Origin of the sequence: Flavobacterium pectinovorum (assembly GCF_006438875.1) — a bacterium.
Classification (GTDB): Bacteria; Bacteroidota; Bacteroidia; order Flavobacteriales; family Flavobacteriaceae; genus Flavobacterium; species Flavobacterium pectinovorum_A.
The window spans coordinates 115,344-173,014 of the sequence record NZ_RCZH01000004.1; the positions used below are offsets into that span (position 1 = coordinate 115,344).

General features: G+C 32.9%; 56 protein-coding genes (1 of these 56 only partly in view). 31 read left to right on the forward strand and 25 right to left on the reverse strand.

The features are described from left to right. Positions 1-1,835 carry the 3' portion of a SusC/RagA family TonB-linked outer membrane protein gene (locus EAH81_RS06755; RefSeq protein WP_140505180.1) on the forward strand. Its footprint begins 1,507 nt before the window's first position, so the window shows 1,835 of its 3,342 coding nt (coding positions 1,508-3,342); the start codon falls outside the window, past its left edge; the stop codon is at positions 1,833-1,835. A gap of 11 nt (positions 1,836-1,846) precedes the next feature. Then, positions 1,847-3,166 carry a RagB/SusD family nutrient uptake outer membrane protein gene (locus EAH81_RS06760; RefSeq protein ID WP_140505182.1) on the forward strand — a complete coding sequence of 440 codons (1,320 nt, stop codon included), beginning with the start codon at positions 1,847-1,849 and terminating at the stop codon, positions 3,164-3,166. 57 nt (positions 3,167-3,223) lie between these two features. Here the strand turns inward: EAH81_RS06760 and EAH81_RS06765 are convergent, their stop codons facing one another. Together EAH81_RS06765 and EAH81_RS06770 are read right to left on the reverse strand one after the other, a co-directional pair. Further along, entirely contained in the window at positions 3,224-3,691 is a 468-nt protein-coding gene (locus tag EAH81_RS06765) for a transcriptional regulator (protein WP_140505184.1), read from the reverse strand. Between the two features lie 7 nt (positions 3,692-3,698). After that, positions 3,699-4,211: a hypothetical protein gene (locus EAH81_RS06770; protein ID WP_140505186.1), complete on the reverse strand. Its 513-nt coding sequence runs from the start codon at positions 4,209-4,211 to the stop codon at positions 3,699-3,701. Positions 4,212-4,381: 170 nt separating this feature from the next. Here EAH81_RS06770 and EAH81_RS06775 point away from each other — a divergent pair, with 170 nt between their 5' ends. The 3 genes from EAH81_RS06775 (at position 4,382) to EAH81_RS06785 (ending at position 10,465) form a co-directional block, all read left to right on the forward strand. Continuing rightward, positions 4,382-5,140, forward strand: a complete 759-nt coding sequence (locus tag EAH81_RS06775) for a LytR/AlgR family response regulator transcription factor (RefSeq protein ID WP_140505188.1) — start codon at positions 4,382-4,384, stop codon at positions 5,138-5,140. Between the two features lie 453 nt (positions 5,141-5,593). Then, positions 5,594-6,043, forward strand: coding sequence for a response regulator (locus EAH81_RS06780; RefSeq protein ID WP_140505191.1), 450 nt, complete (start codon positions 5,594-5,596; stop codon positions 6,041-6,043). Positions 6,044-6,055: 12 nt separating this feature from the next. Continuing rightward, positions 6,056-10,465 (forward strand): PAS domain S-box protein, encoded by a 4,410-nt coding sequence (locus EAH81_RS06785; protein ID WP_140505193.1) that lies wholly within the window; start codon positions 6,056-6,058, stop codon positions 10,463-10,465. An 80-nt stretch (positions 10,466-10,545) separates the two neighbouring features. Here the strand turns inward: EAH81_RS06785 and EAH81_RS06790 are convergent, their stop codons facing one another. Together EAH81_RS06790 and EAH81_RS06795 are read right to left on the reverse strand one after the other, a co-directional pair. Next, on the reverse strand, positions 10,546-10,962 hold the full coding sequence (locus tag EAH81_RS06790) for a lipocalin family protein (protein WP_140505196.1): 417 nt from the start codon (positions 10,960-10,962) through the stop codon (positions 10,546-10,548). 162 nt (positions 10,963-11,124) lie between these two features. Next, a complete protein-coding gene (locus EAH81_RS06795) occupies positions 11,125-12,168 on the reverse strand; it encodes a hypothetical protein (protein ID WP_140505198.1) in 1,044 nt (347 codons plus the stop codon). Between the two features lie 333 nt (positions 12,169-12,501). Between EAH81_RS06795 and EAH81_RS06800 the strand changes: the two genes are divergently transcribed. The 14 genes from EAH81_RS06800 (at position 12,502) to EAH81_RS27390 (ending at position 21,429) form a co-directional block, all read left to right on the forward strand. After that, positions 12,502-12,699 (forward strand): hypothetical protein, encoded by a 198-nt coding sequence (locus EAH81_RS06800; protein WP_140505201.1) that lies wholly within the window; start codon positions 12,502-12,504, stop codon positions 12,697-12,699. Positions 12,700-12,750: 51 nt separating this feature from the next. Beyond that, complete coding sequence (locus EAH81_RS06805; protein ID WP_140505202.1) at positions 12,751-14,460, forward strand: tetratricopeptide repeat-containing sensor histidine kinase; 1,710 nt, start codon at positions 12,751-12,753, stop codon at positions 14,458-14,460. A 6-nt stretch (positions 14,461-14,466) separates the two neighbouring features. After that, a complete protein-coding gene (locus EAH81_RS06810; RefSeq protein WP_140505204.1) occupies positions 14,467-15,135 on the forward strand; it encodes a response regulator transcription factor in 669 nt (222 codons plus the stop codon). A gap of 151 nt (positions 15,136-15,286) precedes the next feature. Further along, on the forward strand, positions 15,287-15,445 hold the full coding sequence (locus tag EAH81_RS27385) for a hypothetical protein (RefSeq protein WP_161595792.1): 159 nt from the start codon (positions 15,287-15,289) through the stop codon (positions 15,443-15,445). Between the two features lie 94 nt (positions 15,446-15,539). Continuing rightward, positions 15,540-15,746 carry a hypothetical protein gene (locus EAH81_RS06815; protein ID WP_140505206.1) on the forward strand — a complete coding sequence of 69 codons (207 nt, stop codon included), beginning with the start codon at positions 15,540-15,542 and terminating at the stop codon, positions 15,744-15,746. A gap of 5 nt (positions 15,747-15,751) precedes the next feature. Continuing rightward, positions 15,752-15,982 (forward strand): DUF4236 domain-containing protein, encoded by a 231-nt coding sequence (locus EAH81_RS28115; protein WP_140505209.1) that lies wholly within the window; start codon positions 15,752-15,754, stop codon positions 15,980-15,982. 2 nt (positions 15,983-15,984) lie between these two features. Further along, a complete protein-coding gene (locus EAH81_RS27820; RefSeq protein ID WP_241676529.1) occupies positions 15,985-16,299 on the forward strand; it encodes an excalibur calcium-binding domain-containing protein in 315 nt (104 codons plus the stop codon). 7 nt (positions 16,300-16,306) lie between these two features. After that, entirely contained in the window at positions 16,307-16,702 is a 396-nt protein-coding gene (locus tag EAH81_RS06830) for a TerB family tellurite resistance protein (RefSeq protein ID WP_140505211.1), read from the forward strand. A 3-nt stretch (positions 16,703-16,705) separates the two neighbouring features. Further along, positions 16,706-17,974 carry an EscU/YscU/HrcU family type III secretion system export apparatus switch protein gene (locus tag EAH81_RS06835; RefSeq protein WP_140505213.1) on the forward strand — a complete coding sequence of 423 codons (1,269 nt, stop codon included), beginning with the start codon at positions 16,706-16,708 and terminating at the stop codon, positions 17,972-17,974. Positions 17,975-17,978: 4 nt separating this feature from the next. Beyond that, a complete protein-coding gene (locus EAH81_RS06840; RefSeq protein ID WP_140505215.1) occupies positions 17,979-18,875 on the forward strand; it encodes a hypothetical protein in 897 nt (298 codons plus the stop codon). A 96-nt stretch (positions 18,876-18,971) separates the two neighbouring features. Continuing rightward, on the forward strand, positions 18,972-19,382 hold the full coding sequence (locus EAH81_RS06845) for a hypothetical protein (RefSeq protein WP_140505217.1): 411 nt from the start codon (positions 18,972-18,974) through the stop codon (positions 19,380-19,382). Positions 19,383-19,408: 26 nt separating this feature from the next. Beyond that, entirely contained in the window at positions 19,409-19,618 is a 210-nt protein-coding gene (locus EAH81_RS06850) for a hypothetical protein (protein WP_140505220.1), read from the forward strand. Positions 19,619-19,839: 221 nt separating this feature from the next. Then, on the forward strand, positions 19,840-21,189 hold the full coding sequence (locus EAH81_RS06855; RefSeq protein ID WP_140505222.1) for a GH1 family beta-glucosidase: 1,350 nt from the start codon (positions 19,840-19,842) through the stop codon (positions 21,187-21,189). Between the two features lie 75 nt (positions 21,190-21,264). After that, on the forward strand, positions 21,265-21,429 hold the full coding sequence (locus EAH81_RS27390; RefSeq protein WP_161595793.1) for a hypothetical protein: 165 nt from the start codon (positions 21,265-21,267) through the stop codon (positions 21,427-21,429). Between the two features lie 84 nt (positions 21,430-21,513). Here EAH81_RS27390 and EAH81_RS06860 read toward each other — a convergent pair whose 3' ends face one another. Then, complete coding sequence (locus tag EAH81_RS06860) at positions 21,514-22,050, reverse strand: 5' nucleotidase, NT5C type (protein WP_140505224.1); 537 nt, start codon at positions 22,048-22,050, stop codon at positions 21,514-21,516. 85 nt (positions 22,051-22,135) lie between these two features. Here EAH81_RS06860 and EAH81_RS06865 point away from each other — a divergent pair, with 85 nt between their 5' ends. Beyond that, on the forward strand, positions 22,136-22,885 hold the full coding sequence (locus EAH81_RS06865) for a DeoR/GlpR family DNA-binding transcription regulator (RefSeq protein WP_140505227.1): 750 nt from the start codon (positions 22,136-22,138) through the stop codon (positions 22,883-22,885). Between the two features lie 393 nt (positions 22,886-23,278). Here the strand turns inward: EAH81_RS06865 and EAH81_RS06870 are convergent, their stop codons facing one another. Then, entirely contained in the window at positions 23,279-23,926 is a 648-nt protein-coding gene (locus tag EAH81_RS06870; protein ID WP_140505230.1) for a hypothetical protein, read from the reverse strand. A 952-nt stretch (positions 23,927-24,878) separates the two neighbouring features. Between EAH81_RS06870 and EAH81_RS06875 the strand changes: the two genes are divergently transcribed. Further along, a complete protein-coding gene (locus tag EAH81_RS06875) occupies positions 24,879-25,082 on the forward strand; it encodes a hypothetical protein (RefSeq protein ID WP_140505232.1) in 204 nt (67 codons plus the stop codon). A gap of 53 nt (positions 25,083-25,135) precedes the next feature. Continuing rightward, positions 25,136-26,842, forward strand: a complete 1,707-nt coding sequence (locus EAH81_RS06880; protein WP_140505235.1) for an ATP-binding protein — start codon at positions 25,136-25,138, stop codon at positions 26,840-26,842. An 80-nt stretch (positions 26,843-26,922) separates the two neighbouring features. Here the strand turns inward: EAH81_RS06880 and EAH81_RS06885 are convergent, their stop codons facing one another. The 6 genes from EAH81_RS06885 to EAH81_RS06910 form a co-directional block, all read right to left on the reverse strand. Continuing rightward, on the reverse strand, positions 26,923-27,444 hold the full coding sequence (locus EAH81_RS06885) for a GNAT family N-acetyltransferase (protein ID WP_140505238.1): 522 nt from the start codon (positions 27,442-27,444) through the stop codon (positions 26,923-26,925). Between the two features lie 159 nt (positions 27,445-27,603). Continuing rightward, positions 27,604-29,052 carry a TolC family protein gene (locus EAH81_RS06890; protein WP_140505241.1) on the reverse strand — a complete coding sequence of 483 codons (1,449 nt, stop codon included), beginning with the start codon at positions 29,050-29,052 and terminating at the stop codon, positions 27,604-27,606. After that, positions 29,045-32,212 (reverse strand): efflux RND transporter permease subunit, encoded by a 3,168-nt coding sequence (locus EAH81_RS06895; RefSeq protein WP_140505243.1) that lies wholly within the window; start codon positions 32,210-32,212, stop codon positions 29,045-29,047. The genes EAH81_RS06890 and EAH81_RS06895 overlap by 8 nt, the downstream gene beginning before the upstream one ends. Positions 32,213-32,311: 99 nt before the next feature. Beyond that, positions 32,312-33,394 carry an efflux RND transporter periplasmic adaptor subunit gene (locus EAH81_RS06900; protein ID WP_140505245.1) on the reverse strand — a complete coding sequence of 361 codons (1,083 nt, stop codon included), beginning with the start codon at positions 33,392-33,394 and terminating at the stop codon, positions 32,312-32,314. A 176-nt stretch (positions 33,395-33,570) separates the two neighbouring features. Further along, positions 33,571-33,951 carry a hypothetical protein gene (locus tag EAH81_RS06905; protein ID WP_241676530.1) on the reverse strand — a complete coding sequence of 127 codons (381 nt, stop codon included), beginning with the start codon at positions 33,949-33,951 and terminating at the stop codon, positions 33,571-33,573. A gap of 259 nt (positions 33,952-34,210) precedes the next feature. After that, positions 34,211-34,615, reverse strand: a complete 405-nt coding sequence (locus tag EAH81_RS06910; RefSeq protein ID WP_140505248.1) for a GNAT family N-acetyltransferase — start codon at positions 34,613-34,615, stop codon at positions 34,211-34,213. A gap of 196 nt (positions 34,616-34,811) precedes the next feature. Here EAH81_RS06910 and EAH81_RS06915 point away from each other — a divergent pair, with 196 nt between their 5' ends. Beyond that, positions 34,812-35,375, forward strand: a complete 564-nt coding sequence (locus EAH81_RS06915; RefSeq protein ID WP_140505250.1) for a porin family protein — start codon at positions 34,812-34,814, stop codon at positions 35,373-35,375. A gap of 53 nt (positions 35,376-35,428) precedes the next feature. Here the strand turns inward: EAH81_RS06915 and EAH81_RS06920 are convergent, their stop codons facing one another. From EAH81_RS06920 to EAH81_RS06945, 6 genes are all read right to left on the reverse strand, one after another. Then, the gene (locus EAH81_RS06920) at positions 35,429-36,034 is read right to left on the reverse strand and encodes a hypothetical protein (protein WP_140505253.1); all 606 of its coding nucleotides are present in this window, start codon (positions 36,032-36,034) and stop codon (positions 35,429-35,431) included. A 175-nt stretch (positions 36,035-36,209) separates the two neighbouring features. Then, the gene (locus tag EAH81_RS06925) at positions 36,210-36,602 is read right to left on the reverse strand and encodes an ACT domain-containing protein (RefSeq protein ID WP_140505255.1); all 393 of its coding nucleotides are present in this window, start codon (positions 36,600-36,602) and stop codon (positions 36,210-36,212) included. A 21-nt stretch (positions 36,603-36,623) separates the two neighbouring features. Further along, the gene (locus EAH81_RS06930; RefSeq protein ID WP_140505257.1) at positions 36,624-37,880 is read right to left on the reverse strand and encodes an alpha/beta hydrolase-fold protein; all 1,257 of its coding nucleotides are present in this window, start codon (positions 37,878-37,880) and stop codon (positions 36,624-36,626) included. A gap of 111 nt (positions 37,881-37,991) precedes the next feature. After that, positions 37,992-39,863: a M1 family metallopeptidase gene (locus EAH81_RS06935; protein WP_140505259.1), complete on the reverse strand. Its 1,872-nt coding sequence runs from the start codon at positions 39,861-39,863 to the stop codon at positions 37,992-37,994. A gap of 702 nt (positions 39,864-40,565) precedes the next feature. Beyond that, entirely contained in the window at positions 40,566-42,146 is a 1,581-nt protein-coding gene (locus tag EAH81_RS06940) for an NADP-dependent glyceraldehyde-3-phosphate dehydrogenase (RefSeq protein ID WP_140505262.1), read from the reverse strand. Positions 42,147-42,224: 78 nt separating this feature from the next. Further along, complete coding sequence (locus tag EAH81_RS06945; RefSeq protein ID WP_140505265.1) at positions 42,225-42,536, reverse strand: rhodanese-like domain-containing protein; 312 nt, start codon at positions 42,534-42,536, stop codon at positions 42,225-42,227. Positions 42,537-43,068: 532 nt separating this feature from the next. Between EAH81_RS06945 and EAH81_RS06950 the strand changes: the two genes are divergently transcribed. Together EAH81_RS06950 and EAH81_RS06955 are read left to right on the forward strand one after the other, a co-directional pair. After that, positions 43,069-43,695: a Crp/Fnr family transcriptional regulator gene (locus EAH81_RS06950; protein WP_140505268.1), complete on the forward strand. Its 627-nt coding sequence runs from the start codon at positions 43,069-43,071 to the stop codon at positions 43,693-43,695. 418 nt (positions 43,696-44,113) lie between these two features. Next, entirely contained in the window at positions 44,114-44,899 is a 786-nt protein-coding gene (locus EAH81_RS06955; RefSeq protein ID WP_140505271.1) for a sulfite exporter TauE/SafE family protein, read from the forward strand. A 411-nt stretch (positions 44,900-45,310) separates the two neighbouring features. Here the strand turns inward: EAH81_RS06955 and EAH81_RS06960 are convergent, their stop codons facing one another. From EAH81_RS06960 to EAH81_RS06970, 3 genes are all read right to left on the reverse strand, one after another. Beyond that, positions 45,311-46,069 (reverse strand): glucose 1-dehydrogenase, encoded by a 759-nt coding sequence (locus EAH81_RS06960; RefSeq protein WP_140505273.1) that lies wholly within the window; start codon positions 46,067-46,069, stop codon positions 45,311-45,313. A gap of 99 nt (positions 46,070-46,168) precedes the next feature. Next, a complete protein-coding gene (locus EAH81_RS06965; protein WP_140505275.1) occupies positions 46,169-46,759 on the reverse strand; it encodes a Crp/Fnr family transcriptional regulator in 591 nt (196 codons plus the stop codon). Between the two features lie 184 nt (positions 46,760-46,943). Then, a complete protein-coding gene (locus EAH81_RS06970; RefSeq protein WP_140505278.1) occupies positions 46,944-47,360 on the reverse strand; it encodes a helix-turn-helix domain-containing protein in 417 nt (138 codons plus the stop codon). Positions 47,361-47,652: 292 nt separating this feature from the next. Between EAH81_RS06970 and EAH81_RS06975 the strand changes: the two genes are divergently transcribed. After that, positions 47,653-47,991 (forward strand): hypothetical protein, encoded by a 339-nt coding sequence (locus EAH81_RS06975; RefSeq protein ID WP_140505281.1) that lies wholly within the window; start codon positions 47,653-47,655, stop codon positions 47,989-47,991. A 115-nt stretch (positions 47,992-48,106) separates the two neighbouring features. Here EAH81_RS06975 and EAH81_RS06980 read toward each other — a convergent pair whose 3' ends face one another. The 4 genes from EAH81_RS06980 to EAH81_RS06995 form a co-directional block, all read right to left on the reverse strand. Continuing rightward, the gene (locus EAH81_RS06980; protein ID WP_140505284.1) at positions 48,107-48,634 is read right to left on the reverse strand and encodes a hypothetical protein; all 528 of its coding nucleotides are present in this window, start codon (positions 48,632-48,634) and stop codon (positions 48,107-48,109) included. A gap of 52 nt (positions 48,635-48,686) precedes the next feature. After that, entirely contained in the window at positions 48,687-49,763 is a 1,077-nt protein-coding gene (gene cydB / locus EAH81_RS06985) for a cytochrome d ubiquinol oxidase subunit II (RefSeq protein WP_140505286.1), read from the reverse strand. Between the two features lie 2 nt (positions 49,764-49,765). Continuing rightward, positions 49,766-51,112 (reverse strand): cytochrome ubiquinol oxidase subunit I, encoded by a 1,347-nt coding sequence (locus EAH81_RS06990; protein WP_140505289.1) that lies wholly within the window; start codon positions 51,110-51,112, stop codon positions 49,766-49,768. A 217-nt stretch (positions 51,113-51,329) separates the two neighbouring features. Continuing rightward, positions 51,330-51,923 (reverse strand): HD domain-containing protein, encoded by a 594-nt coding sequence (locus EAH81_RS06995; RefSeq protein ID WP_140505291.1) that lies wholly within the window; start codon positions 51,921-51,923, stop codon positions 51,330-51,332. 510 nt (positions 51,924-52,433) lie between these two features. Between EAH81_RS06995 and EAH81_RS07000 the strand changes: the two genes are divergently transcribed. From EAH81_RS07000 to EAH81_RS07020, 5 genes are all read left to right on the forward strand, one after another. Beyond that, positions 52,434-53,852: an MBL fold metallo-hydrolase gene (locus EAH81_RS07000; RefSeq protein ID WP_140505293.1), complete on the forward strand. Its 1,419-nt coding sequence runs from the start codon at positions 52,434-52,436 to the stop codon at positions 53,850-53,852. Positions 53,853-54,253: 401 nt separating this feature from the next. Then, entirely contained in the window at positions 54,254-54,823 is a 570-nt protein-coding gene (locus EAH81_RS07005; RefSeq protein WP_140505295.1) for a YeeE/YedE family protein, read from the forward strand. A 28-nt stretch (positions 54,824-54,851) separates the two neighbouring features. Next, a complete protein-coding gene (locus EAH81_RS07010; protein WP_140505297.1) occupies positions 54,852-55,331 on the forward strand; it encodes a DUF6691 family protein in 480 nt (159 codons plus the stop codon). 29 nt (positions 55,332-55,360) lie between these two features. Then, complete coding sequence (locus tag EAH81_RS07015; RefSeq protein WP_140505299.1) at positions 55,361-55,882, forward strand: GNAT family N-acetyltransferase; 522 nt, start codon at positions 55,361-55,363, stop codon at positions 55,880-55,882. Positions 55,883-56,078: 196 nt separating this feature from the next. Further along, on the forward strand, positions 56,079-57,656 hold the full coding sequence (locus EAH81_RS07020; RefSeq protein WP_140505301.1) for a glycerol-3-phosphate dehydrogenase/oxidase: 1,578 nt from the start codon (positions 56,079-56,081) through the stop codon (positions 57,654-57,656). Positions 57,657-57,671: the final 15 nt, after the last annotated feature.

A 57,671-nucleotide genomic window follows, 5' to 3' on the forward strand; every position in this document is an offset into this window, starting at 1 on the left:
TTGATTATAATATTACGAAAGGCTTAAAAGCAAGTACTCAAATTGGTTTACAGTTTGATAACAATTCTTCTGAAAAATACGCTGGTAAAGACACTTACTATACAAGAAAAGAAAGAGAAAAAACAAGTGTATTTGCAAACGGAGCTTATAATTTTTTCCTTCCTGTTGGTGGAATTATCCAAAATTCAAACACTGACTTTTTCCAATACAACTGGAAAACTATGGTGAACTATAGTACTACTCTTGGAGGAAAACATGAGTTAGAATTTATGGTTGGTAATGAACTAAGAAAAAACAAAAGCACTTCTATTAATACGAAAGCTTTTGGTTATGACCCAAAAACATTGACATCAACTCAAATTGTTTTTCCAACTCCAAGCTATGCAGCTGATACAAACTATAGAACGTATTTAAAGAATGAAAACGAAAATGCATTTGCATCATTCTTTGCAACAGCATCTTATACTTATAACAGAAAATATACTTTCTTTGGAAGTGTTCGTTATGACGGATCAGATTTATTTGGTGCAGATCCTAAATACAAATACTTACCATTATGGGCAGTATCTGGTTCATGGGCAGTATCTGAAGAAAATTTCTTAAAAGATAGTGATGTGATTTCTAATTTAAGATTACGTGCTTCTTACGGTTTACAAGGAAATATCGACAAAAATACTTCTCCGTATGTAGTGGGTACAAACCAAACAACTGTTATTTTACCAGGACAAACAGAACCTGTTATTTCAGTATCTTCTCCTCCAAATGATAAATTAAGATGGGAAAAAACTACTAATACTAACATTGGAATGGATCTTGGTTTATTCAAGAATCGTATCAACATTGTGACTGATGTTTACGGAAGAAAAAGTACTGATTTAATTGGTTTACAATCACTTGCTCTGGAAAACGGATTTGAATTTACAAACGCTAACTGGGCGCAGGTAACTAATAAAGGATATGAAATTTCTTTGTCTACAAGAAACATTGATCATCCAAACTTTAAGTGGAATACAACAATTAATTTTGCTCATAATAAGAGTAATGTAGATCGTATTCAAACAAGATCAAATAGTTATTTACCTTCTAGAGAAGGACTTCCGGTGAATGCGGTATTCGCATTAAAAACTGCAGGAATTGATGAAAATGGTTATCCTTTATTTGTAAATAAAAAAGGAGAAACCGTAAACTCACAAACCTTTTTTGCCCTTTTTGACCCCTATGCAGATTTTTTCCCGGGAGTTCTATCTCAATCAAAACTTACAGATGCAGAAACAAGAGATTTGTTTACTTATGTAGGAGATTTAGATCCTAAATTTACGGGTGGTTTTATGAACACTTTTAAACTTCATAATTTTGACCTTACAATTGCTACCACTTTCAATATTAAACAAACTGTCGTTGAAAAACCTACTTTCAATGGTACAACTTTAGATCGTGGTCAAAATTATACTACTGATGCGCTTAATGCGTGGTCACCTACTAATACAGGTTCACACATACCTGGAATTACAAGTGAAACTTCAGGAACAGGAGATTCATGGATGGCTTACCAATGGTATTCTGGAGGAAATCAATTGCCAATGTACAACTATTTAGATACGTGGGTTCATGAAATGAGTTTTATGCGTGTAAGCAGTATTCGTTTTGGATATTCTTTGCCTAAAAAAGCTATTAACAGTTTGTTTATGGAAAACGTTAGATTTAGTATTGAAGGTAGAAACCTATTCGTAATCAGCTCTGATTATAAAGGTTACTTTGACCCTGAAACTTATGGAAATATCTATGCACAACCAATCCCAAGATCAATTTCTTTAGGATGTAATCTAACTTTTTAATCTGATTCAAAATGAAAAATATATTAAAATACGTATTCTTTGCCAGCGTAGCAATTACTACTGTAAGCTGTGATAATTATCTTGATGTTAAGCCAGTAGGTAAAGTAATTCCGGAAACTTTGGGAGATTACAGAGCCATAATGACAAAAGGATATTCTGTAACTGCAATCCATAAAGCATTGTCTGCTGTGAGAGCAGATGAATTGACTTTTGATGAATTTAATGATAATGCTACTTTCTATAAAGACCATTATATCTGGAACGATATCAATCCTGATAAAACGACAAACGTTTTTCCTTATGCAGCTTTGTACAACAGGATTTTTTATACGAATGTAGTTATCAATGAAGCAAGCCAAAAGTTAGCGCCTTCTGCTGAGAAAGACCAATTAATTGGAGAAGCTTATGCACTAAGAGCTTTAACTTACTTTGATTTATTGAACATATTCAGTAAACCTTATAATGCTGCAACAGCTGCATCAGAGAGAGGTGTTCCATTGGCTTTAAAAATAGATTTAGAGCAGGCGTATGTTCCTCAAAGTGTTGCTGTTATTTACGATCAGATTTTATCTGATGATGAAGAAGCAAAAAAATTATTGAATTTAGATACACAAACAACAGGTATTAATTACCGTTTTTCTAAAGCTTCTTTATATGCTATGGAATCTCGTATTTTCCTTTACAGAAAAGAATGGGCTAAAGCTATTACTGCTGCAAATAAAGCAATGACGTACAAAAATGCTTTAATAAATTTAAATACGACACCAGCTTTACCTAACCTTTATAATGGTCCGGAATCTATATTAGCGCTTGAGGATCCTTTTATCAATATTATAAAAGGAACAACATATGCTTCACTAACTTTAACTGGAGCTTATGATAAAACAAACGACTTACGTTTTGCTTTGTATTATCAGGCAAGCGGAAGCAAATTCAAATTTAGAAAAGGTGGAGATATCGCTCAAAAATGTACTTTTAGAACTTCTGAATTATATTTGACAAAAGCAGAAGCGTCAGCGCAATTGAACGATCTTCCAACAACAAGAACAACAGTTTTGACTTTTATCAAAAACAGATATAATGCAACAGGCTACAACACATTAAGCACATCGATTGCTGCAATGACACAAACTCAGCTTCTTGATTTTATCGCTCAGGAAAGACAACGTGAGTTTGCGGTTGAAGGTCACCGTTGGTTTGATTTAAGAAGAACTACTCAAAAACAAATCATCCATACCTATGCTGGAGAAGATCATACTCTAATACAAAATGACCCGCGTTATACGCTGCCATTTCCTCTAGATGCAAGATTAAATAATCCGGCATTGTAATAATTAAAAAAGCCGTCTCAAAAAATATTTGAGGCGGCTTTTTACTTTTATAAGCAATTATACTGCTTGAACTAAATTACGATAATCATATTTTTTATAAGCTTCTACATTCGCTTTTTCTCTATTCAATTCGATTATCTCATTTTTTAACTGAACCCTATACCATTGCTCTGGTTTGGTATGAGAAAAAGTACTTAACTTCAATACAAGTTTTGCATTTAACTTTCTTTCTCCTATAAGATACTTATGAAGATTACTATCTTTCATTTCAAAGTAAGAAGCTAATTCCTTTTTAGTAATATTGAGTGTTTTTAGATACATCTTAACAAAATCAAGAACTTTTAAAACCTCAGTATCATTTTCGCTTTGAATATAATCTTCCAATTTATATTGAATAGAAAGCAATTGATTCTTTAATATCTGTTCTTTGGATTGTTTTGAAGAATGAGATTTTATAATTTTTTTTAAATCGTCTTTCTTCTTGTCATTCCAAATATCACTAATTTGAATTTCTTTATTTTTCATATTCTTTTTAATTTAAAAACTCGGTAATTAATTTCTCTCCTCCCGCCGGAGGAATAATCATGGTAGCCTCTCCATATCTGAGTGCATTATATTTTGTTGAATACATGGCCATCAGTTTTACTTCATCACTTTTATCTTCTTCCATAACATCAAATACCAAATAACCTCTGTATGGTTCATTGGCTTTTATAAAACTTAACCTGCAGGCAAATGCAATTAAACAGCCCGCCACTTTTTCATATCTTTTATTCAATCCCTTATTATGAGGTGCGATTTCTACATAAGCCATATAAGGTTCCACTTTCTTTTTCATTTCAAAAATCAGGCATCCTTCAATTACATCAGGAGTTTCTTTACTTACTAAAACATACGTTTCATGCCCCACTTCTTTGGAATGCTTTTTAAAATTAAACCTCCATCCATCAGTTATAGAAGGCAAATTTATTTTTACTGATTTTACATCTGAAATTTTAGCATCAATTAGACTATTTTCATCAATCTTTAATATTTTTACATTCATTATCTCAAACATATTCGTTACACAAATATACTAAAAAATTATACAATATGTATAATTTTAATTCACACTTCTTTTCTTCAAAATATTGGAAAATACTAAACAATAAGTTCTGCAAAACAGTAACACATAAAGCACTAAGTTTTATTTACCTTTGCAGAAAAATAAACCAAATGAAAATTGTCATTATTGAAGACGAACATCTGGCGTCAAGCTATCTGAAATCAATTCTGGAACAACAAACCATAATTTCGATCAGTGAAATTTCGGTGGTGAAATCTGTAAAAGATGCCGTTGCATTTTTTAAAATAAATACCGTTGATCTTGCTTTTATGGATATCCATTTGGGAGACGGAAAAAGTCTGGACATTTTTGAGCAGACTCTTGTATCTTGCCCCGTTATTTTTATTACCGCTTATGATTCTTATGCCGTAAAAGTTTTCAAACATTTCACGATTGATTATCTTCTAAAACCTTATGAAGAAGAAGAATTATTGGAAGCTTTAATAAAATATAAAAACATAAAAGAAACCTTTAATACCAACTTAATTGTTGAATCCCTTGTTGAAATTGAAAATCAAAGCAACATTCAGCATCACTTTTTGGTTAGTCACAGAGACAAACTCATTTCTATAAATGATACGGCAATTACCTATTTTTTTGCCACAGGAAAACACATGTTTATTTATACCAATTCTGGCAACAGCTATTTGTACAACAGCAATCTAACGGATGTAATTAATAAACTTGATCCGGTTCTTTTCTTTAAAGTCAACCGAAAATATATCATCAACAGACATCACATTCAGGAAATCATCAAACATTCGAGCCAAAAAATTGAATTGCTTCTACATGTTTCTATTCCTGATAACGAACCTATTATTTTGAGTAAAAAAGAAATTAATAATTTCAAGAACTGGTTGGATTCATAATAGAAAGCTACTTTAAAAATACTCTCGTATTCTTAACTAAATTTAATTCTCATTCAAAACACGAATTTCATGAATTTTCACAAATTCGTTCATGAAATTAATTCCATATGCAAACCTCCCTAAAAGAAGAATTTACAAATAAAGGTTGGTCCGTAAATGTTATTGAAATTAAAGATGCCATACCAAGGTTTTGTCGTGAACGGAAACTAACTTTATTTGGCAGTTACAGTAGTTGAAAAAAACGGAAACATCTACATAATTGTTTTCTCTATCAACTTTCTGTTATTCAATAATGGTTATAAAAAAACGTACTATTTTCAAAATTGGATTATGAATTATCATCCAAAAGAGTTAATTTTATTGCTATAATCTTGACTATTTGTAATAAAAATAGCTCTATCTTAGCAGAAATAAATCATATTTGGGTTTATAACTTTTTTATCTTATTATAAAATGAACAAACAGAATTACAATCTTTTACTAGCAGACGATGATGAAGATGATTGCGCTTTTTTCAAAGAAGCCTTAGATGAATTAGCGCTTCCGGTATCACTTGTAACTGTTAATGATGGCGTGCAGCTAATGGATTATTTAGAAACGAATTTCTCTGGAAATTTACCTGATATTCTTTTTCTTGACCTCAACATGCCCCGTAAGAATGGTCATGAATGCCTGGCTGAAATAAAGGATAAGGAAGAACTTAAAAATCTTCCGATAATTATTTTTTCGACATCTCTGGATACTGACATTGTTGATTTAATGTACGAAAAAGGGGCTACTTATTATATTCGCAAACCAGGCGAATTTTCTAAATTAAAAAAGGTCATTGGCAATGCATTAGCCATAACATCTGAAAATAATTTCAAACAACCCATCAGGGCAAAATTTATTCTTCAACCTTAAATAGTTTTTGGAATGAAACCCACAAACAAAGAGCATTATTTTCTTGCCGATGGTGGAGAAATGGGAGAATTATTACGTTCTAAAGATTGGAGTAAAACCCCGATAGGAAATCCCGAAACCTGGCCACAAAGTCTTTGTACAATAGTTGCCGTAATGCTCAATAATCCGTTTGGGATGTACATTGCGTGGGGAAATGACTATACGCAACTTTACAACGATGCCTTCCGCCCTATTCTTGGTGCGACAAAACATCCCGAAGCTTTAGGGATAAGTTCTCAGGAAACTTTTGCGGAAATTTGGGATACTATAGGTCCTATGTTTTTTGAAGTTATGAAGGGAAAAGCAGTTAGTATTCCGGATTTTAAGGTGATTTTAAACCGAAACGGATTTGATGAAGACTGCTATTTTGAATTCTCTTATAGTCCCATCAAAATCGAAAACGGAACTATTGGCGGTGTTTTGGTAACTGTAATAGAAACTACTGAAAAGAAAAAAGCGACCGAAGCCTTACAAGAAAGCAACTCTCGATTTATAAATAATATTATGCAGGCGCCTGTTGCAATGTGTGTTTTTAGAGGTAAAAACCACGTTGTAGAAATTGCCAATGCACAAATGATCCAGTTATGGGGCACGGAATATGAAAAGGTAATTAACAAACCTATTTTTGAAGCCCTGCCCGAAGCTCAAAATCAGGATTTAGAAATTTTATTGGACAACGTATTTAAAACCGGCGAAAAATTTGTTGCAAACGAACGCCTTGTTCTTTTGCCTCGAAATGGAAAAGTCGAGACTACCTATATTAATTTTGTTTATCAAGCACTTAGAGATACAGACGGAACAATATCCGGAGTTGTTGCAATAGCGATTGAAGTAACTCCCCAGATTTTAGTCCGATCCAAAGTAGAAGAAAGTGAACAAAAAATAAGACAGCTTGTTGAGAATGCCCCTTTTCCTATTGCTGTGTATGTTGGCAAGGAAATGGTTGTAGAATTGGCCAATGATTCTATTATTAAAATATGGGGAAAAGGAAATGATGTTATCGGAAAATCATTTAAAGATGTTCTTCCTGAATTGGACAATCAATTGGTATTTGAACAAATTAATACCGTTCTGGAAACTGGAAAATCCTTCCACACAAAAAATACACCACTCGATCTTACCGTAGATGGAGAATTATATACTTACTATTTTAATTACAGTTTAACGCCTCTCTACGATGTAAATGGTGAAGTTTATGCCGTAATGAATACCGGAGTTGACTTAACGGACCTCAACTTAGCAAAGAAAAGAATCGAAGAAAGCGAACAGAATTTGCAAAGTATGGTATTGCAATCGCCTATTGGTATTTGTGTTTTGGATGCTAAAACTTTGGTTAGCGAAATTGTAAACGAAAGTTTTGTTGAAGTTGCCGGAAAACGCTACGACGAAATTGCCGGAAAATACTATTGGGACACCTTTGCAGAAGTCAAACCTTACTATGAAGAAGCTTTGCAAAAAGTGGCAGACGAAGGTATTCCGTTTTTTGTCAATGAGGTAGAAATGATGCTTATCAGACATGGCAAAGAAGAAAAAATCTATGTGACTTTTGTTTATGCACCACTCAAAAACATAGAAGGCGAAGTCAAAAAAATAGCCATTTGGGTACTCGATAATACGCAACAAGTAATTGCACGACAAAAAATTGAAGAAGCTGATAAACGTTTTAGAAACACCGTAAAGCAAGCTCCTGTTGGAATTACAATTTTACGTGGTTCAAATTTCGTAGTCGAAACAGCCAATGAAGCCTATTTGAAATTAGTAGACAGAGAAGAAAATGATTTTGTTGGCAAACCTTTGTTTGATTCATTACCTGAAGTCGAAGAAACGGTTAGTTCAATGCTAAATAGTGTATTAAAAACCGGAATTCCTTATCATGGAAATGAAGTTCCAATTCCGATAAAGCGTTATGGAAAACTAAGTATCTGTTATTTTGATTTCCTATACCATCCGCTAAAAGAAGAAGACGGAAAAATTTCAGGTATTATTGTGACCGTTACCGAAGTCAGCGAAAAAGTTGAGGTTCGAAAAAAAATAGAACAAAACGAAGAAAGGCTTAAAATTATAGTCGAAGCCAGCGAATTAGGAACCTGGGAATTGAATGTAAAAACAAGAGAACCCCTATATTCTAAAAGATATCTCGAAATCATAGGCGGTTATACAGAAAATGTAGAATTGACGCACGAGCAATTACTAAAGCATCTTCATCCTGATGATATGCACATTAGAAATAAAGCTTTTAAAGAAGCACTTACTTCAGGATATTTGAATTATGAAGCCAGAATGATCTGGAAAGATCAATCTATTCACTGGATGGAAGGCAAAGGAAAACTTTTCTATGATAATGAAAATAATCCTGAGAAATTAATTGGGACAATAAGAGATATTACTGATGAAAAAAATCATCAGCAGGAACTTGAAGAAAGCGAAAAAAGATTCCGTAATCTGGTGATGCAATCTCCTGTACCAAAAGCGATTTTGAAAGGCAGGGATATGAAAATTGAAATTGCCAATATTGCGCTTCTTAAAACGATTTGGAAAAAAGAAGAAGATGAGGTTCAGGATAAAAACTTATTTGAAATTTTCCCGGAACTCGAACAACAAAAATACGGACAGCTTTTAAAAAAAGTTTACAAAACGGGAGAAGTACATTCTGAGTCAGAATCACTTTTGTATATCAATGGCAAAGATGGAAAGCACCAATTGTATATTGATTTTGAATATGCTCCTTTGCGCGAATCAGACAACAGTATCTCTGGAATAAAAATGACTTTGATTGACGTAACAGAAAAAGTCGAAGCCCGAAAAAAAATTCAGGAAAGCGAAAAGAGATTCCGCTCCTTAACAGAAAGTATTCCGCAATTAATTTGGGAAACCGATGAAAAAGGAAACGCCTTATTTGCATCCGGAAAATGGTTTGAATATACCGGTATAAAACCTGCTGGCGAAGCCGAATGGAAAGCCATGATTCATCCCGATGATTATGATGAAAATGCCAGAATATGGAGTCATAGTTTAGAAACAGGCGAAGCCTACAGATGTGATGTTCGCGTGAGACGAAAAGACGGATATTACAGGTGGCATGCCGTAATTGGCGAACCGGTTTATAATAAAGATAATAAAATTATAAAATGGGTTGGTGCCTTTACAGATATTCATACGGAGAAAGCATTTACGCACGAACTCGAACAGCAAGTAACGGTAAGAACCAAAGAATTGAGCCAGATAAATGAATCGCTTAGAAAAAGCGAAGAACGTTATCATTTGATGGTCGAAGAAGTTCAGGATTATGCCATTTTATACCTAAATCATGATGGTATAATTGAAAACTGGAATGTTGGTGCCGAGAAAATAAAAGGATATAAAGCAGACGAAATTATCGGAAAGTACTTTTCTATTTTTTATACTAAAGAAGACCGAGAAAGCAATCTTCCGCAAAAGCTCCTGAACCTTGCGATCGAAAAAGGAAAAGCAACACAAGAAGGCTGGCGCGTTCGAAAAGACGGAACCTATTTTTGGGCAAGCGTCGTAATTACGGCAATTCATAACAAGAAACATCAAGTTATTGGTTTCTCAAAAGTAACACATGATCTTACCGAGAAAAAGAGAGCCAGTGATAAACTAAAACAAAACGCATTAGAACTCGAACAAAAAAATACTGAACTGGAGCAAATGAACAAAGAGCTTCAGTCTTTTGCTTATATCTCAAGTCATGATTTGCAGGAGCCATTAAGAAAAATACAGACTTTTGCCACGCAGATTATGGAGAAAGAATTGCAGAATTTATCTGATAATGGCAAAGATAAATTCATGCGAATGCAAAATGCTGCACAACGAATGCAAACTTTAATTAATGATTTGCTCTCGTATTCCAGAACCAATATTCAGGAAAGAGTATTTGAAAAAACAGAAATCGCCAAAATTATTGATGAGGTAAAAGATGATTTAAAAGAAGAGCTGGAACAAAAAGATGCCACTATAGAAATGGGAAAAACATGCAAAATTGATGTGATTCCTTTTCAGTTTAGACAACTGTTATACAATTTGATCAGTAATTCTCTTAAGTTTTCTAAACCGGAAACTCGTACTCTTATAAAAATAAACAGCGAGATAGTAAAAGGAGCAACTTTAGACAATGATAAACTAAACGATGAAACCAATTATTGCCATATTAGAATTACGGATAACGGAATTGGTTTTGAGCAACAATACAGTTCCAAGATATTTGAAGTATTTCAGCGTCTGCACGGAAAACTCGAATATACCGGAACAGGAATTGGTCTGGCTATTGTCAAAAAAATAGTTGATAATCATAACGGATTTATCACCGCAACGGGCGAACAAAATATAGGAGCCACTTTTGATATTTACATTCCGGTGAAATAAGCTGTAAAACAAAAATCCATAAAAAAACGGAAATAACTTTAAAAGTTATTTCCGTTTTTTATTTTACTAATTCAATCTAATTATCTCGTGTAAACAGTAATTACACCCGTAGTTTTGTCTTTTATCTTCAACTCCTTATTAGTAAGGTTCATGATATCGCTGGTAGTACTTAAATTACCTATTGTAAGTGTTAAGTCATTGTGCGATCTTACATAAGTTCCTGTAGTTTCTACTAAGGCACAATTACTACCATTATAATCACCTATAACTGCTGCATTACTCAGCCTTAAATCCAAATAATCTTGCTTACATCCACTTTGATTTTGTGGAGCATTAACTAATACTTCTTTTCCGTCTACAATTGTTCCTGTTTGGCTCAAGTTATATTTCCCTTGTATTGGCACGATTGTTTCCCCTTCGTTATCATCGCTGCTGCATGATACAGTAAATAATCCAATGCTCAATAATAATCCTAATAATATACGTTTAGTTTTCATGTTTGATTTCTTTTAAAATTAATTATTTGTATAATGCTAAATTATATCTAACATCGATGAATGATGTTATATAATATTCGCTCAGATTTACATAATTATTTTATTAATCAATGTAATTTCTTACTTATATAATTTTATTGAAATCAATAGATACTAGAAATACTACTTACAGGGCTTTCCTTTCAAATACTTAGTATATATATAGTGTGAAACTGGTCTTAGAGGTCTACTGTTTTCAGGGTGCCTCCCGTGACCATTAAAAAAGTCTATTCCTCCATTTGGCGTCTTGGTATACCAAACAAAAGCTTCACCATCTTTCTTAAAACAATTAGTGGTATCGCAAACCTTTAATTTTCTAAAATCTAAAAGATCTTCATTTAGCGGAATTATTTCGTTTAAATTTTCATCATTTTTTGATGTACAATCTACTATCTCATAATGATCTTCTGACCATTGCATACAATCATTCTTAAAAAAAGCGAAATAGATTACCGTACTAATTAAACCAAAAATAAGGAATGTCGCAATTGCTGTATTCTTTAATTTATAGAAAAAAAACAAAATCGTTTTCTTAACCCTTTCTTTTAGATTTATTACTACAGGTTTTGAAACTATAGTCAGAACCTCAACTTGCTCCAAATCTTTACTTTCCTCCACTTTACCCAAATCTGGCTTTAAATCTGCAAAACCTTTAATTTGGTTTTCTTCCTTTATATTATCATTCGAAATTGTTTCACCAGAATTAATTACTTCATTCTTATTGGTTACCTCTTCTCTAACTTCATCTTTCGCATCAGATGATTCAGAAATTTTAGAATCTTCAGGATGTTTTAAATAATTAATAATTCCTTTTTCCCTGAATTTTCTGAAAGGTCTGTGTTGAAAATCAACCAAAATTGCAGTTAAATCAACTGCTTCTCTACTCGCTAAATCTGTTTGTCTCTTTAAAAAAGTTCCAATAGGTCTAAATCTATCTGTGCTATCCCTGAATAAATTTCTTGTGATAGAATTAAACTCACATCCAAAAAAAGAATTAAAAACCCGCTTATCATCTTCGCTCAATTCTCCTTCAAATTTTTGCCAACAAAAGTCTCTCAAATAAGCTTGACCAAGTGAGGTCAAACTATCAGAAACTGGATTATTTATATCTTTTTCATATTTGGCTCTTATAGCTTCTTTATAATCTTCAATAGTAAAGTTTGGCATAGGCTGTGGGAATTTTTAGGAATTATTCGGAATCTTCAAGAATGCTTAATCATTGCAGGAATTCCCGGAATTCCTTATTAACACTGCGGTATAAGCGTTGTTTCTTTGCTTCAACAAATCAGTTCTTGTTCGATATCGCGATTAGAACAAATGTACAAAACTGGTTCTATTAAAAGTGCGGAAAACCGTAAAACGGAGTTTATCCGGGAAGTATAAATAAAGTTTTATAGTTCTACGCACTTCACTTCCCAAAGTAACCTGGCATTGCCATAACAAAGTTCAGAACCTTTTTGAACGGCAAAGCCCTTTAGTTAAATCTTAAATCATAAAAAAATGAAAAATTTATTTACATTGGGAGCGTGCGCGCTATTGTGTACAACATTATTTTCTTGTACAGCAGACGAATTAGAAACTAAAAACAAAGATAAAGCAACAACTGAGGTTAAAAAGGTTTTCCTTACTGAACCGCTTACTCCTCCAGGACCTGGTGACGATCCTATCATTGTTCCGCCACCACCAAAAAAACCATAAATAAAGAACTTGTTTTATAATTAATTACTATTTTCGGGGAAAGTAACTTCTATGCTACGATCCCCGTTTTTTTGTTTTATCATTTTACTTTTTATTCTTTCCTGCAAAGAAAAAACAAAAGTACCTGTCACCCTTGATGCTACAAGAGAAAAAGCTTTTATAATAAGAGAAAAAGGAATATTAAACTTTAAGGACAAGAACTTTAATAGTGCTTTTTACAACTTCAATAAATCTAAAATAATATATGAAAATTTAAAGGATAGTGCCAATATTGCTTATAGTTTAATTCAAATGGCTTCTATACAGCAAATAAATGGTGATTATTATGGCAGTAAAGAAACACTAACAGAAGCATTACCTTATATCAAAAAGAAAGATATTTATAGCGCCTCTATTAATAATTTTTTCGGAATTGCTGACAAAGAACTCTCCTTATATAATGATGCTATTTCGTATTACAAGGAATCTATAAAAGAACTTGACAATGAAGCGTCAAAGCGATCCCCATTAAACAACATTGCGGCCGTTTACATTGAGCAAAAAAAATACGATCCCGCAATTCAGATATTAGAATCTTTACTTAGCCAAAATAATTTCCAAACAAAAGAAGATGCTGTAAAAAAATACCGGATATTGGATAATCTGGGTTATGCATACTTCAGAAAAGGCTTATTAGATAAAGGTCTTTCGCTAATGGAAGAAAGCCTTAAAATGAGAAATCTTGATAATGATTCCTATGGTTCCATTCAAAGTAATCTTCATTTAGCCGAATACTATAGCAAAATCAATCCCGAAAAATCAAATCAATATGCGCTAAATGCGTATCACTCAGCTACAACATCTAATAGTATTGATGAAAGATTAAAAGCACTTTCTTTTTTAATTTCAAATGATACGGATATCCAGGATACCAAATACGCACAGAAATTTGTTTTCTTAAATGACAGTATTATTAAGATTCGAAACAACTTCAAAAACAAGTTTGCGAAGATTAAATACGATTCCAAAAAAGAAAAAGACGAGAATCAAAAATTGCGTTTAGAGAAAGCCGAAAATCAGTTAGCACTTCAGAAAGCGAAATATCAAAGAACCTTTTCTGTTCTTGGAATTATTATCCTTTTCACAGTATTAATTTATGGGAGAAAGTATTACCGAAATAAAAACAGAATTGAAAAAATAAAAGCTTCTTATGATACTGAAACCAGAATTGCTAAAGACATACATGATGAACTCGCCAATGATGTGCACCATGCCATGACTTTTACACAAACGCAACCTTTGACAGAAGAAGATGTAAAGGAAAGTCTGATTCAAAAACTGGACGATATTTATTCTCGTGTCCGCGGAATTTCCCGTGAAAATAATAACATCGATACTGGTGAAAATTTTTCCAATAGCATAAAACAAATGCTGGCAACTTATAATAATAATGCCACGAACGTTATTACACAAAATATTGAGAAAATAAACTGGGAAGGAATCGACGAAATAAAAAAAGTTACGATACATAGAGTTTTACAAGAATTGATGGTTAATATGTTCAAACACAGTCAGGCTTCGATAGTAGCTGTTAAGTTTGAAAACAATCAAAAAAACTTGTTCATAGACTATGTAGATAACGGAAAAGGCACTGAAAAAAATAAAATTATTAAAAATGGTTTGCAAAATATGGAAATCCGTATTCTGGCCATAAAAGGAACTATTACTTTTGACACTGAACCCAATAAAGGTTTTAAAGTAAAAATAACAATACCTAAATAAAAGCCTATGTTTAAAAAAGTAATTGTAGCCGAAGATCTTGGAGATATCAATTTAGCAATCGAACAAACTTTAAAAGATTTGGATATTGTCAATTTTCAACATGCAAAATACTGCGATGACGCTTTTCTAAAAATCAGAAAAGCCATTCAGGATAATGAACCATACGATTTATTAATCAGCGATCTTTCTTTTAAAAAAGATCATCGCGAAGTGAAAATTGCTAATGGCGATGAACTAATTCAAAAAGTTCGTGAGATCCAGCCTAATATTAAAATTATTGCGTACTCGATCGAAGATAAAAGCCTTCGCATAAAATCCCTTTTTGATAATTCTGAAATTGACGCTTTTGTTTTAAAAGGCAGAAATAGTATCGAAGAATTGAAAAAAGCGATTCATATTATTTCGACTTCTGATCAAACCTTTATTTCTCCCGAAGTTGCGTCTGCTTTGCAGGAAAAAAGCAATTACGAAATAGACGATACCGATATTAAAATATTAAAATATTTATCTGACGGGACTTCACAGGATGAAATAATTGAAATTTTCAAAACTTCGGATATCAAACCCAACAGCAAAAGCGCCGTAGAAAAAAGACTCTCTAAATTAAAAGATTTTTTTAAAGCAAATAATACCGTTCATTTGGTTTCTATTACTAAAGATATGGGGATTATTTAGTCTCATTATACTTCTATTTTTAACTTTTAAAGCTCCTTCAGGAGCTTTTTTTATTGCTTTAATTTAAAAACTTTATGGATTATGGATTTCCGTAAAATACTGATTTTAAATAGGTTTAAGTTTGGATAATAAATCAAATAAATTTAAAACTATGAAAAAATTAGTCGTTTTGTTTAGTCTGTTCTTCCTGGTTCTGGGAAGTAGTATTGAAGCCCAAAGTGGTCATTACAAAAGTGGAAAAGGTAGTTCTCATAAAGGAGGAAAATACAAAAATTCAAGTACCAATAACCATTACAAAAAAAGAAAGTAACATTCCTGGCTACGATTGGCATCAAGAAGAAAAAGTCAATCAAAGTTTCTAAACAATTAGAAATCAAACAATAAAACAATTAAAAATAAAAACCATGAAAAAGTATTATGTTAACCAAAACGAACAATCAAATGGAGATCATGAAGTTCATACCGAAGATTGTCAATATTTACCAAATTCGACAAATAGAAAATATTTAGGCGAGTTTTCTAGCTGTAAGCCTGCTGTAGATGAGGCAAAAAAAACTTACTCAAAATCGAATGGTTGCAAAACTTGTTGCAACACCTGTCATACTACCTAATAATCATGGGCTTTCGATTTCAAAAAAGAATAAAACTTGGAGGAGGTCTAGGATTAAACATAAGTAAATCCGGGATTTCTCCAAGTTTAAGAACAAAAATGGGAACATTTAGCAAAAGCGGCTATTCTGTAAAAACAGGGATATCAGGAGTACGATATCAAAATAGTGGTTGTTTGCTTTTGTTTGCCTTTGCCGGAATAACAACATTTTTAATTTTCACACTAAAACATATATAATCATGGGATATCGAAAAGGATATTATAGAAAGGACGGAACTTATGTTCAAGGGCATTTTACTAATACAAGATCCAGATCTTTTTCAAATAAGAATAATGGCTGCTTATTAGTACTATTAATTACTATGACATTTGGTGTAATAATTTCTTGTTCTGATTCATCAGATACAAAAAGCTCAAATTGTCCAACTAAAACTTGTGGTAGTTTTTCAAGTCAGGCGCAAGCACAAGCTACTTATAACAGTAATAAAAGCTGTTATAAAAACTTAGATTCTGATGGCGACGGAATTGCCTGCGAAAACTTATCAAAAAAATAATTAAAACATGATAACACTAGAACTAAAAAGTCATTTTTTAAGGTTATATCAAATGGCATTATCCGATGATCAATTTGATGTATTAGAACTGCAAATGATGTATCATTTTGCTGACGAAAGAGGAATTCCCAGAGATGAACTTGATAAACTTTTTCAGAATCCTATTAATACAGAATTAATTATTCCCGAAGAATTAAATACCAGAATAGAGTATTTGTATGATTTTACAAGAATCATTTGGGCAGACGGAAAAATTACAGATGATGAGTTGAACATGCTTAAAAAGTATTGCAGGAAATTTAATTTTCTGGACGAAAATATAAATGATCTTTCCAATTACCTCATCGATTGTGTTCAGAAAAATATTCAGAAAGAAGAAATTATTAGTCAATTAAACTCTTAAGTTATGAAACCACTTTCACAATTATTTAGCCTAAAAAAAACCGAAGATTCTAATATTAGAACTTTTGATGATAATGAAGAAGACAGAGAACAAATAAGAATCACCTATTATCAAAGTGGTTTTGCTGCCTCAATAAAAGCAACCGGAAGACCAATTGTTCTCAAGGCATGTCTTCAAAATTTGTATATGAGTTTTGAAGATCAATGCCGAAAACAAAAAATGGAGCAAGATCGCTTAAAACAACCCTACAAAGAAGAACAGGAAAAAAATAGAACTGAACTCAAAAAATGCGAAGCCGCAATTGGAATCTACGAAAAGAAAGAACAAGACCTTAATGATACTATTGATCAGATAAAAAATGAAATGATCGAAGTAAAACGCAATCCCGATAAATATGGAATTGAAGACGGAAAAGGTTTGAAAGCTCAGTTTTACATTGGTTTATTTTTACTGCTTCCAATCACGCTTTATGTATTGGTATTTTATATTTCAGCATCGTATTCAGCTTTCTTTAAAGAGTTTGCCAATGATAGTTTAACGGCTGCAATTTTTGATGCAAATGCGTTGACAAATTCTTTTAAAGCCAGTTGGTTAGAAGGTGTTTTGGTTACTACAATTCCATTTGTTTTTATGGGTTTAGGTTATGTAATTCATATGGTACAAAAAGGAAAAGGAATTAAAAACATTTTCAGAATGATTGCGCTATTTACTACCACTTTTTTATTTGATGCCCTACTCGCGTATCAAATTGAAAAGAAAATATATGAGTTTAATAAAACAACCGATTCCTCTCCTTACAACTTAAATATTGCATTGGGCGAAGCTGAATTCTGGATGATTATTTTCGCGGGATTTGTAGTCTATATTATTTGGGGACTTGTATTTGATTTTGTAATGAAAGAGTTTGAAAACATTGACAAAATCAGAGCTTTTATTAGAGGTAAAAAAGAAAATCTCATCAATTTAGATACACTGAAAATTGAATACACAAATAAGATCAATGATTTTAAAGAACAACTAATAACTATTACAGGAAAAATTTCAGAGCTGCAATCTAAAATTGACGGTTTTGTATTTCCAGTAAAAGAATATCTGCATTATCATCATCAATACAAAGAAGGATGGTTTCAGGCTATTAATACCGAAATCGCTTTGCCACATAAAGAGAAAGTTGAATTATTAGAAAATTGCGATCTTTCATCAGAAGAGCATTTAAGTAAACTAAACTTAGTAGATCCTGACTTTCAACATTTAGTATATTCTAAAAACTAATTTTATGAAAAAGACTCTCAAAATAATTGTACTGTTTCTATTATTAGTTTTTACATTTTCGTGTAAAAAAGATTCCGATGAAGAAAAAGATGAAATTGTAACAAAAATACCTACCGTAGAAAATTATAACATAAGTATCCTTATTGATTTATCGGACAGAATAAGTCTGGCAAAAAACCCGAATCCAACAATGGAATATTACCAAAGGGATTTAGGCTATATAAAATCGGTTTCTGAAGCATTTACGCAGCATTTAAGATCAAAAAGAATAAGACAAATTGATGACCGAATGCAATTATTTTTTAATCCGGAACCTCAGGATTCTGAAATTAATTTGATTTCCAAAAATCTAAAAATCAATATAGATAAAAATAATGCTTCAAAAGAAATCCTAAATTCCATCAATGCAAATTATGCTTCACAAACTTCAAAAATATATGATTCAGCCATAAAAGATAATAATTATATAGGATCTGATATATGGAGTTTTTTTGATGATAAAGTAAAAGATCAATGTATTGAAAAGGGATATAGAAATATACTGGTCATATTAACCGATGGATATATGTATTATGATGGCAAAATAATAAAAGAGGGAAATCGAACAACTTATATTACACCAAAACTGTTAAAAGCAAATGGCTTAAACAACAAAGATTGGGAGAAGAAATTACAAGATCACGATTTTGGTTTCATTAAAGCCGGAAGCGATTTGTCAAATCTAGAAGTTTTGGTTTTAGGAATAAATGCCAGTCGTAACAATCCCTATGAAGAAAAAGTGATAAAAGCATATTGGAATAAATGGTTTGCTGAAATGAAAATCAAACATTTTGAGGCTAAAAATGCCGATTTACCTTCGAATATGGATAAGATTATTAAAGATTTTATTCTTAAAAATTAGAATTAATAATACCGTATTACTACGCATTTTATAGAAACCAATTCTAATTAGATTTATCCCTAACTATTTAAGACCAAACCTTAACCAAAAACGCCTATGTTAAAAAATTACTTAATCCTATTGATAGTATTTGTAACGCTTTCATGCAAACATCCTTCTGTTCCACCTCCTCAAAAAATCAACGCATTTTACAAGGAGGTGATTACTTCTGACGATCGCAAATCTATAACTCCTGAAGAAGCCAAAACCTATCATGTCAATACACAATATCATTATAAATACCGAACGGGAAATTCAGGTCATTATGAATATAATTATAATGTAAAAGGTGTCAATATAAAAGGAGATTCAGTCTTTGGGAACATAAATGTTGAAGGAAAATATGGTGCCGGAATTCTAACCAATGATTCTGTCCCGGAGCTCAACATAAAAACCGAATGGATTGATAACGGAAAACTAAAAGCTTTTGACGAAAAAGGAAATGAATATTTCTTAATAGTGCAATAGTCGTATTTACCCAAAATTTTATCCCAATGAAATATATCATAATACCACTATTTACATGCTTAACCACATTCTATCCTGTTGAGACTAAAGTCTACATTTGCGGACCAACCGGAGCAAAAAAATATCATTTAACAGATAATTGCCGTGGTTTAACTGCCTGCCGACATGAAATTACAAAAGTATCCATTTCGCAGGCTCAACGTTACGGACTCACGCTTTGTGGTTGGGAAGACTGACAGATTTCAGGTCAATTATTTTATTTAATTATTTGATAATAATCACTTTACAATTAATTCACATTAGTTTTGTTAATTTGAATAAAACTAAATATCATGAAATTCTTCAATCTAAATTTTTTGGTTTCATTCAAAGAATGGCTTTTTTTAAGAGCTATGCAATCTTCTTTCCTTCATTAATAAATTAGAGATTCAAATTTAAAAAAGGAAAGCACAATTGAATGAATAAAGTTGATACCTCATTTTTACACAAAGACCAGTTTGGACAAGATTTCTTGTGGGGTGTTTCTACCGCCGCTTTCCAAATTGAAGGAGCACATGATGCCGACGGAAAAGGTTCTTCTATTTGGGATGTTTTTACTTCTCAAAAAGGAAAAATCAAAAATGGACATCATGCCCTGACCGCTTGCGATTTCTACAATTCTTACCAAAACGATATTGACCTGATAAACGAATTAAACATTCCGAATTTTAGGTTTTCTATTAGCTGGTCCAGAATTATGCCTACAGGAACACATCCTGTCAATCAGGCTGGAATCGATTATTACAACAAAATCATAGATTCTTTACTGGCATCCGGAATAGAACCCTGGATTACACTTTATCATTGGGATTTACCCCACGATCTGGAAGTAAAAGGCGGATGGACGAATCGGGAATCTGTCAAATGGTTTTCAGAATATGTTGAAGTTTGCGCACAAAATTTTGGAGATCGCGTCAAAAACTGGATGGTTATCAACGAACCTTCTGTTTTTACCGGAGCCGGATATTTTTTAGGCATTCATGCTCCCGGAAAAAAAGGGATTACCAATTATCTTAAAGCCATGCATCACGTAACATTGGCTACAGCATCGGGTGCAAAAACTTTGCGAAAACTTATTCCCGAGGCAAATATTGGAACTACTTTTTCCTGTACACATATTGAGCCTTTTTCTCAAACACCAAAAGATATCGAAGCCGCAAAGCGTGTGGATACTTTATTGAACAGAACTTTTATTGAACCAATTTTAGGTCTGGGTTATCCTCAGGCAGATTTACCGGTTCTTAAAAAACTGAATAATTATATTCTTGAAGACGACTTAAACAATCTTGCTTTTGACTTTGATTTCATTGGACTTCAATGTTATACCAGAGAAGTTGTAAAATCGTCTTTATTGATTCCGTATATTGGTGCCGAATTAATTAGCGCCGAAAAAAGAAATGTTATTGCAACCGATATGGGTTGGGAAGTTTATCCTCCAGCACTTTATCACGTTCTTAAAAAATTCAATAGTTATAACATCAAGAAAATTATAATTACCGAAAACGGCGCAGCTTTTCCGGATGTTCTTCAAAACGGAAAAGTATATGACATAAAGCGTACTCATTACATACAAGATCATCTCGAACAGATTTTGAAAGCTAAGAAAGAGGGTTATAATGTTGACGGTTATTTTGTTTGGAGCCTTACTGATAACTTTGAATGGGCCGAAGGTTATAATGCCAGATTTGGATTAATTCATGTTGATTTTGACACACAACAAAGAACCATAAAACATTCAGGATTGTGGTTTCGTGATTTTTTATCTTAAAAAAGATACAAAAATAAAATTTAAAGATTATTTTTACAAAAATAACCCTTAGAATTAACTTAAAATAGCATCGTTATGGAAATTAATAACTACGTATTAACTGCCATAATTATTGGCGTTGTTCTATTAGTCTATTTTCTAATAAAACAAAATAAAAAAGATCGCAAGAAAATTGAAGAAGCTCTAAATTTCTACAATGAATCTGACGAAGCAGAGATCAACAATGATCATAACTTATAGTTCTTTTTTAAAATCTAAAAAGCAAAAAGCCTTTCGAAAGTTTACTCCCGAAAGGCTTTTTGTTTACAAATTAAACTGTAAAATCTATGATACAGTTTGGTTTAAAACTGCCACAACTTCTTTCCAGTTATTTGCGCGTATATGATGCGTTTGATTCACGTTATGGAATGCCGTAAACATAATAGGTTTTCCCATGCAATAATCCAGATTCTTGCAATGATCGTCAATCATATAATCCGTATTAATAATTCTTTTGCTTCCGCATAAAATAATATTTTCCCATTTTATAAAAGGAAAAAACTCACCAAGCCACGCTATTTTTTCAGCAAGCGAAACCGGAAATTCAGTAGCCGCAGAAACAATAAACACTTCGAAATTTTCTTGTAATTGACGTACACTTTCAATAGCATCCGGCATTACTGGCAATGTTCTGAAAAAATTATCTGCATTTAAAACCTCTCTTACCAAAGTTCTGTCTGTAAAAGCATCTTCTTCAGATAATCCCTCAATACTTTCTTTCGAAAGACTTTTTCCTGTTGCTTTATTATAATGTTCAATAAGTTGCAGCTCAATATCTGCAAGTACGCCATCCATATCAATGGCAATCGATTTCTTTTTCATTTTAGTTTTATTTTGCGACAAATTTACGCAAATATTGCAATATATTGCAATATTAAATTACTTTTGCAATATAAATTTGCATCACATGAAAAAAGAAGAACGTCAAAAAGTAATTTTAGAATACCTCTCAAAAGAGCATCGAGTAACTTTACTGGAACTCAGCGTATACTTAAATGTTTCAGAAGACACAATACGACGAGATGTAAAAGAACTCTCAGATCAAGGTTTACTCAAGGCAGTTCGTGGAGGCGCAGTTGCACCTTCTCCTATTCCGCTGCACTTTAGGGTTAGAGAAAACCATGATGTCGAAAACAAAAAAATCATTGCCGGAAAAGCAATTTCGTATTTAAAAGACGGACAAGTGGTATTTATTGATGGCGGAACAACTTCTCTGGCGTTAGTAGCAAGTTTTCCTTATGATTTAAAAATAACGGTTATTACAAACAGTTTTCCGGTTGCAGCATTGATCGAAGATTTACCCAACATCGAATTGATCTTTGCCGGCGGAAAAATGTGTAAAACATCTTTTACAACTGCCAGTATTGATACCATAGATTTCTTCAGGAATTTTAGGGCCGACATTTGCATTTTAGGAATTTGCAGTATTCATCATGATCGTGGCGTAACAGGAATTTTATACGATGATTCGCAAATAAAAAGAAACATGATCCAGAATTCAAATTTTGTAATTGCATTGAGTTCTATCGAAAAAATTGGAACCGCCGAATCTTATTTTGTTTGTCCTCTTAAAGATATAAATGTTCTTGTAACGAATATCAATCCCGAAGATGAGGTTCTAAAAGCATATAAAGATGCTGGTTTGATTATTTCTTAATAAGCTAATGGATTTCAAAAATTAAAATAATTACTCTTTGAAATCTGCTAAAATCATTTATTCCGATAGCTATCGGGAAAGGGAGAAATTTTCAGCCACTCCTAACAGCTATCGGAATAAAATAGAAGAAAAGTTTTTTAAGCAGATTCGTTTTCAAAACTAGTAACTATCATAGAAAAAATTCCCGAAATTTTATCTTCTAAAAAGCAAAAAAAATCCGTTATTTCATTGATCTTTACTAGGTTTACTGGTAAATATTTCTTATCTTTATAGTATAAATAACAGATAATATATGCCAAAAAACAAACTTTTCAGAGACCAAAATTACTTCTCAAAAAATTATTCTTTTTACCACTTCACACATTTTATTTTTCGCAACGCTTCTTCTCTGCTTCATTTAGATTTAGAAATCATTTTATCTAATTTTTTCAAACATGCTGATGAAACCAAAGCTATTGTTCCAATTCCAACCATAATTATTTTTTCCGGATTTATTTTCTGAGCTTTTATTTTAGAAAATACGTCTTTAAAATTAACGTAAAGATTTCCCTTTTTAGGATCCTCTTTCGACTCTTCATTTTCATTTTTCACCAAATCCTCTACTTCTATGACTTCTTTCTCACTTTCAACGACTATCACCGCTTTATCGGCATTTTCAATTTGTCTGGTTTCTTCAATTCTACACTTTTCATTAAATTTTTTAAAAGGACGCGGTTGAAAATCAACTATAACTGCCGCAAGATTTATGGCATCAATATTCAACGGATCTGTTTCACCCTTAAAGAAAGTTTCAATAGGTCTAAACTTATCTTTTTGCTCCTTAAACTTATTCTTTTTAGTATGATCAAAATCTAAGCACAATAAATTTTTAAAAACATTTAAGTCATCCTGAGTTGGGTTATTCTCAAAAATAAGCCAACACAAATCGCGGAGTTTTCCACGGGAAGGACTATACAGGTAATCGAAGTGTTCTCCTTCTTTTACGATCTCATATTTAATTTTAATGCCTTTTTTATATTCTTCTAATGTCTTGGAATGCATGGTGTGGTATATATGTTTTTTTTTGGAATTGTTGGGAATCTCAGTAAACCGCAGAAATTCTGATAATCTCTTATAAACAAAGGTATCAAAGTACCTTTCGTTTGTCAAAGAAATTAGTTCATGTCTTGTCTGCAGATTAAAACAAAAATATAAAACTAGTTCAAATTAACAGTGTAAAAAACCGTAAGACCGACTTTATTTGGGAAGTATAAAAAACGTCTTACAGTTCTACACACTTTACTTCCCCAAAAATCAATTTTGGCTCGACCATTAACAAGTTCTGGATAAACTCTGGATAGCAATACTCATGCCTAATTTTTAATCTAAACCAAAATGAAAAAAAATACTTTTTATAACTACCACTTTATTATTTACTTTATTCTTCATGAGCATGAAGCCAAAAAGAAATAATATGTTTTAGCATCTAATTCTATGATTTATTTCTCGTTTTACAACGATTAGACTTGTCTACTATTAATCTCAATTTATTGATTTCTTCAATACTACATTTTTATGCTTTTTTTAATAGTCCAAGCCAACCTTTTTAAGATTTTTTACCTCTATTAAATAAAGGTCATGTTTGGTTTTTCATTCACATAACAGGCTCTAATAAACCAAAATTTATTGTGCATTATATTCTTTTTTCAGGAATTCTTGGGAATCTCAGGAAAACGCGGGAATTCTGGGAATCCCTTATCAACAAAGGGCTCAAAGTGCCTTTCCTTTGCCATAGAAATTAGTTCAAGTTTTGTCTGCAGACTAAAACAAAAACAAAAAACTAGTTCAAATTAATAGTGTAAAAAACCGTAAGACCGGATTTATTCGGGAAGTATAAAAAACGTCTTATAGTTCTACACTGTTTACTTCCCAAAATCAATTTGGTATCGCCAACCAAAACTCTGGATAAACTCCGGACGGCAATACTCATGTCTAATTTCTAAATTAAATCAAAATGAAAAAACTAATACTTTTTGTCGCTTTTGCGTCATTATTCACGATATTTTCTTGTACTCCTGATGAATACGAGACTCAACCAAAAAAGGAAACAGAAAAAGTTGTTAATCCTTCAAAACCAACTTATGCGGATGGTCCTGGTGATACTGGTGGAATACCACCAACAAAACCACCAATCAAAAATCCTGGTGGTGATGACTAAATAAATATTTTTAGTATCTAATTAATTACTATTTTCGGGGAAAGTAAATTTATATGTTACGGTCCCCGTTTTTTTATTTTATTATATTTCTTTTTCTTTTTTCATGTACGGAAAAAAAGGCGATTAATACGAATACCGAAGCTATAGAAAAAGAGGCACTTAGTTTACGAGATAAAGCAGCTGAACATTTCGACAAACAAAATTTCAATACCGCTTTTAACGAATTTAACAAATCAAAACTACTTTTTGAAAAATTAAAAGACAGTGCTAATATTGGGTATGTGCTAATTCTAATGGCATCAATTCAGCAAGTCAACGGCGATTATTACGGCAGTAAGGAAACCGTAACCGAAGCATTATCCTATGTTAAAAACAATAGCGAATATATCGCTATTATAAATAATAGATTAGGTATTGCTGACAAAGAACTTTCTCTTTATGATGATGCTATTTTTTATTATAAAAAAGCCGCTAATGAGTTTTCAGATCCCATTGGTAAGCTAGGTCCTTTAAGCAATATTGCACCAGTTTATATCCAACAAAAAAAATATGATCAAGCAATCTCTCTTTTAGAATCTCTTTTGAGCAAAAAAACATTAGAGAAGAAAGGCCAGGAAGTTAATGAATCCATACTACTGGACAACTTGGGTTATGCTTATTTTAAGAATGGTCTCGAAGAAAAAGGATTTCTTTTAATGAAAGACGCACTCCAAACAAGAACTAAATTTAAAGATACTTACGGAAGTATTGAAAGCTACCTGCACCTTGCCGATTATTATGCAAAAAAAGACATTCCTAAATCAGATGAGAATGCTCTTGCAGCATATAATATAGCCACAAAACTAAATAGTGTCGACGAAAGATTAGAAGCAATGCAAATTTTAATCTCTAATAATCGTAGTAACCAAATCAAATATGTGCAAAAGTATTTTACTTTAAACGACAGCATTATTAAAGTTAGAAATAACTTTAAAAATAAGTTTGCCAAAATAAAATACGACGCTAAAAAAGAAAAAGATGAAAATGTAAAACTTCGTTTAGAAAAAGCCGAAAACGAATTATCACTTCAAAAAGCCACTTATCTGCGAATTGTATTTGTTATCGTTTTTATCTTTTTAGTCATTCTAATAGCTATTTTAATACGTTATTATAAAAATAAAAATAAGGCTATAGAATTTAAGACTTCGTACAATACAGAAGCCCGCATTGCTAAAAAAATCCACGATGAGTTAGCAAACGATGTATATCATGTGATTGCTTTTGCCGAATCTCAAACATTATCTCAGGAAAACACTAAAGAGAATCTATTACAAAAATTAGATGATATTTATGGACGTGTGCGAGGAATTTCAAAAGAAAATAATAAAATTGATACTGGTATAAATTTTACCTCCACTATAAAAGAAATGCTTTCGACTTACAATACCGGCGAAAGAAATATCATGATTACTAATCTGGATGATATCAACTGGGAAATGATCGATGATACCAAAAAAGTCACTATAAGCCGGGTTTTACAAGAATTAATGGTAAATATGAAGAAACACAGTCAGGCAAATCTGGTTGTTATAAAATTTGACAACGATCAAAAATCGATCTTGATAAACTATACTGATAATGGTAAAGGCTCCGAAAAAACAAAGATGGTAAAAAATGGTCTCAAAAATATGGAGAGCCGAATTCAGGCTGTTAAAGGAACTATTGATTTTGAAACAGAACCCGATAAAGGGTTTAGAGTAAAAATAGTAATGCCTAAATAAGGAAAAGAAATTGTTATTTGGACTTTATATTAAACCGCTTGCACAAAACTGTTTTAGTAGTTATTCAGGCTTTGAAAGCTTTATGTTGTCAATCTAAATAAAACAAGATTTGGATTATCTTCGACGCTATCGTCTAATTTCTTAAAATTTAATTTTTGAAGAAGTTTAGTTGAGCTTTGATTGTCTTTATGTACAAGTGCATCTATCGTGTTTATTTCAAGTGTTTTAATTGCATATTCTATAACTTTTTCCACAGCTTCAATCATAATTCCCTTACCTTGGTATTCCGTAAGAAGCTCATATCCAATTTCACATTTTTTTAAATTATCTAAGAATTCAAACAGACAAATTGTACCAATTAGTTTGTCTTCGCCAGTCTTTGTAATTGCCCAATAAAAAAGTTCTTCACTTTCATTTTCAATTATACTGTTAATAAAATTTAAGGCATCTTCTACTGTTTTGCATGGTTTTCTGTCAAGAAATTTATTTATTTCTATGTCTGAACGTAATTGCAATATTTCTTCGGAATCACTTTTTGAAAGTTTCCGAAGCGTCAATCTTTCAGAAATCAATATTCGGGAAGTTTGTAATTTCCTGTTCATTTTTTGTTTTTTAAAATGGTTTGTCAAACGCTTTGATTTGAATTTATATATAAATCTAACTAATCAAAAAGTTACAATAATTTATCAAATTTAAACAAAAAAACCTCCCAGAATTTTACTTCTGGAAGGCTCCTACAATAACTAATTAAAATAGGCATCCTATTTCCAACCGCCGCCTAAGTCTCTGTAAACATGAACCGCAGCATTCAGTTGTTCTTTTTTAGTATCTACTAATTCTAATTTCGCTTCTAATGCATCACGTTGAGTCATTAAAACTTCGAAATAATCAACTCTCGCTGACTTAAATAAATCATTAGAAACATCAATTGATGTGTTTAAAGCATCAACTTGTTGCGATTTAAGATCATAACCTTTCTGTAAGTTTTCAATCTTAGAAAGCTGGTTTGATACTTCTAAATAAGCATTCAAAACCGTACGATCATAATTATATAATGCCTGAAGCTGTCTTGCGTTTGCACTTGCAAATTCAGCTTTAATAGCGTTTCTGTTAATCAATGGTGCTGCTAAATCTCCTGCCAAAGAATACAAAAGAGATTCCGGAAACGTAAACAAATAAGCAGGTTTGAAAGCATTTACACCAATTGCAGCAGAAATATCCAATGAAGGATAAAACTCAGCACGTGCTACTTTAACATCCAATTTTGCAGCTACAAGCTCCAATTCTGCTTGTTTAACATCTGGACGATTTGCCAATAATTGAGACGGAATTCCTGAACTCACAGCCGCAGGTAATAAACTCAAGAAGTTGGTACTATCTGTTCTTTTAATTTCTTGTGGATATCTACCCAACAAAAAGTTGATTTTATTCTCTGCTTCTTTGATTTGCTGACGAATATCAAACTCCATACTTTTTGAAGTTAATACCTCGGCTTCAAACTTCTTAACTCCCAGTTCTGTAGCTCTTGCAGCCTGCTTCTGAATTTTTACAATTTCTAAAGCATTTGACTGTAATTTAATCGTTTGGTTTATAATATCTAACTGAGTATCCAAAGCCAACAATTCATAATAAGAATCAGCAACTTCGGCAATAAGATTTGTAATTACAAAGTTTTTACCTTCAACAGTCGCTAAATATCTGTTCAAAGCTGCTTTTTTAGAATTACGCAGTTTTTTCCAAATATCCACTTCCCAGTTTGCATAAGCCGAAATGGTAAAATCACCAAGCGGATCAGGAGTTTCTATACCTGGTTTAATTTCAGTTGTAGCATCACCCGCACCCTGGCTTGTGTATCTCCCTACTTTCTCTATTCCGGCTCCGGCACGAACACCAACAGTTGGTAATAAAAGTCCTTTTTTAACTCGGATATCGTTCTTTGCAATTTCAATTTCCTGCAGAGTGATATTTAATTCCTGATTGTTTTTTAAAGCAACATCAATTAAATCTACAAGGTTTTGATCTTTAAAATAATCTTTCCATTGTAAAGCTGAGGTGTTGTTTGGATCCTGAGTTTGGACAGTTTGACCAAATGATTCAGGAACTGGCGTACTTGTAGTAGGTGCTGCCTCAGGCGCAGGGGCTTTACACCCTGCAACCGTAAGACATAATCCTAACACAATACCATATTGATATGTTTTGAATTTATACATGATTGTTATCAATTTCTTCTGTTAATGGATTCTCTTCTTCATTTTTCACCAATTTGTGTTTCTCTGCTATTCTTCCAAAAATGTAATACAATCCAGGAATCACAAACACTCCACAAATGGTTCCAATAAGCATACCTCCAGCGGCAGCAGTACCAATAGTTCTGTTACCAATTTTACCCGGACCAGTCGCAAAGGCAAGAGGTAATAATCCTGCTATAAAAGCAAATGAAGTCATCAAAATAGGACGGAACCTCGCTCTCGCTCCTTCCATTGCGGCTTCAAGAACTGTTTTTCCTGCTGCATGTCGCTGTATTGCGAACTCTACAATCAGTACGGCATTTTTACCCAATAAACCAATAAGCATTACCATTGCAACCTGAGCATAAATATTGTTTTCTAATCCTGTTAATTTCAACAGAAGGAAAGCTCCAAAAATACCCGCCGGCAAAGAAAGAATTACTGATAATGGCAGAATAAAACTTTCGTATTGCGCTGCTAATACCAAATAAACAAATCCTAAACAAATCAAGAATACCCAAATTGCCTGATTACCCTGAGCAACCTCATCGGCAGAAATACCTGCCCAGTCAATATCATATCCTCTAGGTAATTTTTTCTCAGCAACTTCCTGAATCACTTTAATAGCTGTACCGGAACTATATCCTACGGCCGGACCACCACTAATTTCAGTAGAAGTATACATGTTATGTCTTGTAATTTCTGAAAGACCATATACTTTTTCTAATTTCATAAAAGCTGAAAAAGGAACCATTTCATCACGGTTATTTTTCACATAAAGTTTTAAGATATCATCTGGCTGTGCACGATATTCCGGCGAAGCCTGAACGATTACCTTATAGTTAATTCCGTATTTAATGAAACTGATCTCATAGTTACTACCAACAAGAGTTGACAAAGTGTTCATCGCGTTTTCGATAGAAACTCCTTTTTGTTGTGCCAAATCATTGTCGACTTTCATCATGTACTGAGGGAAACTCGCACTAAAGAAACTAAATACGTTAGATAATTCCGGACGTTTATTCAATTCTTCAACAAACTCTTTATTAACAGCTTCCATTTTTTTGAAATCTCCTGAACCTGTTTTATCCAGTAAACGAAGTTCAAATCCTCCAGCTGCTCCATATCCTGGTACTGCCGGCGGTTGGAAAAATTCAATATTAGCTCCCGGAATATCTTTCGATTTTTCTTCCAGTTCTGTCATAACTTCCTGTACCGATTCTTTACGATCGTTCCAGTCTTTTAAGTTGATCAAACAAGTACCTGAATTCGATCCGGTACCTTCAGTCAAAATTTCATAACCTGCTAATGAAGAAACTGATTTTACTCCGTCTATCGTTTCGGCTATTTTTTGTAATTTCTCTGCAATATTATTGGTTCTTTCTAATGATGAACCCGGAGGTGTTTGGATAATAGCATAAAACATTCCCTGATCCTCATTCGGGATAAATCCAGAAGGAACCGTGCTGCTGATCAACCATGTTCCTGCACAAAATCCAAGAAGCGCAATAATAGTAACAGCTCTTCTATTTACAATTTTAGCCAGTACATTTTGGTATTTACCTTGTGCCAGGTTAAACTTGTTGTTAAAACCATCTATAAAACTATTAATAGGCGTTTTCTTTTTAGGTTTACCATGGTTGTTTTTTAACATCATCGCACAAAGTGCAGGTGTCAAAGTCAAAGCCACAATACCGGAAAGAATAATTGCTGTTGCCATCGTGATCGAGAACTGTCGATAGAAAACTCCAACAGGACCAGACATAAATGCAACCGGAATAAATACTGCAGCCATCAAGAAGGTAATTGCAACAATAGCTCCTGCAATCTCATGCATCGCTTTTTTAGTTGCTTTTAGTGGCGAAAGATGCTCTTCCTCCATCTTGGCGTGAACAGCTTCAATTACTACAATCGCATCATCGACGACGACCCCAATTGCCAAAACCAACGCAAATAAGGTGATTAAGTTCAAAGAAATATCAAAGAATTGCATAAATACGAAAGTTCCAATTAAAGAAACCGGTACCGCAATTGCCGGAATAATCGTAGAACGCCAGTCTCCTAAGAAAAGGAAAACTACTAATCCTACCAGAATAAAAGCTTCGATCAAAGTGTGAATTACTTTTTCGATAGAAGCATCAAGGAATTTAGAAACGTCATAAGAGATTTCATAATCCATTCCTTTCGGAAATTTCTGCTTGATTTTTTCAAGTTTCGCTTTTACATCTTCAATAACCTGATTGGCATTACTACCAAAAGATTGTTTCAATACGATCGCAGCAGATGGTTTTCCATTCAAATTAGAATAGATATCATACATCGAACTTCCAAATTCAATTTTAGCAATATCCTTCAAACGTAAAAGTTCTCCGTTGCTATTTGATTTTACAACAATATTCTCATATTGTTCCTTAGTTGTAAAACGTCCTGAATACTTTAATACATACTCAAATGCTTGAGAACGTTTACCGGAGCTTTCACCCGTTTTACCAGGAGAAGCCTCTAAACTCTGACTTGATAATGCTTCCATTACCTCATCAGCAGATATTTTGTAAGCTAACATGCGGTCAGGTTTCAACCAGATACGCATGGCATATTCACGTGTTCCTAAGATATCTCCGGAACCAATACCGTTTACCCTTTTTAATTCTGATAATACGTTGATATCTGCGTAGTTGTATAAGAACTTCATGTCGGTATTTTTATCCGTACTATAAAGATTCACATACATCAACATACTCGGAACTTCACGAGTAATCTTTACACCCTCTCTTACTACTAATGGAGGTAATTTATTGGTAACCGAAGCCACACGGTTCTGAACGTTAATAGCAGCCTGATTAGGATCTGTACCTAAGTTAAATACTACTTGAATACTCGCTTCACCGTCATTTCCGGCATCAGAGGTCATATATTTCATTCCGGGAACACCATTCAATGCTCTTTCTAAAGGAATAACAACCGATTTGATCATAAGCTCTCCATTAGATCCCGGGTAATCTGCCGTAACATTTACCATTGGAGGAGAAATGGAAGGGAATTGCGTAATAGGTAAATTCATCACCGACAATATCCCTAAAAAGACAATAACCAAGGATATTACTATCGACAGTACAGGTCTTTGAATAAATTTATTAAACATTTGTATATTTTTTAATGATTAAACCAAATTGGAGTAAAATGTAATTTGTGAAATGTAAACTGTAAACTGTTACTGTAAACTGACACTAAATACTGTTACTTATTCCGCTTTTACGCGCAAATGATTAATTACCGTTTGAGGAGATTGGAAATCATATTTAATTTTGTCGTTCTCTTTTACTTTCTGAACTCCTTCAAGTAAAATTTTATCTGTTTCAGTAAGTCCAGTTTTTACAACATACAAATCTGGAACTTCACCTGTAATTGTGATTTCTCTTGAAGTCACTTTATTGTTTTTATCAACAACAAAAACATACTTTTTATCCTGAATTTCGTAAGTCGCTTTTTGTGGAATCACAATAGCATTTTTAAGCGGAACAATCATTTGAACTTGTCCTGTTTCTCCGTTTCTAAGTAATTTTCCGGAATTAGGGAATCTTGCTCTAAAAGCGATATTTCCTGTTTCGTTGTTAAATTCACTTTCGATAACTTCTACATTTCCTTTTTCTTTAAAAGTTTCTCCATTAGCAAGAACCAAGCTAACTTTATTATCAGCACGGTCTTTTACATCTGTTTGATATTGAAGATATTCAGGCTCAGAAACATTGAAATAAGCAAACATTTGACTGTTGTCTGAAAGACTTGTCAACAATTCGCCTTCGTCAATAAGACTTCCAAGTTTTAAAGGAATACGGTCAATTGTTCCGTCAAACGGAGCTCTGATTTCTGTGAATGATAAATGAAGTTTTGCTAATGCAACTTCAGCTTTTGCAGATTGCAATTTTGCCTGAGCTACACTTAACTCGTTTTTAGAAACGATATTTTTATCTGCCAATAATTTAGAATTCTGCAATTCAATTTCTACTGATTTTTGTTCAGCTTGTGCTTTAAGTAATTCTGCCTCATACATGTTTGGCATAATTTTAAACAACAGCTGACCTTTTTTTACGAACTGTCCTTCATCAACATAAATATTTTGTAAAAACCCTTTTTCCTGGGCGCGCAGTTCGATGTTACGTACAGATTTAATCTGTGAAACATATTGTTTGGTAAATGAAGTGTCAATTTTTACCGGATTAGTAACAGTAAATTTTTCAGCTTCTTCTTTCTCTTCTTTTTTAGCTGTACAGCTAGTAAGGCACACTAGGGCAATTAAGCCTGTGAACAAGATAATTCTTTTCATGATTTTATTTGGAAATTAAGCGATTGGATGCTTGGAATACAGAGATTCCTTTGGATGAAAAAATGCATCAGCCAGCCTTAGTCAGAACTTAACTTTCATATAAGAAGAAGTAAAAAAAAAAATACATCAACAAGATATGCAGATCACAACTTAGGTAACCGATGTATACTGTTGAATCAAATTCTTAAAACCTGTTGGGTAATGTAGATAGGATTTGAGTTGCCACAAAATGGCGCGAAGAATTTAAAACGATTATCATTTACAATAGTCTGACTTGCAAAGGAAAGGTACCAATTGTCAAGTAAACTGTAATTTGTTGCAAAAAATTTATTCGTAAGTCCATCTTTAAGATTATCACTTCCAAGATATTCTTCTTCAAGATCTACATCAGCGTCTTCGATTATTGAAGAGCCCTGATCCTGATTAGTGAATTTTATGCGATGCTTTTTCTCAAGAGTGTGTTGATGAAAGTTTTGTGGAGTACCTGCATTAAGATATTGCCCTCCGCCGAACAGAAGGAAATTCATGAATACTAAAAATACTATTATCTTTCTCATTTGGGTGCGAAAGTAATCAAAGTATCTAAACAAAAAAAGAATTTTTACTAAGGTTTAACATTAAAAAAACACGAAAACGTTTTAATTCTTTTTTTAGGCATCAATTTTACTAAATTATTATTTTTTAATGCGAAAAAATCACAAAAAAACTCGTTCAAATCAGAATCAGTTTAAGACGAAACTCAAAACAGAACAAAAACCATCAAAATCGTAAATAATTGAGCCTGTATATTTTATTCAATAAGTTTGAATCTTAATTTTATAGCAGAACTTCCATTATGGTAAATTCCTGTCCTTCTTTAGAGAATTTTTTGTGCGTATCTGTCATTCCAAATTTCTCATAGAATAACTTTTTATTACTCCTTGCATTGCACCAAATTTTTCTTAAATTTTGTTCACGGGCACTTTTAAAAATAAAATTCAACAATTCAGAGGCAATTCCTTTACCTTGAAATTCTTCTAAAGTTGCCAATTTTCTAAATTGCATTTCCTGATCAACAACAAAGCAAGAAACTATTGACACCAATTTTTCCTGATCAAAAACTCCAAAATGCAATCCCAGATCATCTTCTTCTAATTGCACAAATTCAATAGGTTGATCTGGCCACATTACTTTATGTCTGATTTCCCAGGTTTGAGAGGCTTCAATTGCTTTGATTTCCATTATTTTCAATTTTTTGACCGATTCAAATTTAAGATTTTTAAAGGCTATATTTTCTTTCCAACCTGGTATACCTATTCTATTCATTACCAAAAACATAGAAAACCAAAAACTCAGATTAACTCGAAATAAATAAGATAAATCGTTCTATTCTAATTAATAATATTTATTTTTATGTCATCTAAAAACAAATTCAGTTATGAAAAAATTCATTTTAGCAGCATTTCTGTGTATTGGTGTAAATAGTTTTGCACAATTAATACAATTCGGACCTCAGGTTTCTTACAACATAACATCGCCTCTTACTGATGATTTTAGCTCAAAAAGTTCTGGGACCGGTTACGGCGTTGCCGGATTTGCCAGGGTTAATTTATTACTTTTTTATGCTCAGGGCGAACTTGGATATGCAAAATCAAAATTTAGTCTTTCACAAACCGGAATTGGGGAAACTGATTATGAATTAGCGGGAACTGATGCAACTTTACTTGTTGGTTTCAAAATCATTCCTTTAGGAAAACTAGGAAATGTACGCCTTTTTGCAGGATACAACTGGAAAAATTACTCCGATATAAGCACCAATAACAACCTTAATATCATTGCTTTCGAAAAAAACAACAGCAGTATACTTGGTGGTGTTGGCGTCGATTTATGGAAACTGACGCTGGATTACAGATATCTGGCAGGAGTTACAGATCTTGATCCTTCCGGCAGAAATATAAAAACTGCAGTTTCTAATTTTTCACTTGGATTTAAATTCTTATAACAAATGTCTTTTCATTATATAAAAAAGGGAATCAATTTTGATTCCCTTTTTTATTATTTCACTTTAACATAGAATTCTTCAGCATTATTGTTTTGTATCTTATCAATACCATTTTCATCTTTTTTAGCAATATTAATTACATGCAGTTCACTTGAATTATTATTTATTGCACAATGCCAAATAGTACCATTAGACAGGATTATATTCGAGAAGGAAGGATCTGAATCTTCTCCGTTATAATACACCAAATCTTCGGTATTAGTAAGTTTCTGTTCTTGTGTTATCTTATCTTTTTTATAGAATAAAATTTGCATGTTAGTAACCTCAATGAATTCATCAAAAACTTTTTCTTTTTTATAAATTGCCCAACCAGGTTTGTCTCCAACCGATTTCCAGGTACCCAACGCCTGAACCATTATATTGTCTCTTAAAATAGTTCTTAAAACATCTACTTTTTTACTTGATTCAATACCAATTTCGTTATCTGGTATTAACTTGCATGCCATATAAAATAAATCAATAGCATTTATAAAATCGGCCTTTTTATAATAGGAAACAGCTAATTCATATCTGTTTTTTTGAAATGTAATTTTAGAATTGTTTTGAGCGGAAGTTTTGAAAGTAATCAGTAACACAATAAAAAAAAGGGCGTTTCTCATCAAATTTGTATTTTATTTCTCACAAAACTAACTTATTATTCTTACATATAATTATGGTTTACCATATTTATTTATTTTTTAACAAATTGTAAATTTAACGTTAATACAAAAAGGGAATCTGCATATTGAGATTCCCTTTTGTATAATATTTGAATTACAGCAACTTAAAGTAAACTTAGTCCGAAAATGCATTTAGAACTTTCATTGCATTTTGAGTATCTTTTGTACTTACAAAAATGTGGTCGTGATAATAAGCTGCAACAACATTACAACTAATTCCATTCTGTGAAAGCGCTTTGGCAAATGCCGCTGTCAAACCAACTGCTTCCAATGAAGAATGAACAGTAAGCGTTATCCAAGACATTGCAACTGAATATTCCAGATTTAAACGTTCTGCAATTTCTTTTTTCAGAATTAAAGTAATTGCTTCTTTTTCTTTAAAAAGCATCTCGATATCATTCAAATCAAGATTTTCTAATTTCTCCACTTTACAAAAAACATAATCTCCCAAATTATGTTGAGGTTTCATGTTTTTGAGTAATTTTTCCAAATCTTTTTCTCCTGACATTTCCAGTTTTTATTAAATAAATTATTTTAGTTTTTCTAATTTCCCTTTTGTTTCCGGAAAATTTTTATCCAAAATTAATGTTTTTTCATAACTGGCAATTGCATTTTTATTATCACCATTTGCTTCATAAAAATCCCCTAGAGAATCATACACATTTGGGCTTTGAGGATAATTGGCAACATTCAATTTAAATAAATAACCTGCCAAATCCATATCTTTTTTGCTCAAAGACTGATAGGCATAAACATTTATTGTATTTTCAGGAACGGCAACTTTATAACCTAAATGTTTCGACACATCATCATAATGTTTTTCAATTTTGGTGAAAACTGCTTTATTAAAGTTAATTTGCTCCGATATAGAAAGTTTCAACTGATTGAATTTAAATATAAAACGAAGACCGTCATAAGTTGCAATCAATGGCACTGATCCGTGATTATAATCGTTATAATATTTGTAATCATAATTCAGATTGCTTTTTTTATCCTTAGCAAAAAAATCATTCAAATCCAGAATTGATCTGATGTGTCTTGTAAAAACAGCTGTATCTTTTCTAACTTTTACGACATCCATATCGTCATTCATAGTATTTGCTCCAGCCATAAATAGCGAAACATTAGCCAGATTTTTATTCGTTAACTTTTTCTCTGTTTCGGCTATAAATTTTTGATGATCCCACCACATACTTGGGTCAATAGCAATATATGAATTGAATAAATTAGTATGATTAGTCAAAATATTGATCGCTGTCAATCCTCCAAAAGAATGCCCAATTAAGGTTCTGTATGATGCAGCAGGATATTTATTGTCAATGTACGGAATCAGTTCTTTCTCTAGAAACTCAGCAAACTTCTCGCCTCCGCCAGATTGATCGCTTAGACCTTTAGGCACAAACGGTGGATCAACATCTGAATGTGTAGGAGTCAAATCTCTATTTCGATTTGTGTTTGTAATTCCTACTACGATCATTTCAGGACAATTTGTATTTCCGTTTACTTCGCTCATTTCTTCAATAATTCCAACTACTGAACTAAAATGTCCATCGCCGTCAAGTACATAAACTACCGGATATTTTTGTTTTGCAAAGCCGTTATTTTGTGCACTTTTAGGCAAATGAACCCATATTTTTCTGTTCTCATTTAAGACTTTGGAAGAAATACTATCAATTGTTCCAATTTCAATTTTGGTTTTATGCTGCGCAAATGCAAAGCTTGTCAGCAATATAAAAAATACAAAGAATATTTTCTTTTTTCTAAAAGTGTCTTTTAAAATGTTCATCTTCTTAAAATTTATTTTTTGATTATTTAATAAAATCCAAAACCTTCTAATCAATTTATTTTACAAAAAAAATCGCCTTTCCCAGTAGAGAAAGGCGACTTGTTATGTTTATTAATTCGCTGTCCAAGTATTGTTTCCCGGCGTGGCATCCATAAAGATTCCGCCATCTAAAACGACTTGTTTGATTTGCTTTTTATTTTTCAAAATAACTTTTGCCAATTTTTGATTTACTTGCCAAACAGCCGGTGTTTGATGTAAAGTTTCTTTTGTATTATCCTGATAAGTAACAACTAGGTCAAACGGAACCGCAAAACCTCCCACATTTGCAATGGAAACGATATTTTTATCTACATTTCGTACTGAAAGATCGATGTAATTATTTGTAAAAAACCAGTTATTAAAAAACCAATTCAAATTTCTGCCCGAAGCTGTATTTATCGAATTAAAATAATCCCACGGAATTGGATGTTTCCCATTCCAGTTGTCCATATAAGCGTGCAATGATTTTTTGAACAAATCATCGCCTAACATGTCCTTTAAAGCCAGATAAGAAAGAGACGCTTTTCCATATGAATTATTTCCATATCCAGCACCCGAAACTTGTGTAGACATTGTGATTATTGGCTGATCTTCTTCCGTCGACATATCACTTATATAATCTTTTACTCTAAAATCTTTGTAGAATTTATCTGCTGCTTCTTTACCATGTTCTGCAATTCCAATTAAATATTCAAAAGTAGTTGCCCAGCCTTCATCCATAAAAGCATAACGCGTTTCGTTGATTCCCATATAAAAAGGAAAATACGTATGTGCTACTTCATGATCCTGAACTAATTGTGCAAAGATTGGATCTCCCATTTGCGAATCATTACACATCATTGGATATTCCATATCTGCAAAACCCTGAAAAGCTGTCATTTTTGAAAACGGATAAGGAACTCCTGGCCAACTGTTTGAAAAGAAATCCAAAGCATATTGATTATTTTTTACCGAGTTTAAAAAATCAGTTCCTTTTACATCATAAGCCGCCTGAACGCTTGTACGGCGATTTGTTTTTTTATCGACCAAAACACTGCTGGCATCCCATAAATAATGATCACTTAATCCAAAACAAACATCTGAGATATGTTTCGCTTCAAACTTCCAAACGTTCCAATCATTTTGTTTGGTAACTACGCCGCTTTTTAGTTCTGTTTCATTTGCGATATGCAAAATTTCATCTGTAACATAAGATTTTTTCAAACGTTCTGAAAATTCCGGTTGTAAAACTTCATCCGGATTTAATAAATCTCCGGTTGCATAAACAACATAATTCTTAGGCGCTTTTACAGAAAATGTATAATCATTAAAATCATTATAAAATTCCTGACGATCTGTGTGTGGCAATCTGTCCCACATATTATAATCATCAAAAACAGAAACACGAGGATAACTGTACGCTACAAAAAAAGTAGTTTCATCGATTTGTCCTTCTCTTCCACTCTCTTTTGATAAAGGATAATTCCAATCGATAGCAATTGTGGTTTTAGAATGCGGCAGAATTGCTTTATTCATTTTTACATTCCCAACTGTACCCCAACTTCTTGCGTCTTCTTTATAAACATCATCACCAATTTTTAACGAAGTAATCGTTAATCCGTTGCTTAAAAAATCATCACTTACAGTTCCGCTTCTTGGAGAAGATGGTTTATGAAGATTATTGACAAATCGAACCGCGAGATTTCTTAAAGTATCATTACTGTTGTTTTCATAAACAATAGTTTCTGTTCCGCTTACTAATTTAGTTTTTGGATCTACAGAAATATCCATCGTATATTTTCCGTGGTTTTGCCAATAGTTTTTACCTGGTTTTCCGTCCATCGAGCGTGTGCCTTTTGCGTAAGCTTCTTTTATATTTCTAGGCATATAAAGCTCTTGTGAAAAGCTATTTTGTGCCAAAAACAGAAAGGCAATAAATACAAATTGGAATGTTTTTTTTTCCATGAGTGGTTTTAGAATTTTGATTATTTTATACTGATTAAGATATTAGATGTGTTTTTTCAAATAATGTTACAATTCTTTATAAAATTATGCTTTTTTGAATGGAAAGAAAAATATTTTATGCAAGTTCTAAAAAACTTCAAAATTTTAAAGATTAGAACGTTAGAACCTCAGTCCCGTCCCGACGCTTCGGGCAATGTCATTAAGTTAAGGAAAATCTATAATGCTACGGTGAAATAATCCCTCACAGAAGAAGTAAAAAAAAATTTTTTTTCACGCAGATTTAGCAGATTTAGCAGATTTTTTTTAATCTTTTTAATCCTTTAATCTGTGGCTTTAAAATAAAGAAGCTTAACTTAATGACATTGCGCTTCGGGATCCGGATCCGGATCGGGGAATGTTATTAAGTTAAGGCGGAATCTATAAAATCACTTAACAGTTTAATCAAGAAAGTAATTAGAAAAAATCCGTTTTTATCAGCGTTTTCGCTTTAGCGAATCAGTAAAATCAGCGTCTAATTTTGACACAGATAAAACAGATTTACTTCGTAAAAACGCGGATAAAAACGGATTTGATCTGCAATAATTTTATTTTTTAAAAGCTTAACTTAATGACATTGGGCTTCACGATAAAGCCTTAAAACAAAAAAACCGCCTAATTCTAAAAGAAAAAGACGGTATCTACAATTAATATATAACCTCGGACTTATAAAATATAATCGGTATTTATAAAATTCGATTCTTTGCTATTTAATAGCTCTTGCAGAATTTCATTATTATAAGCGATATCTTTTGAAGCCACGAACGTACGAATTGAAAATGAGCGCAAAGCATCAGGAATACTCAAAGTTCCTACTGCTGAATCTTTACGACCTGTAAACGGAAATGCATCCGGACCTCTCTGGCAAGAACTGTTGAGGTTTACTCTACAAACTAAGTTTACTAAAGCATCAATAAGCGGTGCCAAAGTTTTAATATCTTTCCCAAATAAACTTACTTGTTGTCCGTAGTTTGATTCGGCCATATCTTCAAGAGGTTCGTTAATATCTTTAAAAGAAATAATTGGCACTACAGGTCCAAATTGTTCTTCATGATACACACGCATATTTTTATCTACCGGATATAAAACTGCCGGGAAAATATAATTATCAGTATGCTTTCCTCCTTTTTCATTCAATATTTTAGCACCTTTATGTGTAGCGTCGTCAATTAATCCCTGAATATAAGCCGGTTTTTCGGTTTCAGGAAGCGGCGTTAAGGAAGCTCCTTTTTCCCAAGGATTTCCAAATACTAAACCATCAACTTTTTCAGAGAAACGTTTATTGAATTCTTCGGCAATAGATTCATGAACATACAATACTTTTAAAGCCGTACAACGCTGACCATTGAATGACAAAGTTCCTGCAATACATTCCTGAATTGCCAAATCTAAATCGGCATCCGGTAAAATAATCGCGGGATTTTTAGCCTCTAAACCTAAAATCAAACGCAATCTGTTTTTATTTGGATGCTGATCCTGCAAAGCAATCGCAGATTTACTGTTTCCAATCAATGCCAAAACATCAATTTTCCCAGATTTCATTATAGGAGAAGCTACTTCGCGACCTCTACCGTAAACGATATTGATAACACCTTTTGGGAAACTGCTTCTAAACGCTTCTAACAAGGGCGAAATACATAAAACACCATGTTTTGCAGGTTTAAAAATCACTGTATTTCCCATAATTAAAGCCGGAATCAACAATGAGAAAGTTTCATTAAGAGGATAATTATAAGGTCCAAGACACAATACAACTCCAAGAGGTCCACGACGAATCATGGCGTTCACACCTTGTACTTTTTCAAAATGTGCGCTGCGTCCGTTTAGTTCTTTATAACTATCAATCGTATCGTGAATATATTCAACCGTTCTGTCAAATTCTTTTTGCGAATCGCCAAGGTTTTTTCCAATTTCCCACATCAAAAGTTTCACTACTTCTTCGCGGGTTTCTTTCATTTGCCTTACGAAGTTTTCCATGCATTTAATACGATCAACCACTTTCATAGTTGGCCATAAACCTTGTCCTTTATTATAAGCCGCATTTGCAGCTTCAACCACTTCGGCAGCTTCTTTCTCTGCCATAAACGGAATCGATCCCAGTAAAGTTGGTGTATATTTTTCTGTAGATGAAATAGTAGAAAAAACAGGTGTGGTTTGCCCTGTCCATTGTTTTAATTCTCCGTTTACAAGATAAGTATCTTGATTTATTAGGGTTTTAATCTGAAATTCTTCGGGTATTAAACTCATAATTTGGTAATTTATAGTTTGGTTATTAATAGCATTTTAAACAAAAAAAGAGGCTTTTTGCGCCTCTTTTTTTATCTTTTATGGATTCACGGTTTCCCCTTCCCAATCCAGAATTCCACCAAGCAAATTGTAGGCATTATTTATACCTAACTCATTCATAACCTGACATGCTTTAGCGCTTCTGGCACCAGAACGGCAATACACATAATAGTTTTTATTTTTATCTAATTCTTCGATTTCATAAATAAAACCTTGTCCTTTATTAATGTCGATATTTACAGCATTTTCGATATAGCCGTCATTAAATTCGTCTTCAGTTCTTACGTCAAGTATAACTGCATTCTCGTCAGCAGCAAGCTGATTAACCCAATCTTCTTGTGATAAATTCATAATAAATGTGTTTTTGTAAAATTACGACGTTTCTATTAATTAAAAACGTGCCAAATGCGATTTCGATTATTATTCTCAGAAAACGTTTTAGAGAAAGGATTATAATCAGTGAAAGACAAATTTACTTACTATTTTTAAAAATATAGTCTATAAACTCGATCGAAAATAGGATTTTTTCATTTGTACTTTTATGTCTTAAATATAGTTTTCTGACAATTTATCCCATTTCAATCTGCTATCTTTGTATAAAATTGTGCGCTTTAATCTTAATTTGATAAAAAAAGTTCGCCACGAATTTCACAAATTAACACGAATTGTTTTTTTTCTGCCACAGATTAAAATGATTTTAAGGATTTTTATATTTTAGAAAATTCGCAACAAAATAAACACAGTTTAATTAGTGAAAATTTGTGAAATTCGTGGCAAAAAAATATTAGCCACAGATTAAAATGATTTTAATGATTATTTTAATCCGTGAAAAACCCGTTCAATCTGTAAAATCCGTGGGCAATTAGCCAACAAAAATAAACCCATGCAAAATTCCCTTAAAAATATATTCCCTAATTTTTCTCCCGAACTTATTTCGACAATCGAAGAAAACGGAAGTCTGCAAGATTATGAAGCCGGAACCATTTTAATGCGAACCGGACAATATATCAAAAACACCGTTTTGATCACCAAAGGAAAAATCAAAATCTATCGTGAAGGCGAAGACGGCGGCGAATTTCTAATGTATTATCTACAACCCGGACAAGCGTGTGCCATTTCGATGATTTGCGCTACCAAAAGTGAGAAAAGCCAAATTATGGCAAAAGTTGTCGAAGACGTTTCGGTAATGATGATTCCGTTGCAAATGATGGACAAATGGATGATGGAACACAGATCCTGGTACGAATTTGTAATCGAAACCTATAGAAATCGTTTTGAAGAAGTTCTGGAAGTTGTTGACAATATCGCTTTCCGTTCTATGGATGAACGTTTGGAATTTTATCTCAAAAGACATTCCGATGCCTGCGGTTGCTCTGAAGTAAATTTATCACATCAGGAAATTGCTTCCGAATTAAATACTTCAAGAGAAGTTGTTTCGAGATTACTCAAAAAAATGGAACAAAGAGGTTTGGTCAAACTAAACCGCAATCAAATCGAACTTTTGAAATGAAAAAATAAACATTTAATTTTTTATCTGAACCATTAAGAGATTAAGAAAAATTAAGGTTTGCTGCTTAATATGATTTGATCTTTAAATTGGAGTAAAAAATTAAAACATTTATTTTTTATTTGAACCATTAAGAGATTAAGAAAAATTAAGGCTAACTGCTTAATTTCTCTTATTACTTATTAAGATACAAAGAAGCTAAAACTTAACTTTCTTAATCACTTAATGGTAAAATAATTTTCATAGTGACATATGAGGTTTACTGCTTAATTTCCCTTATTATATATTAAGATACAAAGAAGCTAAAACTTAATTTTCTTAATATCTTAATGGTAAAAAAATTAATGTTTAAAACTCCTTATGTGATAAATGTTACTGTGGAATTTCTTTTTACAAACCACCTTTGCAGAAAACAAATGCAATGGAATATTTAGGTTATTTTGCTTCGATCATTATCGGGATTTCTTTAGGCTTAATTGGCGGTGGCGGATCGATATTGACCATTCCTATTTTAGTGTATTTGTTTAAAGTAAATCCGGAGCAAGCCACTTCATATTCCTTATTTATTGTTGGATTGACTGCCATGTTTGGGAGTTACAGCCATTATAAAATGGGAAATCTAAAACTGAAATCGGCATTGTATTTTGCGATTCCTTCGGTGATTTCGATTTTGATTATTCGCGAAGTTATTTTTCCACAAATTGCATCGACACTATTTTCCGTTGCTTCTTATTCGGTTTCCAAAGATTTTCTGATTATGATTATCTTTTCGATATTGATGATTACGGCGGCGATTTCGATGATAAAGAAAAACAAACCCGAAATAAAAGGTGCCGAAACCAATTATACACAATTAAGCATAATAGGTTTCATAGTTGGAATCATAACAGGATTTTTGGGTGCTGGCGGAGGATTTTTAATTATTCCTGCTTTGCTCTTTTTCGCCAATTTACCTATGAAACAAGCCGTTGGAACTTCATTATTGATTATCTCAATCAATTCTTCGATAGGTTTTGGAGGTGATTTATATATCGGAACTCCTATCAATTATACCTTTTTATTAGGAGTTTCTGCAATGGCACTTTTAGGAATGTTATTAGGAAGTCAGCTTTCTAAAAAAATCGACGGAACTAAACTGAAACCAATATTTGGATGGTTTGTTTTGGTAATGGGATTTTATATTATTACTAAGGAGGTTTTGTTTTAGAGTTTTTCTCTCGCAGATTCAGCAGATTCGGCAGATTTTAATTTTATAGAAGTTTAATTTTAGTTTTACTTGTTAAGTAATCTTTGTTAAAGTTTTGAACCAAAAGCGTAAGGAACTTTAATTTGACAAAGATTTAAAAAAAATCACACAAAATAACCACAATCTTGTCATTTCGACCGAAGGGAGAAATCTCACACGGGGATAACGCACTGTTGCCGAGCTACTTTATGTGATTTCTCCCTTCGGTCGAAATGACAAAAATGCTTATATTAACTTTGAGCTTAGGCTTTCGACAAAATTCCTTACGCTCTTGGTTTTGAACTTTGACAAAGATGAAAACTAAAAAATTCAATGACAGAAATAATCCCATCATTGAATTTAATAACTTTTTCTATTCTAATAAAAATCTAATTAGCGTTGTCCGCCAGAAACCGCTATAGTTTCACCAGTAATCCAATAAGAATCATCAGAAGCCAGAAAAACAGCCACTTTTGCAATATCTTCAGGTTTACCAACACGACCAAGCGGCGTTTCTGAAATATGCCATTTCTCTACATCTCCGTTCATAACACCAGAACTATGAGATCCTTCGGTTTCTATTAGGCCGGGATTAATAGAGTTCACGCGGATTTGCTTAGACCCAAGTTCTTTGGCAAGAATACGTGTCATTGCATCAATTGCATATTTGGTTTGCGTGTAAACCAATGAAGTTGGCATATCAAGTGTTGATACAATCGAACCCGTATTAATGATTGCGCCACCTTTGTCTCCAAATAGTTTCACAGCTTGCTGAATTGTGAGAATGCTCCCTAATACATTAATATTAAACATATGATGAAAAGATTCTTCCGTAATATCGTCAATGCCCGCAAAGCTATAAACACCCGCGTTGTTAACCAATATATCAAGTTTACCAAATATTTTAGCAATCTCTTCGAAAATACGTTTTACATCTGCCGATTTTTCAACATTACCTTGTATTGCAATCGCTTTTCCGCCATTACTCGTAATTTCTGCAACAACTTTGTCAGCGTCGTCTTTACTGTTTGCGTAATTAATTATCACCGTTGCGCCCTGATTTGCATATGCTTTGGCAATTCCTGCACCAATTCCTTTTGATGCGCCAGTTATTAAGGCTACTTTTCCTTTTAATTTTCCTAAATTTTCCATCTTTTTTTATTAATTAAATTCTGTTAATTGATAAAGCAAAGTTGGGTATTAAGGCAGGCTGAAAAGTTGAACTATCTTAGGAAAAAAGGTTGAACTACTTCAACTTTTCTTCTTCACTTTTTCATTACGAATTTTCGATAAAAACTCTGTAGTCATATTAAGGTACGATGCAAGGGCATATTGTGGCAATCGTTGCGCCACTTTTGGAAATTTTTCCAGAAAATCATTATAACGTTCTTCTGCATTTTGCGTAAGCATTGCAATAATACGGCGCGAATAAAATGCAGCCGATTTCTCCGCCATTAAACGAAATAACTTTTCAAAATTATAAGCCGAAGATTTAAGTTTTTGCTCCGCTTCATAACCTATTTGTAGAATTACACTATCTTCCAATGCCACTATAAACATAGTCGCCGGAGTTTGATAAACATAACTATTATAATCTGCAATCCACCAGTCTTCGATGGCGAACTGAATGGTATGTTCGCTTCCTTTTTCGTCAACAACATAAGCACGAAAAGCGCCCTGAAGCACATAAGTTCTGTGCTTGTTTACAAACTCAGGCTGAACAATAAACTGTCTTTTCTTTACTTTTCGGATTTTAAATTCAGACAATAAAACCTCCAACTCTTCTGGTAATAAAACGACTTTCTGGTTAATATTTTCAATAAATAAAGTCAGGTCTTCCATGAAGTTTTTAAATTAAAAAGATTGCTTACTTATGAAGTATTATTAATATTGGTGTTTTGGGTATTTTGGGCGTTCCCTTCGGTCGGGCTATCCGCTATATCTTTTTTGTGGCAGAAAAAGCCACAAAAAAGGATATCGCTCCTATCCCTAACGCAAATTCACATGAACTTAAGTCTTTTAGATTTTATTTATTCAAAAGTTTTTCAAGATATTCAACTTTTGATTTTTCAGCCAGAACTAATTCCTTTTCAGCCAGAACCAAACGTTCGTAAAGTTCAACCACTTTATCTAAAGGATTGAAAGTAGCAAACATACCTTGATTGAAACTATTTCCCTGACTTGAACTATTATCGTAAAAATTATTAAAAAAATTAAAAACTGATTCTTCCGAAAAATTTTCAATTGCTTCAACCGTAACTCCAAGAGCTTTTGCAATTTGTTCAAGTTTTTTAGTATCAATTTCCTCGCTTCCTTCAATTCCGGAAATAGCTTGCTGGTTTGAACCAATTGCCTGAGCAAGCGCTTCTTGTTTCATTCCTCTAAGTTCTCTGATTCGGCTAATATTTCTACCGATATGTTTTGGTTTTGTTGCTGTGCTCATAGTTCAAAGATATTTAAAATTCTTAAACGAATTATTAATTTGATAAAATACATATTTACTTTTGTAAGATACCGTTTACGTGTTTCAATAAACTAAACGGATATTCTACATGAGATTGCTTCGTTCCTCGCAAGGACATACGCTACGTCATTGCGATTGGAACGAAGCAACCGCAGTGTTTAATATTAAACTAGAATCTTAGTCAATTTTTGATCTTTACCAAAGATGCTTAACAAACTCTATTAATTATTAAAAATATATTTTCGTTTTTTAAAAATTAGTACATTTAAAAATGGAAAAAAATTTACTACGTCAATTAAAAGACATCCAGATATTAGCTAATTCAATGCTTACACAAGAGTTAACTCATGAAAAAATTGAATACTTCTATAAATATTCAGAAGAAATTCAATTATATATAAAAAACAATATCAATGATGAATTGATCAGTAAACTCTTATCCGAAATACCAAATAAAGAATTCCATGATTTAATAAGAAGTACTAAAGCAGTTGAAATTTTTAACTTCGATATAATTGGTCTGTTTACAAAATCAGAGAATAATGAAGTAGAAACATTGATAAATATATCAAAAGACAAATATGCTTCTATTGAAACATTATTAAAGTGAGTTAGTATCGAACTTTTATTTCAAACAATTCAATGTCTTTAATTTTGTTTTTCGTTTCAATATATCTATCATAATTAATTAAAATAATTTTCTTCTTTTATTAAGATTACAAAATTTAAGATTTTTTAAATGTAATATGTTTTATTTTACTTGGAGGCCAAGGTGGAGGGACAGTATTTTTCAAGTTCCAAAAGTGAATATTCTCTTTAGTTTTAATACGTTTCTGTTTAGCTTCGAATTTGCTTATCCAATCTCCAAAACTATTTACTTCTGTTGGACCACTTTTTCCTATAATAGAAACAGACTTAGTTTTTTCATGTTTATTTAAAATAAAAACTTGAGAACTATCACTTTCAGTTTGAGCATAAATTGATTGTTTCTCTTCTAAATTAAGTTTATTTATTCTCGAAATTAAAGAATCTCTGTCTTGCTCATTTAAAATTAAAATATAATTCTCCAGAGGCAAATCCGGCATTCTTTTTTGGATATACAATGTGTCTTTTCCAGTAAATTTAATAGATGTATTCTCTTGTAAATTAAGATCTACAAATATAAAATCGGTAAAATTTGGAATAAAAACTTCTGCTTTCTTATTACAAGAGTAAAAAAAGAATAGAATAAAAAATGCAGTTATATTTTTCATTAAATGAATATTTTTAGTGCTCTAGTTATAATAAGTTATTTATCGAAAATCATCAATGCTCTCCATACCCAACATCATCCATCTTCCCGCTAAAAACGCGATATTGAATAATAAAATAAACAATCACCAAAAACAAAGCGATAAAAAACCAACTCATTCCGGCGTTTAATCCGTATTCTCCGGCTGCGGTATTATAAATTGTTAATGATGGATTTACATTATTGGTCGAAGGCAAAACATTCGGGAAAATCGAAACCGCTGTCGAAGCAAATCCGCCAACAAGAAATAAGGTCGAAAATATAAATCCGTGACCATCTTTTTTATACGAGCGAACTTTGAACAAACCTACAATCCCAACAAAAGTCATTAAAGGAAAAAACCAAAGAATTGGATTTTCTATAAAGTTATGAAACGGCTGAGGTTCGATAAAATGCCAAATTTGCAACGAAATAATGACTAATATCAAAAGAACAATATTCAGTTTGAAAACCACATTTTTAAGTTGTGCATTCAAAGATGAATTGGTCTTAAAAATAATCCAGTTTGCGCCGTGAATCGTCAAAGCGACAACACTTACAATTCCCAGGAAAAGCGTAAACCAATCTATAATTCCTAATTCATTTGCTTGCGGGCTAAAAGTTGGATTCCACAAAGGCAAAAAGAAAAAATGAGCTTCTTGCGTCGAAACACCATTTGTTACCATTCCGAGATTGACACCGCGAACGATATTTCCCAAAGCAATCCCGAAGAATAATGCCAAAAGCAAACTCGCGATTCCAAATGCTTTATCCCAAATGGCTTCCCACATTGGATGATGAACCTGACCGCGCATTTCTAAACCAATTGCACGGAAAATCAAAAGCCACAAGATCATAATCAGAGGCAAATAAAATCCGCTGAAAGATGATGCATATAAAGTTGGGAAAGCAAAAAACAAAACTCCTCCCGCAGCGATAATCCAAACTTCGTTGGCATCCCAAAACGGACCAATAGCGCTTGTAATTGCTTTTTTATCTTTCTCGTTTTTAGCAAAAAATAAATGAATAATTCCCGCCCCAAAATCATAACCGTCCAATACAATATAAACGGCCAGAATTCCCATTAAAACAACGTACCAAAAAAATTCCATATTTATATTTTTTCTGTTGAAAGTTCGACATTATGAGGTCCTTTATTGATGATTTTTCCAATCAAAAGCAAAAACAACATTCCAAGTAAAAGATACAATCCTATAAAACCTAGTAAAGTAAACAGAGTATTTCCGGACGAAACCGTTGGCGAAGCTCCTGCCGCAGTTCGCAATAAATTATAAACCAGCCAGGGTTGTCTTCCCAATTCTGCCGTGTACCAACCTGTTGTATTGGCGATATACGGAAATGGCATCATAAACATAAGCGACCATAAAATCCATTTGGTTTCGAATAATTTCCCTCGTATTAATTGAAAAAGTGCCAAAACCATCAATCCAATAAAAAGTGTACCAAGTCCTACCATAATATGATATGCATAATACAATCCGGAGATATTAGTTGGATGCAAATCTTCTTCAAACTGGTCTAAACCTTTAATTTCCTGATTCCAATTTCCGTACGTCAGGAAACTCAGAATATTTGGAACCGCAATTTTATTGTCCAGTTTTTTATCTTTTACGTCGGGTTGACCAATCAGGACAATTTCTGAACCTTTTTTCTCCGTATGAAAAATTCCTTCCATTCCGGCAAAAGTTACCGGTTGGTATTTCACTACATTTTTGGCCAATAAATCTCCTGTTGGAACCGCTACAATTATACTCGAAATCAATCCGAAGATCACGCCTGTTTTAAGAAATAATCGTCCAAAAGAAACATTCTTCTGACTCAAAATATAAAAAGCTCCAATTCCAGCCACAACAAATGAACTTGTAACCAGAGAAGCCGCCTGATTGTGTAAATACGAAGGCCACAACCATGGATTCAGGAATAAAGCCTGAAAATTATTAAGGACAAATTTTCCGTTTTCCAAGATCTCATAACCTACAGGATTTTGCATCCACGAATGTGTGGCAATAATTAGAAATCCGCTTGCCCAGGAACCAATGCAAATTAATAGTCCGGTGACAAAATGCCATTTATGCCCAAGTATTTTTTCTCCAAATAAAAAGATTCCCAGAAATGAAGATTCCAAAAAGAACGAGAACATTCCTTCCATTGCCAAAGTCTGACCGATGATTCCGCCAGTTAATTCAGAGAATTTAGCCCAGTTGGTTCCAAATTGAAATTCCATTGGGATTCCAGTTACAACACCCATTGCAAAATTCAGGGCGAAGATTTTCATCCAGAAATGTGTGGCATGATTGTAATGTTCTTCTTTAGTTCTTAGATATTTCCACTTGAAGTAAACAATGATCAGCGAAAGACCCATTGTAAGTTGCGGAAAAAGATAGTGAAAGGTAATTGTGAAGGCGAATTGCATTCGGTCATAAAAAAGCATTTCTTCCATAGCGGTATTTTATTTATGAAGTCCCACAAATTTACCCATTAAAACCCGAAATTCCTGCCTGAAAAAAAAGTTTATCGCTCAACATTTGTTAAACTTTTTAGTGTTGTAAAAACATTTAAAATTCTTTTCACCATATAAGTGATATAAGTAAATATAAGTAGAATGCAATTTTGTGCAAAGCTTAAATGAACTTATATCACTTATATGGTAAAACTAATTATTCCTTCTTTAAAATGCCTTTTTCTACACTTTCATTTATTAAACCTTCTGCGTAATTCCATAAAGTTGCAGAACCTTCTTTTATGACGCTCTTTTTTTCGTAGACTTTTTTATAAGGCACGCCAAATTCTTTCCAGGTTCCGCCATTATTCGATGTATTTTGCAATAAAGGTTCTAATCTGTCCATCGATTTTGCAAACTTGGCTTCGTTAGTTTCTCCCGTTTCAAATTCTTCCCAGATTGCAATCATTTCATCTGCTTGTTTCTTCGGCAATAATCCAAAAATACGATTTGCCGCCAATCTTTCTTGTTCCGTATTATCGTGATTTATTTGCACATCATACAAAAAGATATCTCCAGCGTCGATTTCGACGATATCATGTATCAAAACCATTTTTACCACTTTCAAAACATCAATTGGCTCGTTTGAATGTTCTGCCAAAACAATTGCCATTAAAGCCAAATGCCAGCTATGTTCAGCATCGTTTTCATTTCGGTCGCTATTAAATAACTTTGTTTTTCGCTGGATATATTTTACTTTATCAATTTCTTTTATAAAAGCAATTTGATTCAATAAATCTTCTGTATTCATATCAATGATTTTTGTGGAGTTGTAAAATTACGCAGATTTTTCTTTTTACCATATAAGTTATATAAGTTCATTTTAGCTTTGCGCATAGGTACAGTCTACCTTAAATTTACTTATATAACTTATATGGTGAAATTCTTTTTTTAATTTAAGTAAGTTATATAGGCTCATTTTAGTTTTGCGCATAGGTACAGTCTATCTTAAATTTACTTATATAACTTATATGGTGAAATTCTTTTTTTATTTTAAGTAAGCTATATAAGTTCATTTTAGTTTTGAACACAATAAACAAAACCTTAATTTTTTATTACGCAGTTTTTTTGCTTATCATATAAAAAATATAAATAAATTTAAGACAGTCCATAATTTGCGGTATGCTAAAATGAACTTATATAACTTATATGGTAAAACTCCTCTTTTTTTATTTTAAAAATGAATTTGTGTAACATTAGTCACCTATTTTAAACAAAAACTAGATTACCTTTGTATTCCCTTATTTTTAGAATACATATCATGAAAATAGAACAAATTTACACCGGATGTCTTGCACAAGGTGCTTATTATATTACTTCAAATGGCGAAGCGGCCATTATTGATCCGCTTAGAGAAATTCAGCCTTATTTAGATCGTTTAGAACGTGATTCGGTTAAATTAAAATACATTTTTGAAACGCATTTTCACGCTGATTTTGTTTCCGGTCATATCGATTTGAGCAAAGAAACTCAGGCACCAATTGTTTACGGACCTAATGCAGCTTGCGAATTTGACTGTATTTCTGCCAAAGACGGACAAGAATTCAAAGTTGGAGATATTACTATAAAAGCGTTGCATACTCCGGGACACACCATGGAAAGCACCACTTATTTATTGATTGACGAGAACGGAAAAGATCACGCTATTTTCTCCGGAGATACGTTGTTTATTGGCGATGTTGGTCGTCCTGATTTGGCTCAAAAAGCTGCTGGAATGACACAAGATCAATTGGCGGGAATTTTATTTCATTCTTTAAGAGATAAAATCATGACTTTGGCCGATGATGTAATCGTTTATCCGGCACACGGTGCGGGAAGCGCTTGCGGAAAAAACATGAGCAAGGAAACGGTTTCGACTATCGGAAATCAAAAAGCAACTAATTATGCTTTGCGCGCCGATATGACCGAAGCTGAATTTATCACTGAAGTTACGGATGGTTTATTACCTCCGCCAGCTTATTTTAGCATGAATGTTGCCATGAATAAAGGCGGTTACGAAAGTTTCGAATCTGTTTTGCATAACGGAATGAAAGCAATTGACGCAAAAGATTTTGAGGCTGTTGCCGAAGAAACCGGAGCTTTGATTTTAGACACTCGAAGAAATGTTGATTTCTATAAAGGATTTATTCCGCAATCAATTAATATAGGAATCAATGGAGATTTTGCACCGTGGGTTGGAACTTTAATTGCCGATGTAAAACAACCTATTATATTAGTAACAGAAACTGGCCTTGAAGAAGAAACTGTAACTCGTTTGAGTCGCGTAGGTTTCGATTCGATCATCGGACATTTAGACGGTGGCTTTGAAGCTTGGGAAAAGGCAGGTTTTGAAGTTGATACGGTTAACCGAATCTCGGCAGATCAATTCGCATCAGAATTTAAACCTCAAGAGAATAAAGTAATCGATATTCGTAAAGAAACCGAATACAGCGCAGAACATATTGATGAAGCTTACAATAAACCGTTGGCTTTTATCAATGACTGGGTAAAAGATATTAATCCGAACGAGCACTTTTATTTGCATTGTGCTGCCGGATATCGCAGTATGATCGCAGCTTCGATCTTGCAAGCTCGTGGTTTTAGAAACTTTACCGAAATCGAAGGTGGTTTTGGAGCTATTGCAAAAACTAATATTCCAAAATCTGATTTTGTTTGTCAGAGTAAGGTTTTGAAAGCATAAATATTTATTTTTACCATTAAGATATTAAGGTTATTAAGTTGCTGGCTTTTTGAAAAGTTTAAAAAGCATAACAATGAGCATAAGTTTTTACCATTAAGATATTAAGGTTATTAAGTTGCTGACTTTTGAAAGTAAAGTTTAAAAAAGCGTAACATTGAGCTAAGTTTTTACCATTAAGATATTAAGCTTATTAAGTTACAGACTTTTGAAAGTAAAGTTAGAAAAGTGTAACATTGAGAATAAGTTTTATCATTAAGTTTGTGAAGCAACTAAAACTTAATTTTCTTAATTTTTAATGGTGAAAAAACATTTAAGACATCCAGTTTGTTAAGCATCTAAATCTTAACTTTTCTTAATCTCTTAATGGTAAAAAAATAAAAATCTAATTTTTAAAGTACATTATGAATCTACTAGAAATTTTGAGAGAACCTTGTCCTTGGTATGTTGCAGGTCCGTTAATTGGATTAACCGTTCCTATTTTGTTGATTATCGGAAATAAGTCCTTTGGGATTAGTTCGTCATTGCGTCATATTTGTGCGATGTGTATTCCGGCAAATATTTCTTTCTTTAAATATGATTGGAAAAAAGAAAGCTGGAATTTATTTTTCGTTTTCGGAATTTTTCTTGGCGGAGTTATCGCGGCTTACTTTTTAGCGAATCCAAATCCGGTTGAAATTAATGCTAAACTTTCTGAACAATTAGCGACTTACGGAATCACCGATCATTCGGGATTACTGCCAAAAGAATTATTTTCCTGGGAAAGTTTATTCACGCTTCGTGGATTTATCATGATTGTTGTTGGTGGATTTTTAGTTGGTTTTGGAACTCGTTATGCAGGCGGATGTACAAGCGGACATGCAATTATGGGAATTTCAAATTTACAATGGCCGTCTTTGGTAGCAACCATCTGTTTTATGATTGGTGGTTTTATTATGGCAAATTTGATTCTGCCCTATATTCTTGCTCTTTAAGACATTCTTTCACTTTAAAATTTCAAAAATGAATAATTTAGAAAATAAAAATACAGATACAGAAGGAATCAACGGAAGCCAATTGAAAGATTCGGGATTCTCAAACCTGAAATATCTAATCGTTGGAATCTTCTTTGGAATCGTATTCGTTAAAGCCGAAATCATTAGTTGGTTTCGTATTCAGGAAATGTTTCAATTGCAATCTTTCTTTATGTATGGCGTAATTGGAAGTGCTGTTGTGGTTGGAATTATTTCTGTTCAGATCATTAAAAAATTCAATATAAAAACCATTCAGGGCGAAAAAATAGAAATTCAACCCAAAGTTTTCAGCAAAGGTCAAATTTATGGCGGACTACTGTTTGGTTTTGGCTGGGCAATAACCGGAGCTTGTCCCGGACCTCTTTTTGCTCAAATTGGAACTGGAGTTACAGTAATTGTGGTAACGCTTGTAAGCGCTATTGCCGGAACGTGGTTTTATGGTCTTATTAAAGATAAATTGCCTCATTAATATCCCGTTTATAGTTTAATATCACAAGAATGAGCAACACAACAACACAATTAATTTTAAGAAAAGCGGATCTTTCTGAAACACCTCTTATTTGGAATATCCTACAAGATGCTATTGAACAAAGACGACAAGACGGAAGTAAGCAATGGCAAGATGGCTATCCTAATGAACTTACGGTTAGCAACGATATAAAAAATGGTTATGGATATGTACTGACAGAAAACGAATTGGTTTTGTGTTACGCAGCCATAATCTTCGACAAAGAACCGGCTTACGAAGAAATACAAGGCAAATGGATTACTGATGGTGACTATGCCGTTGTTCATCGTGTAGCAGTTTCAAAAACAACAAAAGGCAAAGGCATTGCCACAAAGCTTTTCGAAAACATAGAAGATTTATGCATCAAACAAAATGTCTACAGCATAAAAGTTGACACCAACTTCGACAATATTCCTATGTTGAAAATTTTAGACAGATTAAATTATACCTATTGCGGTGAAGTGTTTTTTAGAGGTGCAGCACGAAAAGCATTTGAAAAGAAATTAGTATAAATTTCACTTTGATAAATAAAATCAAACCCGACATAATAAAAATCTGTCGGGTTTCTTTTTTTCCAAAACTTAGATTCATGAGCTCATTAAGACAAATATTCTCATTAAGAGCATTTCTTCATTTTACTTTCATTAAGTTTCATTAAGTTTACAATACGAGATCTTATCTTACAAAAAATAAACAAATCGCCGCCATATGAAACGCTCAGAGCAATTGTCGAAATTAAAAAATACCGAAAAGTGGGATGTAATTATAATTGGTGGTGGAGCAAGCGGTCTGGGAACTGCTCTTGATGCTGCAAGCAGGGGTTATAAAACAATTTTACTTGAAGCGGTAGATTTTGCTAAGGGAACTTCCAGCAGAAGTACCAAATTGGTTCACGGCGGCGTTCGCTATTTAGAGCAAGGCGATATTCACTTGGTCAAGGAAGCTTTAAAAGAAAGAGGATTATTGGCGAAAAATGCAGGTCATTTAGTTAAAAATCAATCTTTTGTAATTCCGAATTACAATTGGTGGGGCGGTTGGTTTTATACCATCGGATTGAAGATTTATGATTTATTGTCGGGGCGTTTGAGTTTAGGCAGTTCAAAATATATTTCGAAGAAAAAAACAATCGAAATGCTTCCTGCAGTCGAAAAAAAGGGTTTGGTAAATGGCGTTATATATCATGATGGACAATTTGATGATTCGCGTTTGGCTATTAATCTTGCTCAGACAGCGGTAGAAAAAGGAGCTTGCGTTCTAAATTATTCAAAAGTTGTACACTTATTAAAAGACGACAAAAACCAAGTCATTGGCGTAGAAGCAATCGATCATGAAACTGGCGATAAATATGAAATAAAAGGTTCAGCGATAATTAACGCAACGGGAGTTTTTACAAATGCCATAATGAAACTAAACGATACCGTTTACAAAAAATATATTGTGCCGAGTCAGGGAATTCATCTTGTCTTTGATAAATCCTTTTTACCGGGTGAGCACGCCCTTATGATTCCTAAAACAAGTGACGGAAGAGTTTTATTTGCTGTTCCGTGGCACAATCGTATTGTCGTGGGAACGACTGATACTTTAATCAGAAAACACAGTTTGGAGCCTATCGCTCTCGAAAGTGAGATTCAATTTGTTTTGGAAACTGCTCAACGTTTCTTGGCTAAAAAACCAACAAGAGCCGATGTTTTATCTGTTTTTGCGGGCTTGCGACCTTTGGCTGCTCCGGAAGAAGAAGGAAAAAGTACCAAAGAAGTTTCGAGAAGTCATAAAATTATTGTTTCAGAAACCGGCTTAATTACTATTACCGGAGGAAAATGGACAACGTACCGAAAAATTTCTGAAGATATTATAGACAAAGCAATCAAAACTGGTAAACTACCTAAAAAAGCGTGTAATACGGAGCATCTTCCAATTCATGGAAATCAATTGACTACTACTTTAGACAGAGAAAATCACCTATATATTTATGGTTCGGATATTCCTGAAATAATCAAATTGCAACAAGACGAACCTGAATTAAAAGAAAAACTGCATCCTGATCACGAATTTACAATGGCCGAAGTAGTTTGGGCTATTCGATATGAAATGGCAAGAACCGTTGATGATATTTTGGCAAGACGCGTTCGTTTATTATTCTTGGATGCCAGAGCCGCAATTGAGTCTTCTGAAAAAGTAGCGAGAATACTTGCTAAGGAAATTGGACACAATGAAACCTGGATCGAAAGAGAAATTACAAGTTTCAAAGAAATTTCAAAAGGGTTTCTTTTATCAGAATTTAGATAAACTTTATTAACTTAT

Bases quoted from the DNA above. Each gene is read 5' to 3' on its own strand.
- EAH81_RS06760 (WP_140505182.1), top strand. From the start codon at position 1,847: ATGAAAAATATATTAAAATACGTATTCTTTGCCAGCGTAGCAATTACT.
- EAH81_RS06765 (WP_140505184.1), bottom strand. From the start codon at position 3,691: ATGAAAAATAAAGAAATTCAAATTAGTGATATTTGGAATGACAAGAAG.
- EAH81_RS06770 (WP_140505186.1), bottom strand. From the start codon at position 4,211: ATGAATGTAAAAATATTAAAGATTGATGAAAATAGTCTAATTGATGCT.
- EAH81_RS06775 (WP_140505188.1), top strand. From the start codon at position 4,382: ATGAAAATTGTCATTATTGAAGACGAACATCTGGCGTCAAGCTATCTG.
- EAH81_RS06780 (WP_140505191.1), top strand. From the start codon at position 5,594: ATGAACAAACAGAATTACAATCTTTTACTAGCAGACGATGATGAAGAT.
- EAH81_RS06785 (WP_140505193.1), top strand. From the start codon at position 6,056: ATGAAACCCACAAACAAAGAGCATTATTTTCTTGCCGATGGTGGAGAA.
- EAH81_RS06790 (WP_140505196.1), bottom strand. From the start codon at position 10,962: ATGAAAACTAAACGTATATTATTAGGATTATTATTGAGCATTGGATTA.
- EAH81_RS06795 (WP_140505198.1), bottom strand. From the start codon at position 12,168: ATGCCAAACTTTACTATTGAAGATTATAAAGAAGCTATAAGAGCCAAA.
- EAH81_RS06800 (WP_140505201.1), top strand. From the start codon at position 12,502: ATGAAAAATTTATTTACATTGGGAGCGTGCGCGCTATTGTGTACAACA.
- EAH81_RS06805 (WP_140505202.1), top strand. From the start codon at position 12,751: ATGCTACGATCCCCGTTTTTTTGTTTTATCATTTTACTTTTTATTCTT.
- EAH81_RS06810 (WP_140505204.1), top strand. From the start codon at position 14,467: ATGTTTAAAAAAGTAATTGTAGCCGAAGATCTTGGAGATATCAATTTA.
- EAH81_RS27385 (WP_161595792.1), top strand. From the start codon at position 15,287: ATGAAAAAATTAGTCGTTTTGTTTAGTCTGTTCTTCCTGGTTCTGGGA.
- EAH81_RS06815 (WP_140505206.1), top strand. From the start codon at position 15,540: ATGAAAAAGTATTATGTTAACCAAAACGAACAATCAAATGGAGATCAT.
- EAH81_RS28115 (WP_140505209.1), top strand. From the start codon at position 15,752: ATGGGCTTTCGATTTCAAAAAAGAATAAAACTTGGAGGAGGTCTAGGA.
- EAH81_RS27820 (WP_241676529.1), top strand. From the start codon at position 15,985: ATGGGATATCGAAAAGGATATTATAGAAAGGACGGAACTTATGTTCAA.
- EAH81_RS06830 (WP_140505211.1), top strand. From the start codon at position 16,307: ATGATAACACTAGAACTAAAAAGTCATTTTTTAAGGTTATATCAAATG.
- EAH81_RS06835 (WP_140505213.1), top strand. From the start codon at position 16,706: ATGAAACCACTTTCACAATTATTTAGCCTAAAAAAAACCGAAGATTCT.
- EAH81_RS06840 (WP_140505215.1), top strand. From the start codon at position 17,979: ATGAAAAAGACTCTCAAAATAATTGTACTGTTTCTATTATTAGTTTTT.
- EAH81_RS06845 (WP_140505217.1), top strand. From the start codon at position 18,972: ATGTTAAAAAATTACTTAATCCTATTGATAGTATTTGTAACGCTTTCA.
- EAH81_RS06850 (WP_140505220.1), top strand. From the start codon at position 19,409: ATGAAATATATCATAATACCACTATTTACATGCTTAACCACATTCTAT.
- EAH81_RS06855 (WP_140505222.1), top strand. From the start codon at position 19,840: ATGAATAAAGTTGATACCTCATTTTTACACAAAGACCAGTTTGGACAA.
- EAH81_RS27390 (WP_161595793.1), top strand. From the start codon at position 21,265: ATGGAAATTAATAACTACGTATTAACTGCCATAATTATTGGCGTTGTT.
- EAH81_RS06860 (WP_140505224.1), bottom strand. From the start codon at position 22,050: ATGAAAAAGAAATCGATTGCCATTGATATGGATGGCGTACTTGCAGAT.
- EAH81_RS06865 (WP_140505227.1), top strand. From the start codon at position 22,136: ATGAAAAAAGAAGAACGTCAAAAAGTAATTTTAGAATACCTCTCAAAA.
- EAH81_RS06870 (WP_140505230.1), bottom strand. From the start codon at position 23,926: ATGCATTCCAAGACATTAGAAGAATATAAAAAAGGCATTAAAATTAAA.
- EAH81_RS06875 (WP_140505232.1), top strand. From the start codon at position 24,879: ATGAAAAAACTAATACTTTTTGTCGCTTTTGCGTCATTATTCACGATA.
- EAH81_RS06880 (WP_140505235.1), top strand. From the start codon at position 25,136: ATGTTACGGTCCCCGTTTTTTTATTTTATTATATTTCTTTTTCTTTTT.
- EAH81_RS06885 (WP_140505238.1), bottom strand. From the start codon at position 27,444: ATGAACAGGAAATTACAAACTTCCCGAATATTGATTTCTGAAAGATTG.
- EAH81_RS06890 (WP_140505241.1), bottom strand. From the start codon at position 29,052: ATGTATAAATTCAAAACATATCAATATGGTATTGTGTTAGGATTATGT.
- EAH81_RS06895 (WP_140505243.1), bottom strand. From the start codon at position 32,212: ATGTTTAATAAATTTATTCAAAGACCTGTACTGTCGATAGTAATATCC.
- EAH81_RS06900 (WP_140505245.1), bottom strand. From the start codon at position 33,394: ATGAAAAGAATTATCTTGTTCACAGGCTTAATTGCCCTAGTGTGCCTT.
- EAH81_RS06905 (WP_241676530.1), bottom strand. From the start codon at position 33,951: ATGAGAAAGATAATAGTATTTTTAGTATTCATGAATTTCCTTCTGTTC.
- EAH81_RS06910 (WP_140505248.1), bottom strand. From the start codon at position 34,615: ATGGAAATCAAAGCAATTGAAGCCTCTCAAACCTGGGAAATCAGACAT.
- EAH81_RS06915 (WP_140505250.1), top strand. From the start codon at position 34,812: ATGAAAAAATTCATTTTAGCAGCATTTCTGTGTATTGGTGTAAATAGT.
- EAH81_RS06920 (WP_140505253.1), bottom strand. From the start codon at position 36,034: ATGAGAAACGCCCTTTTTTTTATTGTGTTACTGATTACTTTCAAAACT.
- EAH81_RS06925 (WP_140505255.1), bottom strand. From the start codon at position 36,602: ATGTCAGGAGAAAAAGATTTGGAAAAATTACTCAAAAACATGAAACCT.
- EAH81_RS06930 (WP_140505257.1), bottom strand. From the start codon at position 37,880: ATGAACATTTTAAAAGACACTTTTAGAAAAAAGAAAATATTCTTTGTA.
- EAH81_RS06935 (WP_140505259.1), bottom strand. From the start codon at position 39,863: ATGGAAAAAAAAACATTCCAATTTGTATTTATTGCCTTTCTGTTTTTG.
- EAH81_RS06940 (WP_140505262.1), bottom strand. From the start codon at position 42,146: ATGAGTTTAATACCCGAAGAATTTCAGATTAAAACCCTAATAAATCAA.
- EAH81_RS06945 (WP_140505265.1), bottom strand. From the start codon at position 42,536: ATGAATTTATCACAAGAAGATTGGGTTAATCAGCTTGCTGCTGACGAG.
- EAH81_RS06950 (WP_140505268.1), top strand. From the start codon at position 43,069: ATGCAAAATTCCCTTAAAAATATATTCCCTAATTTTTCTCCCGAACTT.
- EAH81_RS06955 (WP_140505271.1), top strand. From the start codon at position 44,114: ATGGAATATTTAGGTTATTTTGCTTCGATCATTATCGGGATTTCTTTA.
- EAH81_RS06960 (WP_140505273.1), bottom strand. From the start codon at position 46,069: ATGGAAAATTTAGGAAAATTAAAAGGAAAAGTAGCCTTAATAACTGGC.
- EAH81_RS06965 (WP_140505275.1), bottom strand. From the start codon at position 46,759: ATGGAAGACCTGACTTTATTTATTGAAAATATTAACCAGAAAGTCGTT.
- EAH81_RS06970 (WP_140505278.1), bottom strand. From the start codon at position 47,360: ATGAGCACAGCAACAAAACCAAAACATATCGGTAGAAATATTAGCCGA.
- EAH81_RS06975 (WP_140505281.1), top strand. From the start codon at position 47,653: ATGGAAAAAAATTTACTACGTCAATTAAAAGACATCCAGATATTAGCT.
- EAH81_RS06980 (WP_140505284.1), bottom strand. From the start codon at position 48,634: ATGAAAAATATAACTGCATTTTTTATTCTATTCTTTTTTTACTCTTGT.
- cydB (WP_140505286.1), bottom strand. From the start codon at position 49,763: ATGGAATTTTTTTGGTACGTTGTTTTAATGGGAATTCTGGCCGTTTAT.
- EAH81_RS06990 (WP_140505289.1), bottom strand. From the start codon at position 51,112: ATGGAAGAAATGCTTTTTTATGACCGAATGCAATTCGCCTTCACAATT.
- EAH81_RS06995 (WP_140505291.1), bottom strand. From the start codon at position 51,923: ATGAATACAGAAGATTTATTGAATCAAATTGCTTTTATAAAAGAAATT.
- EAH81_RS07000 (WP_140505293.1), top strand. From the start codon at position 52,434: ATGAAAATAGAACAAATTTACACCGGATGTCTTGCACAAGGTGCTTAT.
- EAH81_RS07005 (WP_140505295.1), top strand. From the start codon at position 54,254: ATGAATCTACTAGAAATTTTGAGAGAACCTTGTCCTTGGTATGTTGCA.
- EAH81_RS07010 (WP_140505297.1), top strand. From the start codon at position 54,852: ATGAATAATTTAGAAAATAAAAATACAGATACAGAAGGAATCAACGGA.
- EAH81_RS07015 (WP_140505299.1), top strand. From the start codon at position 55,361: ATGAGCAACACAACAACACAATTAATTTTAAGAAAAGCGGATCTTTCT.
- EAH81_RS07020 (WP_140505301.1), top strand. From the start codon at position 56,079: ATGAAACGCTCAGAGCAATTGTCGAAATTAAAAAATACCGAAAAGTGG.